This window comes from Rhodoligotrophos defluvii, assembly GCF_005281615.1.
Lineage (GTDB): Bacteria > Pseudomonadota > Alphaproteobacteria > Rhizobiales > Im1 > Rhodoligotrophos > Rhodoligotrophos defluvii.
The window spans coordinates 461,374-515,526 of record NZ_SZZM01000001.1; the positions used below are offsets into that span (position 1 = coordinate 461,374).

General features: G+C 62.2%; 63 protein-coding genes and 1 pseudogene (1 of these 64 only partly in view). 28 read left to right on the top strand and 36 right to left on the bottom strand.

Annotated features, from left to right (window positions below; all coding sequences use genetic code 11):
- The 7 genes and pseudogenes from E4P09_RS02135 to E4P09_RS02160 all read left to right on the top strand — a co-directional run.
- Positions 1 to 335: the 3' portion of a S26 family signal peptidase gene (locus E4P09_RS02135; RefSeq protein WP_137387925.1), read on the top strand. Its footprint begins 211 nt before the window's first position; the window shows 335 of its 546 coding nt (coding positions 212-546); its start codon lies beyond the left edge, outside the window; the stop codon is at positions 333 to 335.
- Positions 336 to 372: 37 nt separating this feature from the next.
- Positions 373 to 708, top strand: a complete 336-nt coding sequence (locus E4P09_RS02140) for a DUF736 domain-containing protein (protein ID WP_137387926.1) — start codon at positions 373 to 375, stop codon at positions 706 to 708.
- 3 nt (positions 709 to 711) lie between these two features.
- Complete coding sequence (locus E4P09_RS02145) at positions 712 to 1,479, top strand: lytic transglycosylase domain-containing protein (RefSeq protein WP_137387927.1); 768 nt, start codon at positions 712 to 714, stop codon at positions 1,477 to 1,479.
- Positions 1,476 to 1,796, top strand: coding sequence for a hypothetical protein (locus tag E4P09_RS02150; protein ID WP_137387928.1), 321 nt, complete (start codon positions 1,476 to 1,478; stop codon positions 1,794 to 1,796). Before E4P09_RS02145 ends, E4P09_RS02150 begins: the two co-directional genes overlap by 4 nt.
- Positions 1,793 to 2,446 (top strand): annotated as a pseudogene (locus E4P09_RS26840) (relaxase/mobilization nuclease domain-containing protein); the annotation flags it as partial. The gene E4P09_RS02150 and the pseudogene E4P09_RS26840, both read left to right, overlap by 4 nt.
- A gap of 168 nt (positions 2,447 to 2,614) precedes the next feature.
- Entirely contained in the window at positions 2,615 to 3,847 is a 1,233-nt protein-coding gene (locus E4P09_RS26410) for a DUF3363 domain-containing protein (RefSeq protein WP_428977695.1), read from the top strand.
- Positions 3,848 to 3,906: 59 nt separating this feature from the next.
- Positions 3,907 to 4,716 (top strand): undecaprenyl-diphosphate phosphatase, encoded by an 810-nt coding sequence (locus tag E4P09_RS02160; RefSeq protein WP_239024996.1) that lies wholly within the window; start codon positions 3,907 to 3,909, stop codon positions 4,714 to 4,716.
- A 173-nt stretch (positions 4,717 to 4,889) separates the two neighbouring features.
- Here E4P09_RS02160 and E4P09_RS02165 read toward each other — a convergent pair whose 3' ends face one another.
- The 4 genes from E4P09_RS02165 to E4P09_RS02180 form a co-directional block, all read right to left on the bottom strand.
- The gene (locus tag E4P09_RS02165) at positions 4,890 to 5,210 is read right to left on the bottom strand and encodes a PilZ domain-containing protein (RefSeq protein ID WP_137387931.1); all 321 of its coding nucleotides are present in this window, start codon (positions 5,208 to 5,210) and stop codon (positions 4,890 to 4,892) included.
- Positions 5,211 to 5,325: 115 nt separating this feature from the next.
- Complete coding sequence (locus E4P09_RS02170; protein WP_137387932.1) at positions 5,326 to 5,979, bottom strand: response regulator transcription factor; 654 nt, start codon at positions 5,977 to 5,979, stop codon at positions 5,326 to 5,328.
- A gap of 16 nt (positions 5,980 to 5,995) precedes the next feature.
- Positions 5,996 to 6,997 (bottom strand): sensor histidine kinase, encoded by a 1,002-nt coding sequence (locus E4P09_RS02175; protein ID WP_205041992.1) that lies wholly within the window; start codon positions 6,995 to 6,997, stop codon positions 5,996 to 5,998.
- 244 nt (positions 6,998 to 7,241) lie between these two features.
- A complete protein-coding gene (locus E4P09_RS02180) occupies positions 7,242 to 7,976 on the bottom strand; it encodes a hypothetical protein (protein WP_205041993.1) in 735 nt (244 codons plus the stop codon).
- Positions 7,977 to 8,653: 677 nt separating this feature from the next.
- Here E4P09_RS02180 and mgtE point away from each other — a divergent pair.
- From mgtE to E4P09_RS02250, 14 genes are all read left to right on the top strand, one after another.
- The gene (mgtE, locus tag E4P09_RS02185) at positions 8,654 to 9,991 is read left to right on the top strand and encodes a magnesium transporter (protein ID WP_137387934.1); all 1,338 of its coding nucleotides are present in this window, start codon (positions 8,654 to 8,656) and stop codon (positions 9,989 to 9,991) included.
- A 45-nt stretch (positions 9,992 to 10,036) separates the two neighbouring features.
- Positions 10,037 to 10,888 (top strand): universal stress protein, encoded by an 852-nt coding sequence (locus tag E4P09_RS02190; RefSeq protein WP_137387935.1) that lies wholly within the window; start codon positions 10,037 to 10,039, stop codon positions 10,886 to 10,888.
- 590 nt (positions 10,889 to 11,478) lie between these two features.
- Positions 11,479 to 12,369 (top strand): LysR family transcriptional regulator, encoded by an 891-nt coding sequence (locus tag E4P09_RS02195; RefSeq protein ID WP_137387936.1) that lies wholly within the window; start codon positions 11,479 to 11,481, stop codon positions 12,367 to 12,369.
- A gap of 155 nt (positions 12,370 to 12,524) precedes the next feature.
- A complete protein-coding gene (locus E4P09_RS02200; protein ID WP_137387937.1) occupies positions 12,525 to 14,513 on the top strand; it encodes a conjugal transfer protein TraG in 1,989 nt (662 codons plus the stop codon).
- 10 nt (positions 14,514 to 14,523) lie between these two features.
- Positions 14,524 to 15,003 (top strand): CopG family transcriptional regulator, encoded by a 480-nt coding sequence (locus tag E4P09_RS02205; protein ID WP_170984187.1) that lies wholly within the window; start codon positions 14,524 to 14,526, stop codon positions 15,001 to 15,003.
- 147 nt (positions 15,004 to 15,150) lie between these two features.
- On the top strand, positions 15,151 to 16,131 hold the full coding sequence (trbB, locus tag E4P09_RS02210; protein WP_137387938.1) for a P-type conjugative transfer ATPase TrbB: 981 nt from the start codon (positions 15,151 to 15,153) through the stop codon (positions 16,129 to 16,131).
- Positions 16,128 to 16,460, top strand: a complete 333-nt coding sequence (locus E4P09_RS02215) for a TrbC/VirB2 family type IV secretion system protein (RefSeq protein ID WP_137387939.1) — start codon at positions 16,128 to 16,130, stop codon at positions 16,458 to 16,460. The genes trbB and E4P09_RS02215 overlap by 4 nt, the downstream gene beginning before the upstream one ends.
- On the top strand, positions 16,460 to 16,741 hold the full coding sequence (locus E4P09_RS02220; RefSeq protein WP_137387940.1) for a VirB3 family type IV secretion system protein: 282 nt from the start codon (positions 16,460 to 16,462) through the stop codon (positions 16,739 to 16,741). The genes E4P09_RS02215 and E4P09_RS02220 overlap by 1 nt, the downstream gene beginning before the upstream one ends.
- A 9-nt stretch (positions 16,742 to 16,750) precedes the next feature.
- A complete protein-coding gene (trbE, locus tag E4P09_RS02225) occupies positions 16,751 to 19,243 on the top strand; it encodes a conjugal transfer protein TrbE (RefSeq protein ID WP_137387941.1) in 2,493 nt (830 codons plus the stop codon).
- A complete protein-coding gene (gene trbJ, locus E4P09_RS02230; protein WP_137387942.1) occupies positions 19,240 to 20,019 on the top strand; it encodes a P-type conjugative transfer protein TrbJ in 780 nt (259 codons plus the stop codon). Before trbE ends, trbJ begins: the two co-directional genes overlap by 4 nt.
- A 14-nt stretch (positions 20,020 to 20,033) precedes the next feature.
- Positions 20,034 to 20,321, top strand: coding sequence for a putative entry exclusion protein TrbK-alt (gene trbK-alt, locus E4P09_RS02235; protein WP_137387943.1), 288 nt, complete (start codon positions 20,034 to 20,036; stop codon positions 20,319 to 20,321).
- A gap of 4 nt (positions 20,322 to 20,325) precedes the next feature.
- Complete coding sequence (trbL, locus tag E4P09_RS02240; protein ID WP_239024997.1) at positions 20,326 to 21,507, top strand: P-type conjugative transfer protein TrbL; 1,182 nt, start codon at positions 20,326 to 20,328, stop codon at positions 21,505 to 21,507.
- Between the two features lie 64 nt (positions 21,508 to 21,571).
- Positions 21,572 to 22,066 (top strand): hypothetical protein, encoded by a 495-nt coding sequence (locus E4P09_RS02245; protein WP_137387944.1) that lies wholly within the window; start codon positions 21,572 to 21,574, stop codon positions 22,064 to 22,066.
- A gap of 482 nt (positions 22,067 to 22,548) precedes the next feature.
- Positions 22,549 to 22,956 carry a hypothetical protein gene (locus tag E4P09_RS02250; RefSeq protein WP_137387945.1) on the top strand — a complete coding sequence of 136 codons (408 nt, stop codon included), beginning with the start codon at positions 22,549 to 22,551 and terminating at the stop codon, positions 22,954 to 22,956.
- Positions 22,957 to 23,345: 389 nt separating this feature from the next.
- Here the strand turns inward: E4P09_RS02250 and E4P09_RS02255 are convergent, their stop codons facing one another.
- Entirely contained in the window at positions 23,346 to 23,846 is a 501-nt protein-coding gene (locus E4P09_RS02255; protein ID WP_137387946.1) for an SOS response-associated peptidase family protein, read from the bottom strand.
- 55 nt (positions 23,847 to 23,901) lie between these two features.
- Between E4P09_RS02255 and E4P09_RS02260 the strand changes: the two genes are divergently transcribed.
- Entirely contained in the window at positions 23,902 to 24,492 is a 591-nt protein-coding gene (locus E4P09_RS02260; RefSeq protein ID WP_137387947.1) for an SOS response-associated peptidase, read from the top strand.
- Between the two features lie 39 nt (positions 24,493 to 24,531).
- On the opposite strand, the gene E4P09_RS02265 is transcribed toward E4P09_RS02260, so the two are convergent.
- The 11 genes from E4P09_RS02265 to E4P09_RS02320 form a co-directional block, all read right to left on the bottom strand.
- Positions 24,532 to 25,989 carry a hypothetical protein gene (locus E4P09_RS02265; RefSeq protein WP_137387948.1) on the bottom strand — a complete coding sequence of 486 codons (1,458 nt, stop codon included), beginning with the start codon at positions 25,987 to 25,989 and terminating at the stop codon, positions 24,532 to 24,534.
- 565 nt (positions 25,990 to 26,554) lie between these two features.
- Entirely contained in the window at positions 26,555 to 26,938 is a 384-nt protein-coding gene (locus tag E4P09_RS02270; protein WP_239024998.1) for a hypothetical protein, read from the bottom strand.
- A 3-nt stretch (positions 26,939 to 26,941) separates the two neighbouring features.
- Positions 26,942 to 27,760, bottom strand: a complete 819-nt coding sequence (locus E4P09_RS02275; protein WP_137387949.1) for a glycoside hydrolase family 19 protein — start codon at positions 27,758 to 27,760, stop codon at positions 26,942 to 26,944.
- Between the two features lie 7 nt (positions 27,761 to 27,767).
- Positions 27,768 to 27,959: a hypothetical protein gene (locus E4P09_RS02280; RefSeq protein WP_137387950.1), complete on the bottom strand. Its 192-nt coding sequence runs from the start codon at positions 27,957 to 27,959 to the stop codon at positions 27,768 to 27,770.
- A gap of 104 nt (positions 27,960 to 28,063) precedes the next feature.
- Positions 28,064 to 28,387 (bottom strand): hypothetical protein, encoded by a 324-nt coding sequence (locus E4P09_RS02285; protein ID WP_170984188.1) that lies wholly within the window; start codon positions 28,385 to 28,387, stop codon positions 28,064 to 28,066.
- Between the two features lie 78 nt (positions 28,388 to 28,465).
- On the bottom strand, positions 28,466 to 29,908 hold the full coding sequence (locus E4P09_RS02290) for a glycosyl hydrolase family 28-related protein (RefSeq protein WP_137387952.1): 1,443 nt from the start codon (positions 29,906 to 29,908) through the stop codon (positions 28,466 to 28,468).
- Entirely contained in the window at positions 29,905 to 30,276 is a 372-nt protein-coding gene (locus E4P09_RS02295; RefSeq protein ID WP_137387953.1) for a hypothetical protein, read from the bottom strand. Before E4P09_RS02295 ends, E4P09_RS02290 begins: the two co-directional genes overlap by 4 nt.
- Positions 30,277 to 30,326: 50 nt before the next feature.
- Positions 30,327 to 30,704, bottom strand: a complete 378-nt coding sequence (locus tag E4P09_RS02300) for a DUF1515 family protein (RefSeq protein WP_137387954.1) — start codon at positions 30,702 to 30,704, stop codon at positions 30,327 to 30,329.
- 10 nt (positions 30,705 to 30,714) lie between these two features.
- A complete protein-coding gene (locus E4P09_RS02305; RefSeq protein ID WP_137387955.1) occupies positions 30,715 to 31,551 on the bottom strand; it encodes a phage tail tube protein in 837 nt (278 codons plus the stop codon).
- 41 nt (positions 31,552 to 31,592) lie between these two features.
- Positions 31,593 to 32,669 carry a DUF2793 domain-containing protein gene (locus E4P09_RS02310; RefSeq protein ID WP_137387956.1) on the bottom strand — a complete coding sequence of 359 codons (1,077 nt, stop codon included), beginning with the start codon at positions 32,667 to 32,669 and terminating at the stop codon, positions 31,593 to 31,595.
- Positions 32,670 to 33,332: 663 nt separating this feature from the next.
- Positions 33,333 to 37,268, bottom strand: coding sequence for a baseplate multidomain protein megatron (locus E4P09_RS02320; protein WP_137387958.1), 3,936 nt, complete (start codon positions 37,266 to 37,268; stop codon positions 33,333 to 33,335).
- Positions 37,269 to 37,347: 79 nt separating this feature from the next.
- On the opposite strand from E4P09_RS02320, the gene E4P09_RS02325 reads away from it, so the two are divergent.
- On the top strand, positions 37,348 to 37,674 hold the full coding sequence (locus E4P09_RS02325) for a hypothetical protein (RefSeq protein ID WP_137387959.1): 327 nt from the start codon (positions 37,348 to 37,350) through the stop codon (positions 37,672 to 37,674).
- Here the strand turns inward: E4P09_RS02325 and E4P09_RS02330 are convergent.
- Entirely contained in the window at positions 37,623 to 38,102 is a 480-nt protein-coding gene (locus tag E4P09_RS02330; protein ID WP_239024999.1) for an NlpC/P60 family protein, read from the bottom strand. The genes E4P09_RS02325 and E4P09_RS02330 overlap by 52 nt on opposite strands.
- On the bottom strand, positions 38,089 to 38,988 hold the full coding sequence (locus tag E4P09_RS02335; protein WP_137387961.1) for a DUF2163 domain-containing protein: 900 nt from the start codon (positions 38,986 to 38,988) through the stop codon (positions 38,089 to 38,091). The genes E4P09_RS02330 and E4P09_RS02335 overlap by 14 nt, the downstream gene beginning before the upstream one ends.
- A 60-nt stretch (positions 38,989 to 39,048) precedes the next feature.
- Between E4P09_RS02335 and E4P09_RS02340 the strand changes: the two genes are divergently transcribed.
- Positions 39,049 to 39,336 (top strand): type II toxin-antitoxin system RelE/ParE family toxin, encoded by a 288-nt coding sequence (locus tag E4P09_RS02340; protein WP_137387962.1) that lies wholly within the window; start codon positions 39,049 to 39,051, stop codon positions 39,334 to 39,336.
- Between the two features lies 1 nt (position 39,337).
- Positions 39,338 to 39,622, top strand: coding sequence for an addiction module antidote protein (locus E4P09_RS02345; protein ID WP_137387963.1), 285 nt, complete (start codon positions 39,338 to 39,340; stop codon positions 39,620 to 39,622).
- Here E4P09_RS02345 and E4P09_RS02350 read toward each other — a convergent pair whose 3' ends face one another.
- From E4P09_RS02350 to E4P09_RS02380, 7 genes are read right to left on the bottom strand one after another with little or no spacing between them, the layout of a single operon-like run.
- The gene (locus tag E4P09_RS02350; protein WP_137387964.1) at positions 39,623 to 40,255 is read right to left on the bottom strand and encodes a DUF2460 domain-containing protein; all 633 of its coding nucleotides are present in this window, start codon (positions 40,253 to 40,255) and stop codon (positions 39,623 to 39,625) included.
- Positions 40,255 to 42,033 (bottom strand): hypothetical protein, encoded by a 1,779-nt coding sequence (locus tag E4P09_RS26170; protein WP_205041994.1) that lies wholly within the window; start codon positions 42,031 to 42,033, stop codon positions 40,255 to 40,257. Before E4P09_RS26170 ends, E4P09_RS02350 begins: the two co-directional genes overlap by 1 nt.
- Positions 42,023 to 42,358: a phage tail assembly chaperone gene (locus tag E4P09_RS26845; protein ID WP_137387965.1), complete on the bottom strand. Its 336-nt coding sequence runs from the start codon at positions 42,356 to 42,358 to the stop codon at positions 42,023 to 42,025. The genes E4P09_RS26170 and E4P09_RS26845 overlap by 11 nt, the downstream gene beginning before the upstream one ends.
- On the bottom strand, positions 42,283 to 42,711 hold the full coding sequence (locus E4P09_RS02365) for a GTA-gp10 family protein (protein ID WP_137387966.1): 429 nt from the start codon (positions 42,709 to 42,711) through the stop codon (positions 42,283 to 42,285). Before E4P09_RS02365 ends, E4P09_RS26845 begins: the two co-directional genes overlap by 76 nt.
- Positions 42,708 to 43,136: a phage tail tube protein gene (locus tag E4P09_RS02370; protein WP_137387967.1), complete on the bottom strand. Its 429-nt coding sequence runs from the start codon at positions 43,134 to 43,136 to the stop codon at positions 42,708 to 42,710. Before E4P09_RS02370 ends, E4P09_RS02365 begins: the two co-directional genes overlap by 4 nt.
- 3 nt (positions 43,137 to 43,139) lie before the next feature.
- Complete coding sequence (locus tag E4P09_RS02375) at positions 43,140 to 43,538, bottom strand: DUF3168 domain-containing protein (protein WP_137387968.1); 399 nt, start codon at positions 43,536 to 43,538, stop codon at positions 43,140 to 43,142.
- Positions 43,535 to 44,056, bottom strand: a complete 522-nt coding sequence (locus tag E4P09_RS02380) for an HK97-gp10 family putative phage morphogenesis protein (protein WP_137387969.1) — start codon at positions 44,054 to 44,056, stop codon at positions 43,535 to 43,537. The genes E4P09_RS02375 and E4P09_RS02380 overlap by 4 nt, the downstream gene beginning before the upstream one ends.
- Before the next feature lie 108 nt (positions 44,057 to 44,164).
- Between E4P09_RS02380 and E4P09_RS02385 the strand changes: the two genes are divergently transcribed.
- A complete protein-coding gene (locus E4P09_RS02385; protein ID WP_137387970.1) occupies positions 44,165 to 44,743 on the top strand; it encodes a DUF4304 domain-containing protein in 579 nt (192 codons plus the stop codon).
- Between the two features lie 17 nt (positions 44,744 to 44,760).
- On the opposite strand, the gene E4P09_RS02390 is transcribed toward E4P09_RS02385, so the two are convergent.
- The 4 genes from E4P09_RS02390 to E4P09_RS25840 all read right to left on the bottom strand — a co-directional run bounded on the left by E4P09_RS02390 (position 44,761) and on the right by E4P09_RS25840 (position 46,296).
- The gene (locus E4P09_RS02390; RefSeq protein WP_137387971.1) at positions 44,761 to 45,117 is read right to left on the bottom strand and encodes a hypothetical protein; all 357 of its coding nucleotides are present in this window, start codon (positions 45,115 to 45,117) and stop codon (positions 44,761 to 44,763) included.
- Positions 45,118 to 45,186: 69 nt separating this feature from the next.
- Positions 45,187 to 45,534, bottom strand: coding sequence for a phage head closure protein (locus tag E4P09_RS02395; protein WP_137387972.1), 348 nt, complete (start codon positions 45,532 to 45,534; stop codon positions 45,187 to 45,189).
- A gap of 10 nt (positions 45,535 to 45,544) precedes the next feature.
- Positions 45,545 to 46,141 (bottom strand): head-tail connector protein, encoded by a 597-nt coding sequence (locus E4P09_RS02400; RefSeq protein ID WP_137387973.1) that lies wholly within the window; start codon positions 46,139 to 46,141, stop codon positions 45,545 to 45,547.
- 2 nt (positions 46,142 to 46,143) lie between these two features.
- Positions 46,144 to 46,296 carry a hypothetical protein gene (locus tag E4P09_RS25840; RefSeq protein ID WP_170984191.1) on the bottom strand — a complete coding sequence of 51 codons (153 nt, stop codon included), beginning with the start codon at positions 46,294 to 46,296 and terminating at the stop codon, positions 46,144 to 46,146.
- Positions 46,297 to 46,317: 21 nt separating this feature from the next.
- Here E4P09_RS25840 and E4P09_RS02405 point away from each other — a divergent pair, with 21 nt between their 5' ends.
- Positions 46,318 to 46,641: a hypothetical protein gene (locus tag E4P09_RS02405; protein ID WP_137387974.1), complete on the top strand. Its 324-nt coding sequence runs from the start codon at positions 46,318 to 46,320 to the stop codon at positions 46,639 to 46,641.
- Here the strand turns inward: E4P09_RS02405 and E4P09_RS02410 are convergent.
- From E4P09_RS02410 to E4P09_RS02435, 6 genes are all read right to left on the bottom strand, one after another.
- The gene (locus E4P09_RS02410; protein ID WP_137387975.1) at positions 46,619 to 47,857 is read right to left on the bottom strand and encodes a phage major capsid protein; all 1,239 of its coding nucleotides are present in this window, start codon (positions 47,855 to 47,857) and stop codon (positions 46,619 to 46,621) included. The genes E4P09_RS02405 and E4P09_RS02410 overlap by 23 nt on opposite strands.
- Positions 47,858 to 47,872: 15 nt before the next feature.
- Positions 47,873 to 48,718, bottom strand: coding sequence for a head maturation protease, ClpP-related (locus E4P09_RS02415; RefSeq protein ID WP_137387976.1), 846 nt, complete (start codon positions 48,716 to 48,718; stop codon positions 47,873 to 47,875).
- Positions 48,696 to 50,006, bottom strand: a complete 1,311-nt coding sequence (locus tag E4P09_RS02420; protein ID WP_205041995.1) for a phage portal protein — start codon at positions 50,004 to 50,006, stop codon at positions 48,696 to 48,698. Before E4P09_RS02420 ends, E4P09_RS02415 begins: the two co-directional genes overlap by 23 nt.
- Before the next feature lie 3 nt (positions 50,007 to 50,009).
- On the bottom strand, positions 50,010 to 51,710 hold the full coding sequence (locus E4P09_RS02425; protein WP_137387977.1) for a terminase large subunit: 1,701 nt from the start codon (positions 51,708 to 51,710) through the stop codon (positions 50,010 to 50,012).
- Complete coding sequence (locus E4P09_RS02430; protein ID WP_137387978.1) at positions 51,707 to 52,147, bottom strand: helix-turn-helix domain-containing protein; 441 nt, start codon at positions 52,145 to 52,147, stop codon at positions 51,707 to 51,709. The genes E4P09_RS02425 and E4P09_RS02430 overlap by 4 nt, the downstream gene beginning before the upstream one ends.
- A gap of 183 nt (positions 52,148 to 52,330) precedes the next feature.
- A complete protein-coding gene (locus tag E4P09_RS02435) occupies positions 52,331 to 52,642 on the bottom strand; it encodes an HNH endonuclease (RefSeq protein ID WP_137387979.1) in 312 nt (103 codons plus the stop codon).
- A gap of 147 nt (positions 52,643 to 52,789) precedes the next feature.
- Between E4P09_RS02435 and E4P09_RS02440 the strand changes: the two genes are divergently transcribed.
- The gene (locus E4P09_RS02440) at positions 52,790 to 53,134 is read left to right on the top strand and encodes a hypothetical protein (protein ID WP_137387980.1); all 345 of its coding nucleotides are present in this window, start codon (positions 52,790 to 52,792) and stop codon (positions 53,132 to 53,134) included.
- Between the two features lie 195 nt (positions 53,135 to 53,329).
- Here E4P09_RS02440 and E4P09_RS02445 read toward each other — a convergent pair whose 3' ends face one another.
- A complete protein-coding gene (locus tag E4P09_RS02445; RefSeq protein WP_137387981.1) occupies positions 53,330 to 53,779 on the bottom strand; it encodes a hypothetical protein in 450 nt (149 codons plus the stop codon).
- Between the last annotated feature and the right edge of the window lie 374 nt (positions 53,780 to 54,153).

Here is a 54,153-nt window from a genome sequence, read left to right on the forward strand (position 1 = left end):
GCGGCTATATCGGGCGCGGCGTGCCGCTCCTGAAGCGCGTTCTTGGCCTGCCGGGCCAGCGTGTGTGCCGTATCGGCCTCACGATCACTGTTGACGGAATCGAGATGGGCGCGGCCTTGGACCGCGACCGCGTGGGCCGCGAACTGCCCGTCTGGCAGGGCTGCCGCGTCATCCGCGACGGCGAACTCTTTCTCATGAACTGGGAGGTCCTGGATAGCCTCGACGGCCGTTACTTCGGACCCATTCCCGCAAGTTCCGTCATCGGCCGGGCGCAGCCGCTCTGGACCGATGAGGACGGCGACGGGCGCTTCGTATGGCGCGCGCCATCGCACTGAGCCCGCACATCCACCCCCATGCCACGGGAGACTTACCATGCCCCAGATCGGTCAATTCACGCGCGAGGAAACGCACTTCGTCGGGCGTGTCCACACGCTTACCCTCTACCGCGAACTCACCATCGTTCCCGCCGAACAGTCGGACGCGGAGAACGCGCCGGACTATCGCGTTCATCACGGCGCGGACGATGGACCGGAGATCGGCGCGGCCTGGAAACGGACCGGCGAGAAGGCCGGCGAATATCTTTCGGTCCTGATCGACGACCCCGCCTTGCCGCAGGCGATCCGAGCCAATCTCTTTCAAGATGGCGACGGCAAAGCAGCGTGGTCGTTGCAGTGGAACCGTCCGCCTCGGCGTGGCGGAAAGGACTGAGCGATGCCGCCCTTGCGCATCCGGCTGCGTCACCGGCATGCGTTCGGGCGTCGTCGTGCCGCCCGGCGCATTGCGCTGCTTCTCCTTTCCGGCTTTCCGCTTTCGGCAGCGCCGGAAGCACCCACTTTCGCTCAGCCAGCACCGTCCATCGCCACACCCGCGAGCAATCCCTATGCGACGCAGATTACCGAGGCATCGCAGCGCTTCGGCATTCCCGAGCGCTGGATTCGCGCCGTGCTGCGTGCCGAAAGCGGTGGCGAGGTGCGCGCGATCTCGTCGGCCGGGGCGATGGGATTGATGCAGGTCATGCCCGATACCTGGACGGGCCTGCGCGCCCGTTACCGGCTCGGCCGCGATCCCTACGATCCGCGCGACAACATCCTCGCGGGGACGGCCTATCTGCGCGAGATGTTCGACCGCTACGGCAATGTTGCGGCGATGCTGGCGGCCTACAATGCTGGTCCCGCGCGCTACGACGACCACCTTGCGACCGGCCGCCCATTGCCCCCCGAAACGCGCGCCTATGTGTCTACCCTCGTTCCGGTTCTGGACAGTATGGCTGCCTCCGACGCACCGCCACCACCGCTCGACTGGCGTGAAGCTCCGCTCTTCGTCACGCGCCCGACCGACGCGCGATCTGCCGCCACGCCGCCGTCTGCAGCGCATTCGGCTGGCACCCGTGCATCCGTTCCTGCGCACAATCCTGACGATACGGCGCCGGAAGCCGACAGCCTTTTCGTGGCCCGCGCCAGCGAAGGAGAAGCGCCATGAAGATCGCGTTTCCGCGCTCGGTGCGCGCCGTTCCAGTGTCCAGTCAGGCAGGTTTGCACCTGGCTGAATTCTCGGCAGGAAACGCGGAAAGGGCGAAAAGGAGGGAGGGCAAGATTAAAGAAGACGGCACCATGTCGGGCCGCTTCCGAAAATTGTCGTTGTCTGCACACTGGTTAGGCGACCGATTCCGGCACCATGGTTTTGAGGGGCCGCGTGCCGCGATTTCGCGCAAAGCCTTGGCTTTGCTGGGTTTCGAGCGGCACCATAGGCCCATATCGGCCCGTTTTCGGCGGTTTTGGCTGAAGACGCGCCCATGAGCGCCGACGACGAAAACCGCTTCCGACCGAAGCCCGGCCGCATCCGATCCGACGCGCCGAAGGCGGGTAAGTCCAAGAGCTTTTTCACGCAGGTCAGGAAGATCACCCGCCAGCATCAGGCGGCAGCCTCCCGTGACCCTACCACGCTATCATCCGCCCGCCCGTCATCGCCGGGCCGTTCCCGCGCCGCAGTCTCCAGCGGCAAGGGCGTGAAGCGCGGCCGGGGCACGAGCTTCGTGCGCGCCCGGAACATATCCGGCCACTGGCATCATCGCCAGCCGGGCAGCCGCCGCGTGATCGTCAAGCAGCGCAGCGTCCGGGCCGCGTGGAAAGGCGGTCGCGCCCGCGCGCATCTGCGCTATGTCCAGCGTGACGGAACCTCGCGCGACGGCGAGCGCGGCCAGCTCTATTCGGGGACCGAGAACCGCGCCGATGGCGACGCCTTCCTTGATCGCGGCAAGGACGACCGCCACCAGTTCAGGTTCATCGTCTCGCCGGAGGACAGCGCGGAGCTATCGGACCTCACGGCCTACACCCGCGATTTCATGAAACAGGTTGAAGCCGACCTCGGCACGAAACTCGATTGGGTTGCGGTCAACCACTACAATACCGGCCATCCCCATGTGCATGTCATCATCAACGGCCGCGACGACACCGGCGGGGATCTGGTCATCAATGGCGACTACCTTTCCGCCGGCCTGCGCGAGCGCGCCAGCGAGCTTGCCAGTCTTGAACTCGGCCCCGTCACCGAGATCGAGCAGACCCGCAAGCTGTCGGCCGAGATCGACCAAGACCGTTCTACCCGCATCGACCGCACCATGGCCGAGGAAGCCGATGCCCGTTTCCTCGACCTGCGCCATGAACCGGCAGCGCCGAGGCGGCAGTTCGAGCGGACGCTGCGCCTGCGCCGTCTCGGCAAGCTGGAGAAGATGGGGCTGGCGACCGAGCACGCGCCCGGTGTTTGGGAGTTGAGCAAGGACATGGAACCGGCCCTGCGCGAGCTGGGCGAGCGTGGCGACATTATCCGCACCATGCAGAAGGCGCTTGGGCCGCAGGCTGGCGAGCGCGATCCCATGAGCTTCCAAATCCATGACGGTGCGCCCGAGACGCCGATCATCGGCCGCGTCGTGCACAAGCACCTGTCCGACGAGTTGGGCGAGAACCTGACCATTGTGGTGGACGGTATCGACGGCCGCACGCACCACATCGCCGGCATCGCGCCCCAGCGACTGGAGGACGCCCGCATCGGCAGCGTCGTCCAGATCGGCCCTGCCGAGGCGACGGCCCGGCCGTCCGACCGCACCATCACCGACATTGCCGAGGACGGCATCTATCGGCCGAGCCGTCATCTGGAGCAGGCGAAGTTCGAGGGTCGCGTTCCCGGTGGTGACTATGAGGGCTATGTTGATGCTCATGTCCGCCGGCTGGAGGCATTGCGCCGCGCCGGGATCGTCGAGCGGATCGACGCCGACCAATGGCGTATCCCCGATGATCTGGTCAGCCGCGCCTCCGACTACGATGCCGGCCGCGACAGGCCGGCCAGCGTTCGCGTGCTTTCCCCCGTCGATCTGGACAGGCAGGTCGGATCGAACGGTGCGACTTGGCTGGACCGGCGGCTGATCCATGGCGAAACTGCCGACCTTACGCCAACCGGCTTCGGCCAGCAGGTGCGCGAGTCGATGGAGCAGCGGCGCGAGCATCATATCGAACAGGGCGACGCCACCCGCAGCCGGGACGGCCGCGTTTTCTACCGGCGCAACCTTCTCGCCACGCTGCGCGAGCGCGAGGTTGCCCGCGTCGGGGCGGAGATGGCGGAGAGCAAGGGCCTGCCGTTCCGCGCTGCCACGGACAGCGAGAGCGTCAGCGGCAAGTTCACCGGCACCGTGCAGCTATCGAGCGGCAAGTTCGCCGTGGTCGAAAAGAGCCACGAGTTCACCCTTGTTCCCTGGCGGCCGGTCATCGACCGTCAGCTCGGCCGAGACGTCACGGGCGTCGTGCAGGGCGGATCGGTATCATGGCAATTGGGACGAGCACGAAGTATGGGAATCTAGCTATATGCCGTCCGACGCAAGGCGCTTTCATATCAACTACCGGCCGCGAGGAAACTTACTTGAGCCTCTCCCAGTCTCTGTTCGAATCGCTAATTCTCGGAATTATTGAGGGCTTGACGGAATTTATTCCGGTTAGTTCGACCGCCCATCTGCTGCTGGCCAAGCACTTTTTCGGTCTCGACAAGCCAGCGACCTACTTTGTGCTCATCCAGCTAGGCGCAATCCTAGCAATCGTCGCCGTCTATTTCGCGCGCTTGGGAACCCTCATTCGCGATGCCATTGCCGGTAAAGGCTACGCATGGCGCTTCGCCTGCGCCGTCGCGCTCGCATGTTTGCCGGCTGTCTTAGCAGGAATCCTTGCGAGGGATTTCATTCAACAGGTCATCTACGAAACCCCAGTCGTTATCTGCGTCACATTGTTGATTGGCGGAATCGTCCTTCTCATCGTTGATCGTCTGCCATTGAGGCAGGTCTACACCGACATCTACGACTATCCTCTGCGGCTGGCGTTCATTATCGGGCTTTTCCAGATGCTTGCTCTTATTCCTGGCGTGTCGCGGTCGGGAGCGACCGTGGTAGGCGCCATGTTGTTCGGAGCCGACAAGCGCTCGGCAGCAGAGTTCACCTTTATGGTGGCATTGCCGATAATGGCAGGCGCCTTTGGCTACGACCTCTATAAAAGCCGTGATCTGATTGATTTGAATCTTGGTGTGGACATTGCCATTGGCTTCGTTGCTTCTTTCATCGTCGGCCTGCTCGTGGTGCGGCATCTCCTAGCCTTCGTGTCAAAGCATGGATTCGCACCATTTGCTTGGTGGCGGATTATCGTCGGAGGTGGAGGGCTAGTCGCGTTGATCGCACTTGGCTAGGTGACCGCAGCTATTAGCCAAATTGGCTTGTCGTTCACCTGATCGTTCGCGCACGGTGGCTTCGATTGGGCGCGGCGCCAGCAGTCCAGGCTGCATGTGGCAGAATGTGACGTCCGTCATAGTCGAGATGGATTTCGTTTGGCTCGGATCGCTTCGTGCAATATTGCGGCTCGTCATGTGCCGCCATCCTGACGGTCGCTGGAGACGTTTAGACGCGAAATACCGATCCGTTTAGCCCTTCGCCAGATGACACGATACTCGGCTCTGATACCCGCGCCTTCGACGAGCAGCTCGAATTGGTCAGGAATCCCCAATTGCGAGTCGACTTCAAGACATGCGCCGGATTTAGAAAGGTTGCGAACAACGCAGCTAAGAACTGAGGAGTGCTGGTTGAAAATGATCTTGCCGGAAAACAGCGTTCGTCGGCGGGGCGTAGCTCGGCGCTCCGGGACGGAGGGGACGGTCAAATGTGATTTGTTGCTCGCCTGAGTCATCGCCAGTCTCACGAAATGCTGGCGGAAATCCTATCCGTTGGGCACCTATCGACCGTTACGAAATCGGCTCATGCGTACTGTGCATTGGCATCGCAGCAATATACCAAAGTATATCCTAGAGCTTAAGGTCCAGCACCTCGCCGTAGGTTCCGTGGATGCGTTCGGCGAAACGCACAAGATCGGCCAGCGAATCCGCTCCCATCTTCCGCATCACCTGACCTCGCCGAACTTTCACGGTCACCTCACTGACGTTAAGCCTCGCAGCAACCTGCTTGTTCAACAGGCCACTGACGACAAGGCCCATGACCTCTCGCTCGCCGTCCGAGAGGCTGCCATAGCGTCTATCCAGTTCCGCCTTGACACTGCTTTCCTGCCGACGCGCCTGATCGCGAGTTAAGCTCTGCTGGATTGCGTCGAGAAGATCTTGCTCCCTGAATGGTTTTGTAAGGAATTCCACCGCGCCCGCTTTCATGGCCCTGACGGACATCGGTATGTCGCCGTGCGCGGTGATGAAGACGACGGGTATGTGAATGTCGAGCTTCGCCATCTCCTCCTGGAAATCCAGCCCGCTCAATCCGGGCATTCGGACATCGAGCACGAGGCAAGCCGGGGCATCCGGCCGCTCACTGCGCACGAACTCCTGTGTCGATGCAAAAAGCATCGATCGGAGACCTACCGAGGCAAGCAGGTCTTCGAGAGATTCGCGGACGGATATATCATCATCGACCACATAAACGATGGAATATTCTTTCTCGCTGGTTGTCTTCATCACGCTCACCACGCACCTAATTTTGACCCCGAAGCGTAAAGTGAAACTCTGCTCCAGCGCCCTCCCTTGTATTGGCCCAAATACGCCCGCCGTGCGCTTCCACTATGGAGCGGCTTACGGCCAGCCCGATGCCCATTCCCTCCGGCTTTGTGGTCTGGAACGCTTCGAACACTCCTTCCACCTTGTCCGGCGATATGCCGCACCCATTATCCGCGATTGAAAATTGCACAAACCCACCGTCTTGGCGTGACACTTCAATGACTATTTCTCGCTGGTTCTCTGGAACATCCGCCATCGCCTCCACGGCGTTCAAGATAACGTTGAGCAGAACCTGTTGGATTTGGACGCCATCTGCAAAAACGAGGACCAGATCGTCCTCAGCGTGCGTTCGGACAACGATGTGGTTCTGGTCAAGCTCGCCACGGCTCAACGCAACGATCTCGTTGACGATCAAGGTTGCATTGAGCCACCCGGCCTTTGGCTCAGCGCGTTTCGAGAGGCTGCGGACACGCCCGACCACGCTGCTGGCTCGATTCGCGTCGCTTATGATACGTTTAAGCGCCTCCCGCGCTTTCGGCAGATTGGGTGGGTCGGCTGCCAGCCAACGCAAGCCAGCGTTTCCGCTCGTTATCACGCCGGTCAGTGGCTGATTGACCTCATGCGCGATGGATGCCGTCATCTCCCCCAAGGAGTTGACGCGAGCAATCCGGGCGAGTTGGTTCCGGGCTTCGTGCTCGGCAAGGATCGCTGACGATTTCGTCAGGGCGAGGTATGTGGTGATGACAATCGCGCACAGGCTTATGGCGCAATTGATGATGCCCGCTTCATAGGCGCCGGCTCGCGTGAAAAAGAAGCTGGCAACGGTGAGGAAAACGCAAATCACCGCGACCGCAAGGACGCCGCGCGTCCGCAGAAACCCGGCCGCAAACAAAACGACAGCGACGTAGAATACCGCAACAGCGATTTCGAGATCGGCGATCGTGTCGACGACAAAGATGACAACTAGCAGAAAAAGCATCAACGCCCATCGGACGGTGGTGCCGCGTGCCGTCAATCGCTGATGACTTCTAATCAATTGAAAGCTCCTTTGGAGCGAACTGCGACCTGCGAGGCCACTAGTCTCCATACCACCTCTCAGCCCTCGATTTTCACATACCTTCTTGCCAATTATTCGGTAGCTTCAGGTCGGCACAAGCTAGCAGCCGTATCAATCCGCCGAAGCAGACAGGACATGCGCGCGATCACCAAGCCGATTTGCCTGCTCACCGCCGTATCGTCACGCCGAGCGTGACAGTCCACGGAGTAGCTCCGTCTGTTCGCCAACCCGACAGTATGTCCAGGTCCACGCTGCCCTGGCCGGGGGACCAACGCAGGCCGAATTGGGCGCCTGGCTGGCCAATATCGTGCGTGAAAACCTCTCCCATCAGCATCCAACCGTTGGCGATGTCGGTTTCGATCTGGGCGCCAATAAAAGCTTGGTTCTGCCGAGCATCGCTGCGAGCATAGAGCCAGCCGGCATTGAAGTTGGCGCGAACCCGTTCATGGAGTTGAAGCGAGACAGGCACGATGACGCTTGCCGCATCAATCTGGCCCGACCCAGCGCTCCAAGCGGCTGAGCTGATGACGCCGAGCCCAAGACCTGTTTCAAGAGGGATGAGATTGAGCTTGAGTGCCGGGCCGAAGCTGGTATCCGCGCCTTCGCCCCATGCGCGCCCGATCGAGCCGCCGAACTCCATTCGAGGCCAAGCCTCGAATGTGCAGGCCAACGCCAAAGCCGCCAAGCCGCTTTGTGCGTTGTGGCGCGATACCCATGTCTCAAGATGACAGACGCCCGGTGTCTCGACACCTGCATCGTCTATGACATGCGCGCCGCCAGCAGCCTGCGCCGACGAGATAGTCATCAATCCTACGAGGCCGACAACGGTGTATTGCAGCAGTAAGTGTTCGAGTTGCCGAACGGAACGCACTTCGCTCGGGCAGAGTGAATAGTTGAACATGTCTCACCCCCTGGCGGACGCTCAGGTCGCCGTGGGCGAGCCAACTGCCTAGACTCGTCCTGGCGCCCTGATCGGCGATTTCTGTCGACTACTGTCGCTAGGCATTGAGTCGTTCCTGATTTTGTCCATGCGCGTGATTACGTGCTGAACGTGGCCCCCGCTGTTTATGCGATCAAAGGCGGGTGTGCCAGCGCGCTTGATGCAAGCCGTGAGAGACAAAAGTATAGAATGGATATACCTTCGTATATCCCAGTATTCATCCGCCTCGGATGTCTCTATAGTTCCACGCGGTTCATCTTGTTGGCTGATCTGGCCTTCGATCCCTGTGAGGTTCGATGGTTCAGGCGGCCGCTAGCGTGATGGCGTGGCAACCGTGTCGGAGGTCTGGACTGAAGTGGTCCGGCTAATGCAGGGACTGGATAGTGCCCTGATCCGCTAAGAAACTGCCATACTTTCTCGCGAGATTGAGCTACATCGTAGCGAGCGACTCGGTGCGTCTGCGGCACCGATTCGAACCGCTGAACAGACATAGGCTCAAACAATGGAAGACCCTTCCAGTCGTTTGCATAAGAAATTCAGTGTTGCTCCTCACGCACCACGACTGAGCTTGCCGGTCTAAATCCTGCTCGCCTCGGCCGCTGTCTGTGTAGGGCAGCGTGAAAGAACCGAGGTGCATCATGACCTTCGAAACCCTTGCTCGCGCGCTTCAGACCGACTCGAAGGCCGACATAGAGACCAATCGTGAGTTCCTTGCCACCCAGCACGCCGCCGACATCGCGCAGTTCGTCAAGGAACAGGACGCTGATGTCGACTGGAATGTTCTCGACCTCCTCGACATAGAACGTCAAGCTGAAGTGCTCGGCTATCTTGATCGGGCGCAGCAAGTGGCCCTGGCCCGTTCCGCGCCCCGCAGCCGGCTTGCGGCGGTCGTCACCGAAATGGATGCGGACGATCGCGCCGACCTTTTCAATGCGCTGACCGAAGACGAGCAGGAAGCGCTTCTGCCTGCTCTGGCCCAAGCAGAACGCGAGGACATCCGGCGACTGGCAGCGTATGAGGACGGCACGGCCGGCGCCATCATGACGTCCGACTACGCGGTGTTGAGCCCGAACCTGTCGGCACGCGAGGCGCTCGACACTCTGCGTCGGGAGGCCCCGGACAAGGAGACGATCAACCGCGCCTATGTAGTCGATGCCGACCGCAAGCTGCTTGGCTCGGTCCGGTTGCAGGAACTGATCCTCGCCGCCCCGACTACACCCATCGAAAAGATCATGGAGCGCGATACGCGCGCCGTGCGGGTCGATGAGGACCAGGAAAGCGTAGCTCGCAAGATCGCCCGATATGACGTCCTCGCCCTGCCGGTGGTCGACGCGGATGGGCGGATCGTGGGCATCGTCACCCATGACGATGCGCTCGACGTCATCACTGAGGAAGCGACCGAGGACTTTCACAAAGCCGGCAGCGTCGGGGAACTCGCTGTTAGCGTCGGGCGCGCTTCGATCCTAATGCTCTATCGCGCGCGCGTGGTCTGGCTGGTCTTGTTGGTCTTCGGCAACATCTTCTCCGGCGCCGGGATCGCACATTTCGAAGACGTCATCGCTGCTCATATGGCGCTGCTCTTTTTCCTCCCGTTGCTCATCGCCTCCGGCGGCAACGCCGGATCGCAGGCATCGACGCTTACGGTCAGGGCCATGGCCACGGGAGAGGTGCAACTGAGCCACTGGGGTCACATGCTGGGCCGGGAGGTTCTGGTCGCGGGACTCCTGGGCCTGACCATGGCGATGGCCATATACGGGATCGGTGTATGGCGCGGCGGTTTGGACATCGCCCTGGTCGTCTCGCTGGCGATGGTCGTCATCGTGCTTGCCGGCTCTCTGATTGGCCTCACTCTGCCATTCGTCCTGACCCGTATCGGACTCGACCCGGCAACGGCGAGCGGGCCGCTGGTTACCTCGATCGCCGATGTCGCAGGGGTTCTGATCTATTTTGGGATCGCGCAAGCATTTCTCTTTTGAGGACAGGCAGCATCTCAAGACGGAAACCAACAGGAGGGACAATCCATGCAGACAATCCTCGTTGCGGTAGATCCTCAACACGATGCGGGACAGGTGCTCGCTCGCGCCGCCCAATTGTCGGCGCAGCATGGTGCTGCGGTCACCGTTCAGCATGTTGTCGAAGACATCGACGTAGGGCAGCAGGACGTGCAACGCGCGATAGATCAGCACGCACGCGCGACGCTAGAGGGTCTGGTTGGAGCAGCAGGATTTGCCACCACGCCTTCGCTCAAGGTCCAGTTCGGGGTGCCTCATCGCTGTGTCAATACCATCGCCCGAGAGTTGTCGGCCGACATCATTCTGATCGGGCCGGGACAGCCGACTACAGTGATGCAGCGTGTATTCGGCTCGACGGCCGATCGCATCGTTCGCACCGCCTCGGTCCCGGTGCTTATCGTGCGGAACAATAGCGCGCAGGCATATCGTAGCGTTGCCGTGGCCATGGATTTTTCACCACTGTCCGAAGCAGCTCTCGAAGCTGCCCGGATGCTGGCGCCGGATGCACGGATAGACCTTGTTCACGCCTACGAAGTTCCGCTTCCTTTCGAGCAGGCGATGCTACGGGCTGGGACACGGCCAGAAGATGCGGAACGCTTTCGGCAGACCAAGATAAACGATTGCCGCCATCAGCTTGCAGACTTCGCGCGAAAACACTCAACTGAAGCGGATGCCGTGGTGCTGCGTGGCGCTCCCGGCACAGCGTTGGTGGAGTTATCGCGCAGTGGCCGCGTCGACGTTATCGCCTTGGGAACACAAGGCAGGAACGAGGTCGCGCAAGCCCTGCTGGGCAGCGTCGCCCGGCGGCTTCTCTCGGAGGCTGGATGCGATCTATTGGTTGCGGGACACGCGCGCCACTAGGGGATCGGGCGCGCGAGCGCACGAGTTGCGCCGCGCTTGGCCAGAGGTAACACGGAGTTCAGCCGGGCGTGGCGCAGACACGTTACCGGCTAAGTCGTAGCTGCTGGATAGAGCCGCCGATATTCTGGAACGCGGCAGCCAGACCGGAGTGCCAGCCCCGCAACACGCCAGCTTTGATGTCATTGCAAGTGCTTGGTCATACTTATGTATATTGCACATATACCATCGCGCGAGTCGTCGAGCGCAGGTAATCGCTATTCTTCTCGATCGCAATCGACGGTTGATCGGGGCGAATCTGCTGGGCCAACAGGCGACGAAGTGACTGCTGAGTTGAAGCGGTCAATCGCCAACGAGCTAGGCTATCCGTCAGCCGATGAGTTCATCTGTTCAACGTCCTAAGGGAGACGTTCGAAGCATACGCAGCCGAGGAAGAAAAATGACAGCGCAACGGCTGAGCCGGAGCCCCGCAGAAAAGATGCCACAACGGCAACCGCCTGATTGCGCATGAGAGCGCCACGGTAATGCGGCGCCGACCCCTCAAACACGCGCAGTCAGGGCAACCCTCGCTCCTTCTCGGGGGTCGCGTTCCCATGGCGGCATTAGTTCAAACACTGGCAGTTGCGGAATATCTGAGCTTTCGTCATGCCGCTAAAGCTCTTGGTGTCAGCCAGTCCAGCGTCAGCGCGCGCGTGAAGGCACTAGAAGAAGAACTCAATATCTTCCTGTTCGAGCGCCATGCGCGCGGCGTCCGGCTGACAGAAGCGGGCCGCCACTTCATTGACCGGGTTGCAATTGGAATCGACCAGCTCGATTATGCTGTCAGGACCGCTGGCATGGCAGCACGCGGGGAGCTGGGCAGTTTGCGGCTCGGCATCCATGATCTGATTCCCGGCAGCTTCCTCGCCAATCTGCTCGAACGATACCGCCAGCAGCATCCGGGGATTGAGGTTGAGATCGCGGAAGGGACCGCCCGCAAGAACCTCATGCAGCTTCGTGCCGACCGACTTGACGTGACATTCGTGACCGGCTCGCCCGAGTTTTCCGATTGTCGCTCGCGACCAATATGGAGCGAACGGCTTCTGGCCGCACTGCCGTCATGCCATCCGCTCTCCGAGGGAGCAGGGGTCACTTGGGCCGATCTGGCAGGCGAGACCTTCATTGTTCGGCATGGTGGAACCGGACCCCAAGCTCATGACCACATCGTTCTGCGTTTGGCCGGCGGCTGTCCTGACCTCGCGATCCTACGGTTCGACGTGGAGCGCGGCACGCTGTTGTCGATGGTTGCTCAGGGCTATGGTGTAACGGTCGTCGGCGAGGCGACATCACTGACTCACACCCCCGGCGTGACGTTCCTTCCGGTTTTGGACGAGCTGGAACCCGTTGCGTTTTCCGCAGTATGGTCTCCACACAACCGCAGCCCTCTGGTCAGGAGTCTTCTCGGCCTCGCGGTGGAAATGGGGCGATCGCCTCCGCTGTCCTGAGTCGCCGTCGCATCTGCCAGACGAAGCATTGGCACAACCCGTCCTATTTGCCGCCCACAGTATCCGGCAGCCCTCCCGCTTCATCTTTCCTGTTGCCCGTCTCGCAAACGCCTACTCTCTGATCGGCTCCGTCACTTTTTCCGACTGGAGCCTGGATGCGCGGAGGCCGAATCCTTTGGGGTCAGATCGCAGTCGTCTTCACCATCGTTCTGATGATGACCTGGGCGGCGACGCAATGGGTTGCCTTCCGCCTCGGCTTTCAGCCGCAGCTCGGCAATCCGTGGTTCGAGCTGGCCGGCTGGCCGGTCTATTACCCTCCCGCCTTTTTCTGGTGGTGGTTCTCCTTTGACGCCTACGCGCCTGCGATCTTCATTGAAGGCGCGTTCATCGCCGCGTCTGGCGGCCTTATCGCCATCGCCGCCGCCATCCTCATGTCGATCATCCGGGCGCGGGAAGCGCGCAACATCGCCACCTATGGTTCGGCGCGATGGGCCGAGGATCGGGAAATCCGCGCGGCCGGATTGCTCGGCCCCGATGGCGTGGTGCTCGGCCGACATACACAAGACTACCTGCGCCATGACGGCCCCGAGCACGTCCTATGCTTCGCCCCGACCCGCAGCGGCAAGGGCGTCGGGTTGGTGGTGCCGACGCTGCTGACATGGCCGGGAAGCTGCATCGTCCACGACATAAAGGGCGAGAACTGGACGCTGACAGCGGGCTTTCGTGCGAAGCACGGCCGCGTCCTGCTGTTCGATCCGACCAATGCCAGATCGTCGGCCTACAACCCGCTGCTGGAGGTGCGGCAAGGCGAATGGGAAGTCCGCGACGTGCAGAACATCGCGGATATTCTGGTCGATCCCGAAGGCAGTCTCGACAAAAGGAACCATTGGGAGAAGACCAGCCATAGCCTGCTTGTCGGCGCGATCCTGCATGTTCTCTATGCGGAGAAGGACAAGACCTTGGCGGGCGTCGCCAACTTCCTGTCTGACCCCCGCCGTCCGGTCGAGGCGACCTTGCGCGCGATGATGGACACGCCGCATCTCGGCGAGGCCGGCGTTCATCCCGTCATCGCGTCGTCGGCCCGCGAGCTGTTGAACAAATCCGAGAACGAACGGTCGGGCGTGTTGAGCACCGCCATGTCGTTTCTCGGCCTCTACCGCGATCCCGTGGTGGCGCGGGTGACGGCACGCTGCGACTGGCGCATTGCCGATCTGGTCGGCAGCCGCCAGCCTGTCACGCTCTATCTGGTCGTGCCGCCGTCCGACATCAACCGCACCAAGCCGCTCATCCGGCTCATCCTCAATCAAGTCGGCCGCAGGCTGACCGAGGATTTGAACACGTCCGACAAACGTCATCGCCTGCTGTTGATGCTGGACGAGTTTCCCGCGCTCGGTCGGCTCGACTTCTTTGAATCCGCGCTCGCATTCATGGCGGGCTACGGTCTCAAAGGCTTCCTGATCGCGCAGAGCCTCAATCAGATCGAGCGCGCCTATGGGCCGAACAACGCGATCCTCGACAACTGCCATGTCCGCGTCAGCTTCGCCACGAACGACGAACGCACGGCCAAGAGGGTGAGCGATGCGCTCGGCACCGCGACCGAGCTGCGCGACTCCACCAACTATGCAGGCCACCGACTTGCGCCATGGTTAGGGCATCTGATGGTTTCTCGGCAGGAGACGGCCCGGCCGCTGCTCACACCGGGCGAGATCATGCAGCTTCCGCCCACCGATGAAATCGTGATGATCGCGGGCACGCCGCCGATCCGCGCCACCAAGGCCCGCTATTACGAGGACGCGCGGTTTCAGGAACGCATCCTGACCCCGCCCGATCTGGTCGCCGCACCGTTGGCGCCCAGCCCATCTACCGATGATTGGTCCGGCCGCGTGGTTCCGGCGGATGGCCGTTCTGCGACGGACGCCGGAAACGGGGCCGAGGGCGATCCGGCCAATGCCGGCATCCGCCGCGAACCGGAATTGCCCGAGCATGAGGAAATCGTCGCCCCTTCGCCATCGCCAGAACAGGAGTTCGAGCTTCTGGACGATGAGCCGGACGTTGACGCGGCCAAGGCCCGCGCCATGCGCCAGCGCATGAGGATGGTGGCGCGGCAGGTGGCGATGAACCCCGATGATGGAATCGACCTTTGAGGACACGCCCATGGCAACCAGAACCCGCCTGAATCTCTATTTCGACCCGGCGCTCATTCCGCAGATTGAGGCGATGGCGCTGCGTCGCTCGGTGGCGCTGCGCCGCAATATCTCGAAATCCGCCATCGTGGAGGCGGCGGTCATGTCCTACCTGTCCGGCGATTCCGCCGACCAGCTTGAAGCCGCCATGTCGCGCCGCTTGGACAAGCTCGGCCGCCAGATCGACACGCTTGACCTAGATCTCGCCGTCCTCGGCGAGACGGTCGCGCAGTTTATCCATTTCTGGATGACCCTCACGCCGCCGCTTACGGGAGCCGCGCAAACCGCTGCGCGCGCGAAAGGCGCGGAGCGGTTCGAGGGCTTCATGCAGAATCTCGGCCGGCGTCTGGCGACGGGTGACAGGTTCCTCAAAGAGCTGTCGCGCGACATCGACTCACTCCACGACGACCCGGTGCCAGACGAGGCACAGACCAGCGGCGATCAAGAGTAAGTATTCGGACCCATCCTATTTGCCGCCGTTCGCCGCCGATCACCGCACGCAGCTAGATACTTGTTGAACCGACCGGATTTCGGCCTCTCTTAATCGACCCCGATCCGGGGATGGCCTGTCGCGTCCCCGCAAGAAGCCGGGGCCGACATGACCGCCAACCACCAAAGACCGGAAGCCATTGCGCGCGGCGCGCGTATGTTGCGCACCGCGCTCGGCCCCGCCATTGCCCGGCTGCTCGAAGACCCGGCCGTGGTCGAGGTGATGCTGAACCCGGACGGACGGTTGTGGATCGACCGCCTGTCCGAAGGGCTTGCCGACACGGGCGAACGGCTGTCCGCCGCCGATGGCGAACGCATCGTGCGGTTGGTCGCGCATCATGTCGGCGCGGAGGTTCATGCCCGCAGCCCCCGCGTCTCGGCCGAACTGCCGGAGAGCGGCGAGCGGTTCGAGGGTCTGCTGCCGCCCGTGGTCGCCGCGCCGGCCTTCGCCATCCGCAAGCCGGCCGTGGCGGTCTTCACGCTCGACGATTACGTGGCCGCCGGCATCATGTCCGCTGATCAGGCGGAAACGCTGCGCCAAGCCGTCGCGTCCCGCGCCAATATCCTCGTCGCGGGCGGCACCAGCACCGGCAAGACCACGCTGACCAACGCGCTGCTCGCCGAGGTGGCGAAGACGCAGGATCGCGTCGTCATCATCGAGGATACGCGCGAGTTGCAATGCGCCGCGCCCAACCTCGTTGCCATGCGGACCAAGGATGGCGTGGCAACGCTTTCCGATCTGGTGCGGTCCTCGCTGCGCCTGCGCCCCGACCGCATCCCCATCGGCGAGGTGCGCGGCTCCGAAGCCCTCGACCTGCTCAAAGCGTGGGGCACAGGGCATCCCGGCGGGATCGGCACCATCCATGCCGGAACCGGCATCGGAGCGCTCCGTCGCCTTGAACAGCTCATTCAAGAGGCTGTCGTCACCGTCCCGCGCGCCCTGATCGCCGAGACCATCGACCTTGTTGCCGTCCTTTCCGGACGCGGTTCCGCGCGCCGGCTGGCCGAACTCGCCCGCGTCGAAGGGCTTGGGCCGGACGGCGACTACCGCATCACCCCCGCAACCATCAGCACAGGAGAACCCCAATGATCCGCACGATTTCGCGCGGCACTCGCCGCATGGCGACCGCCGCATCCGCCCTTGCCATCAGCCTCATGCTCGCCCCGGCCGCCCATGCGTCCGGCTCGTCGATGCCGTGGGAGCAACCGCTTGAGCAAATCCTTCAGTCTATCGAGGGGCCGGTCGCCAAGATCATCGCCGTTATCATCATAATCGTCACCGGCCTGACTCTGGCCTTCGGCGACACCAGCGGCGGTTTCCGCCGCCTGATTCAGATCGTGTTCGGCCTGTCGATTGCGTTCGCAGCGTCGAGCTTTTTCCTGTCGTTCTTCTCGTTCGGCGGCGGGGCGCTCGTTTGATGGCGGGCGATCTCGAACGGCTCGACGCGGTGCCGGGCTTCACCGTCCCGGTCCACCGGGCGCTGACCGAGCATATTCTGCTCGGCGGCGCACCGCGCGCCATCGCCATCATGAACGGAACGCTGGCCGGGGCCGTGGGCCTCGGCCTGCGCCTCTGGCTGGTCGGCCTCGCCATCTGGGCCATCGGCCATTTCGCGGCCGTATGGGCGGCGAAGCGCGATCCGCTCTTTGTCGAGGTGGGGCGGCGGCATCTGCGCATCCCCGCCTTCCTGGCGGCGTGAGGGCGCGGCATGATGAACCTTGCCGAATACCGCCGCACCGCCGCCCGTCTCGCCGACTATCTGCCCTGGGCCGCGCTGGTCGGCCAAGGCGTCGTGCTCAACAAGGACGGCTCGTTCCAGCGCACCGCGAAGTTTCGCGGTCCCGATCTGGACTCCGCCGTCGCCGCCGAGCTGGTCGCCGTCGCCGGCCGCATCAACAATGCCGTGCGCCGCCTCGGCTCCGGCTGGAGCATTTTCGTCGAAGCGCAACGCAGCGAGGCCGCGACCTATCCCGACAGCATATTTCTCGATCCCGCGTCCGCGCTGGTCGATGCCGAGCGGAAAGCCGGTTTCGAGGAAGCGGGCACGCATTTCGTGTCCGGATACTTCCTGACCTTCCTCTATCTGCCGCCAGCCGAGGAAGCGGCCCGCGCCGAAACCTGGCTTTACGAGGGCCGCGAGAAAACCGGCGTGGACCCATGGGAACTGTTGCGCGCCTTCATCGACCGCACCGACCGCGTGCTGGCGTTGCTCGACGGCTTTATGCCGGAATGCCGCTGGCTCGATGACACGGGCACGCTCACCTATCTCCATTCCACCATCTCGACCAACCGCCATCGCGTGCGCGTGCCAGAGGTGCCGATGCACCTCGACGCGCTGCTCGCCGACCAGCCCTTGACCGGCGGGCTGGAGCCGCGCCTTGGCGACGCACATCTGCGCGTGCTGACCATTGTGGGATTCCCGACCGCGACGACGCCGGGCCTGCTGGACGACATGAACCGGCTGCCGTTCCCGTATCGCTGGAGCACGCGCGCGATCCTGCTCGACAAGACCGACGCGACCCGGCTGCTGACCAAGATCAGACGGCAATGGTTCGCCAAGCGCAAGAGCATCGCGGCGATCCTGAAAGAGGTGATGACCAACGAGCAATCCGCGCTCGTGGACACCGACGCCGCCAACAAGGCGCTCGACGCCGACATGGCGTTGCAGGAACTCGGGGCGGACGTGGCGGGCATGGCCTACGTCACGGCGACCGTCACCGTATGGGATGCCGACCCGCGCATAGCCGACGAGAAGCTGCGCCTTGTCGAGAAGATCATCCAGGGCCGCGACTTCACCGCCATGGCCGAGACGGTCAACGCGGTTGACGCATGGCTCGGCTCGCTGCCCGGACACGCCTACGCGAACGTGAGGCAGCCGCCCATCAGCACTTTGAATCTCGCCCACATGATCCCGCTCTCGGCGGTGTGGGCGGGGCCGGAACGGGACGAGCATTTCGGCGACGCTCCATTGCTTTACGCCAGGACCGAAGGCTCAACCCCGTTCCGGTTTTCCCTCCATGTCGGCGATGTGGGCCACACGCTTGTCGTCGGCCCCACGGGTGCCGGCAAATCCGTGTTGCTGGCGCTCATGGCGCTCCAGTTCCGTCGCTACGAGCGTTCGCAGGTTTTCGCCTTCGACTTCGGCGGCTCGATCCGCGCAGCCGCCCTCGCCATGGGCGGCGACTGGCACGACCTGGGCGGCGGGCTGACAGAAGGGTCCGACGCCTCGGTTTCGCTCCAGCCGCTCGCCCGCATCCACGACACCTATGAACGCGCCTGGGCCGGCGACTGGATCGCCGCAATCCTCATGCGCGAAGGCATCGCCATCACGCCAGAGGTGAAGGAACACATCTGGACGGCGCTGACATCGCTCGCATCAGCGCCTGTCGAGGAACGGACGATCACCGGCTTGAGCGTGCTCCTCCAGTCGAACGACTTGAAGCAGGCATTGCGCCCGTTCTGCGTCGGCGGTGCCTATGGCCGCTTGCTCGACGCCGAGGCCGAATATCTCGGCTCGGCGGACGTGCAGGCGTTCGAGATCGAGGGGCTGGTCGGGACCGGCGCGGCCCCGGCAGTGCTCGCCTATCTGTTCCATCGCATCGGCGACCGGCTCTATGGAAGGCCAACGCTGCTCATCATCGACGAGGGCTGGCTTGCGCTGGATGACGAGGGATTCGCCGGCCAGCTCCGCGAATGGCTGAAAACGCTGCGCAAGAAAAACGCATCGGTCGTCTTCGCCACGCAAAGCCTGTCCGACATCGACGGCAGCAACATCGCGCCCGCCATCATCGAGAGCTGTCCGACGCGGCTCTTGCTCCCGAACGAGCGCGCCATCGAGCCGCAGATTGCGGCCATCTATCGTCGCTTCGGCTTGAACGACAGGCAGATCGAAATTCTCGCGCGGGCGACGCCCAAGCGCGACTACTACTGCCAAAGCCGCAGGGGAAATCGCCTGTTCGAGCTGGGCCTGTCCGAAGTCGGCCTCGCGCTCTGCGCCGCATCCGCCAAATCCGATCAAGCTGCCATCGAGCGCATCCACGCCGATCATGGAGGCGACGGCTTCCTCGCCGCCTGGCTGCGCGAGCGCGGCGTCGATTGGGCGGCCGACCTGATCCCCAACCTCACCAATCTCGCCGACCGGCCGGAAGCCGCCGCGCCGGCCGTGCCGGATACCCACCCCACACAGGAGATTCTTCCATGACCTATTCCAAGATCGTCGGGGCCTCGGCCCTCGCGCTGGCGCTCGCCGTGCCCGTCGCGCTGTCGCCCATGCTCACAAGCCCGGCCCATGCCCAACTCTTTGGCTTCGGCCGCATCGTCTATGACCCGAGCAACTACGCGCAGAACGTGCTCACGGCCACGCGCACCCTGGAGCAGATCAACAACCAGATTCAGAGCCTCCAGAACGAGGCGCAGATGCTCATTAATCAGGCCCGCAATCTGGCGAGCCTGCCGTATTCCTCGCTCCAGCAGCTCCAGCAGAACGTCCAGCGCACGCAACAGCTTCTCGGCCAGGCGCAGAACATCGCCTTCGAGGTCGGCCAGATCGACCAGGCGTTCCAGCAGCAATACGGCAATGTCTCGCTTTCGGCCACCGAACAGCAGCTCGTCGCCGACGCGCGTTCGCGTTGGGAGAATACGGTCGGCGGCTTACAGGACGCGATGCGCGTGCAGGCGGGCGCGGTCGGCAACATCGACGCCAACCGTGCCGAGATGGGCGCGCTGGTCGGCCAGAGCCAGGGCGCGACCGGCGCATTGCAAGCCACGCAGGCCGGCAACCAGCTTCTCGCGCTCCAGTCGCAGCAGCTTTCCGACCTGATCGCGGTCATCTCGGCGAACGGCCGCGCCGAGGCGCTGACGGAGGCGGAACGCGCAACCGCCGCCGAACAGGGCCGCATCCAGCGCGAGCGGTTCCTGACGCCCGGCGCCGGCTACCAGCCGGGCAACGCGCAGATGTTCAACAACGGCAACAACTGACCCGGAGGCTCGCCATGGACGGCAAGATGTTGGCCCGGCTTGGGGCCGTGGTGTTCGTCGCCATCGCCGTCACGGCGACCGCAATCGACATGGCGCGGAAGGACGAACCTTCCGCGCCCCGTCCTGCGCCGGCCTTCCAGCCGCCGGCCGATCCGCTGCGCGAGGGACAGCGCCGATGCCAGCAACTCGGCGAAGCCGCCGCAAACGACACCGAGTGCCTGCGCGTATGGGCCGAGACCCGCGACCGTTTCCTCGGCCGCACGCCAGAACCAGCTACGCCGCAATCCGACGAAGGGCGGTGAGCGCATGGGCAACACGGGCGTCATCGACAATTTCCTCGGGGTCTTCACTTCCTACATCGACTCCGGTTTCGGTCTGCTCGGCGGCGAGGTGGCGTTCATCGCCACCACGCTCATCGTCATCGACGTAACCCTCGCCGCGCTCTTTTGGGCATGGGGCGCGGATGACGACATCATCGCCCGGCTGGTGAAGAAGACCCTGTTCATCGGCGTCCTCGCCTACATCATTAGCAACTGGAACAATCTCGCCCGGATCGTCTTCGAGAGCTTCGCCGGCCTCGGCCTCATGGCGTCGGGCACCGGCTTTTCCGTCGAAGACCTGATGCGGCCGGGCCGCGTGGCACAGACCGGCCTCGACGCCGGACGCCCGCTTCTCGACTCCATTTCAGACCTGATGGGCTGGATCGCCTTCTTCGAGAACTTCATCCAGATCGCGTGTCTGCTGTTCGCCTGGGCGCTGGTGGTGATGGCCTTCTTCATCCTCGCCATCCAGCTTTTCGTGACGCTGATCGAGTTCAAACTGACCACGCTCGCCGGCTTCGTGCTGATCCCCTTCGGCCTGTTCGGCAAATCCGCGTTCATGGCCGAGAAGGTGCTTGGCAACGTGGTGTCCTCCGGCATCAAGGTCTTGGTCTTAGCCGTCATCATCGGCATCGGCTCGACCCTGTTCTCGCAATTCACGGCCGGCTTCGGCGGTCAGACTCCGACCATCGACGAGGCCATGGCTATCGTGCTGGCCGCGCTGTCGCTGCTCGGCCTCGGCATCTTCGGTCCCGGCATCGCCAACGGCATCGTATCAGGCGGGCCGCAGCTCGGCGCGGGCGCGGTCGTTGGCACGGGCCTCGCTGCCGGCGGCATGGTGCTTGCGGGCGGGGCGGCGGCAGGCGGCACGGCCATGCTCGGCGCTCGGGGCGGNCCAAGGGCCTGCCCTTCCAAACCGAGGGCGCCAAGCTGGGCAAGGACCGCTTCCGCGCCAACCTGGCCCTCGCCGCCGAGGCCCCCCAAGCCCCCGTCACCTTCGCCATCGGCTACGGCTTCGAATACGCCTCGAGGCAGACAAACCACTATCTCTCCCTCTCAGGCCAAATCCAATGGTGAGCCAAGCCAACGGAGGGTCACGAGGGTGAAAGCACACATCCGCAAATCGCTGCCGGAGCAGCTACGCCTCTGCATCCGCCAAGTGAGCTAACGAAAAAAACATGCCTCAGACCGATCATGTTCACATTTGGCGTGATCTTATAGGAGTATGTTTCATGTATTCCAGATCGCTTCTGAAATTGATCTCCGCCATATGTGCGGCAACATTTACCCAGCTCTACCCAATTTCGAGCCATGGCCAAAGCAATGATGGCGCTACACCTCCCAATGTTTCCGGCACCATCCAACTCCCAAGAATGACGCTGGATGGCTTAGGCCTCAAAATTTATTATAATTTCACAAAGAAAGAGAATACCTCAAGCCTCGACAGAAACACATCCGCAGAACATTTCAACAACAGAATATTTCGCTTATTCGAAGACAACAAAATCGCATATGGTCTCTATGCCTTTGATGGAGATCCGGAAAGAGATGACAGATTTACCGGATACTATCTAAATTTCCCCAATAATTCCAAAGACAAGGTTCTTTATATACAGATTGATTACGACAATAAGACACGGACATTTAAAGAGAGGATCATTATGCCGGACGGCAAGAAACTCCTTGAAGAAGGCAGGTTTGAAATTGTCACCCGCCATAAGCCGTAAGCCTCGGGCAGGCAATCCTTGCGTCGCGGGCACAGAGGCTGAGGCGTGCTCTGTTTCAAACGGACGTGAGGCATGAGATCATCCGCGACACGACCAAGGCGCGGAAAAAAGGCTGTCAAAAGCCTCGCCACGCGAGCGATTAGAGCCCAAAGTTCAAACGCGCAGGCGATGAGAGTCTAAACTTCTGGACGCGCTTCCGCTAAGTCATTGAAAAGATGGCGGGAGTGACGGGGCTCGAACCCGCGGCCTCCGGCGTGACAGGCCGGCAGAAAATCCTGAAAAATCAACGGCGGTTGAGACTTTTAAGCGCTCACTTCAGGCCCCAAAAGCGCAAAAGTTCAAACCGCTTCGCCCTGCTCCGTGCACGAAGTAATTGGCACCGTTCCAGACCAGCGGAGGTCTCATCGAAGAAAGGGCACGAGATGGGTGGCGGGAACGATGCCAGGAGCCGGCGATTGAATCGGCACAGACGAGGTGCACACATGCCAAGGCCGATCGAACCCTTGAGGATCCTGACAGATCTCTATGCGAGTGAGATCAATTGGGGGATCTCCACTTTCGCATTTTGCGGTTACCGCGCTTGGCTTGGTGACGCCCTGAACGGGTTCGAGGCTGAAGGGGAGTTCCAGAACATCACCGACGCCATCGTTTTTCTGGCCCGTGAAGCGGCCCGACGCTATCCCGATAGCCCGTTCGCGGCCAAATACGCAGAGCTGGCTCGCGGCAGCACCGCCGTGCGTGCGTCCGCTCATTCAGGTGGATTTTTCAGCAACCTCAACAAAGGACCTGGGTCAGAGCCACTATCGCTCGACGCGCCGGGCGTGGATATCGTCGCCGATGACCTGCACGGCTTGGATGAGATCATCGAAAGACGGAAGCGCAAGAACTAAATGCCAGGCCGGAACCGCATCCCTCGGTGAAGCTGTTCAATAAGCTCTTGGAACTTGTCTGCTGGACGGCCTCCCAGCATGCTCACCTCGAATTCCCCAAATTCGGGAAAAATCTGCAGGTCCACGGATCCCGATAGGACGCCACTGCTGCTCTTGAGCTGTCGATGAAGGGAAACACGTTCCGCTCTTACCCGATGCTTTGAGCACACGAGGCGAGATGCCACATCAACGATGTTTCGTCTCGGGGTCTTGCGCCGGAGATCTGCGAAACGCCTCAATGTGAGCGCCCGGCACTTTCCGCAGAAGAGCTCATAACCCTCCCAGCCAATCAATTCAGCTTCATCGAAATCCCTTGGCAGGTAAGGATCCTTGGCCGACACCATGGGGTATCAGATCGCGAGCGCCGCCTGCCGAGCTTTCTCGCCGAGAAGCGAAACGGCGAAGCTGCCGGCGGGCAACGGCCGCAGCAGGTCGTGCTCTGGACGCAGGTCGAGCCAGTGCATCCGGTGCTCGCGCCGGAGCACAGCCATTTGGCGCTCTTGATAAGGCGCGATGTCGGCGTTCGCTTCCACGGTCAGAATAGCAAAGGCCTCGGGCCAGCCTTCTGATGCCGGGCGCCAAATTCCCGCAAGGTAGAACCAGTCTTGGCTCCGCAGCGAAACGGTGTATCGATGCTTGGCCCGGCCAAATCGGAACTCCGACGCTGGAATGAGGCAGCGATGGCTTGGGAAATGTCGTTCCGACCGCACCAGCGCGAACGGTCGGCCTCCGGGCGGGCTTGGGTTGAGACCCCAAGGTAATTCAACCATCTCCACACCATCTCCGTCGCGTCTTATGATGACACGGCGGTGGCCGAGCGGAGCGTCAAGGTCGAAGGCGATGGCCGTCATGCCGAGAACATAGTAGGAACATTCTTGAAGCGCAAGCGCGACGAGGCCTGACAGCATGTGTAACGACTATCGCCTGCACGTGGATGTGTCGAAGATTGCGGAGGACTTTGCTGCCATGAACATCAAGGTCCGGTTCAGCGAGGGGAGGCCCAACGTCGAACCGCGCGATGACATAAAGATCACCGATGTTGGCCCCATCGTTCGTGAGGTTGAAGGCCAGCTCGGCGAGGGCGATCTCGTTCAGCGCCGCTGGAGCTGGCCAGGTCCCGGCGGCCGTCCGGTCTACAACTTTCGCTCGGAGGGACGGGAGTTCACGTCCGGCCGCTGCCTGATCATCGCCGATGGCTTCTACGAGTTCACGACGCCTGCTGATCCGAAGAAAAAGCGGAAGGACAAATGGCTGTTCACGTGGCGCGGCGAAACATGGTTCTGCATCGCCGGCATCTGGCGCGCCACGCGGGAGGTCGGCGAGGCCTTCACCATGCTCACAATGCCGCCTGGTCCGGACATCGCGCCCTATCACGACAGGCAGATCGTCATCCTCGATCGGAGCGCCTGGGCGGACTGGCTCGACCCTTCAGTCTCGGCAAAATCGCTGATAAAGCCTCTTCCCTCTGGAACGCTGCAGGTTGAACACGTCGGTTAACGCCAAGACCCTCCATCCAGGCGCGCACAACAGTTCCGACTAGAGAGAAGACCACCGAATTTCCGGACTATCTTTAAAAACTCCCAATGCGATGCGGCCGACCGACAAGCCGACTCCGAAAATTATCGAGAACACTAACAGACGCAGGTCCCAGTCCCACGTTTCCCATTTGGTCGGAATGAATCGGCGTCCCTTTTTCCAAAGCGCCTTAGCGGTGCCCGAGATCCTTAATCGCCCCTGAGACTGAAAGCCTCCCTCCAAATCGCCTATCGCCACAACTTCATCAAATAAAGATAACTGCCTGATCTCCCCATTTATATCGAAGTTCGCTACGCTGCCGACAAAGCCCAGTAACCTCAATGCACCATTGGGCATTGCTTGCAGTTGGTCGTCACTTAGTCCGGCAGCATGAATCCATCCGGCCTCTCCTGTTATATCCAGCGTAGCCGAAACCAAGTAACTCGTGCTTGGTGATCGTGAGGAAACAAGCTCGACTAGCAAGCCAACGGCACCACCACTAGACATCCGGTCTGAGTTTCCACCCTTTTTTAGTGTCTTCGTAGCGTCGAGCCCTCTACACTCCATCATTTTACCCTTATTTGACGAGCTCACAAGCAATTCATAAACTGACTTTCCTCCGATTATTTTAATATCTCTCATTGTTTCAGGATCATCACCGACGAATATTGCAGTTAGATACATCTTAGTGGGCAGATCACGAGTCTCAAATCTTACGGCGCCACGATCTCCGATGAACTGTCTGATTAAGGTCTTGCCTGCCCCATCCCGATCCAGCCCAAACTGCGTCACGTTTGTTGTCTCTACAGTGGCTTTTGCTTCTGCGTTGCGATTTAAGAAACCGAACTCTGCGTAACCGTCGCTCGCCCGGACTTCCAATCGCTGCAATCCGTGTATGGTCATTCTCGGTGCCTGGGCTGACACCTTCTCTATGTCCTCAGGACGAGCGCAATCCGCATAGACGCTTACGATCGCGTCGAATGGAACCTCTCCTTGCCAGGTCGCCCTCAGCTCTGCTATTCCACGCCAAGTAATTAATCCATTGGTTGCAGCGTCAGATATGAGTCGGAATGGCCCCTGTTGGTTATCGCTAACCGCTTGCCCTAGTTCATCCGCTTCTGGAGCGGCTAAAATACCTGAAACCGGCGCCTCAAGCACAGCATCAATCTTAGCTGGAATAGGATTATAAAGCACGTCTAACGACCAGAACGCAAATATTGATACAAAAACTCCACTACCGAGAATTACTATACTGTAAATCAATCGTCTAAACAGACACTGCTCATTCCAATACTCTGATATTTTGAAGATGATTCCCAAGTTGAAGAGGAAAAAAATGACTATGAACAGCGCCCCGATTACATTGCTAATGACGTTTGTCATAATGTATGGAATGTCGATATTTTCGTGATAAATTCCAAGTAAAATATCATATATAATTAGCAGTGAAAGCGTTGTAACAAATACCTTTGCAGCCAAGTGAGGTATGGTTCTAGCGGACAGAGAAATAAATGATATTATAATACCTATACATAAGTAAAAACTATAAATATTACTCTGCATCCATTCGTTAAGAGATGGTAGTCTAATTATATTTTCATTGTAAATTGAACCATAAATCGAAGCAGATTCGCTACCCACTAGCGGAATAACATGTCCTTGAACCTCAGGACCTGAATTCAATACAATGCCACAGCTAATACCAAATAGCAACTTTATGTATATCCAAGACAACGTATGGCTAGAAATCTGCCTTTCATATAGAAATCTGGCAAATTTCCATTTTCTCGGCACGAACTCAACCTTTCATGTTTTTCACGAAGACTAGGCGCGCCTCCTGCCTAGAACTCACTTGTGATTTTCCTGAGACCAACCCATTCTGATCAGTCGAGCATTACCACCTCCTGAGGTTCGCCACAATTCGCGGCGAGATTCAGCAATCGACTCGGTGTGCCGCTGACTCCCCAGACAATCGCGTCGCAACCCCAGGCTCATATCGTCTTTCCAGTAAGCCAAGTGGGCGGATACGCGCCTTGTATTTCCCTCATCGCCTTAGCCTCGCCACCAGCTCGCCCCCCACCTTCCCAATGAACAACGATGCAATGATGGCCCCGATCCATTCGTCCAGCGGCGGCGGCAGAGCGGCAATGGTCCAGTTCTGAGGGAAGGCGCAAGCCCGGCACAATAGGATTGAATAGACGCACACCGCCGCAAACCAAAGGCCTGCCGGCACCAGGAACAGCAGCGGGAACCACCAGCCGCGGCCGGTGCTGATGGCGGCCTGCGCCTTCAGATACTCCGCCACCACCTCCGTCTTGATTCGCTCGCGCTCGGTCTCGTTGTCCACCTTGTGGTCGATGGATGTGAGGATCCGGTCCAACGGTCCGCTGGCCAGCCAGCCGAACAGCCAGGTGATCATGGTGAACATCGCTCAGGCTCCGAAGCGGTAGCGCAGGTCCTTGCGCTTGATAACGAGCACCACGAGGGCAACCACCACGATGCCGAAGCCAGCGAGCGCCCAGGGGTTGTCGAGCGCGCCGAGCACCCCTGTGAGCAGCCCACCAGCAGCAGAGGCTATGCCGGTCCAGATCGTGGTGTCCTTGACCAGTGGCGGGCCATCTGGCTCCGCTGCGGCCGGCGAGACATCGGCCGGCGGGATGACAGCGGCCTGAGCGGCCCTGAGCGCATCGAGGAAGTTCTTGTGATAGCCGGCGATCAGCTTGGCCTTGTCGGTGCCGTTGACGACGCGCCGGGCGCCGATCGGGTCATCGGTGGTGGCATTGAAATAGTCCCCCAGCCCTTTGCCGGTGAACAGGCCCTGCGCCATGCCCTCGAACAGAATGCGGATGGACACGTCCAGGTCGAGCGCCAGGTCGGGCGCGTTCACCAGGTCGACCCCGAGCAGATCGCCCATGCGCTTGTAATTCTTGAGCCAGGTGAGCTGAATGAGGCCACGGCCGTAATAGACCTGGCCGGTGGCCTCGGCCTTGCCGTAGCTGCGCCTGGCCACGATCTTTCGGGCGGCCTTGTCGCTCCCGGCAAAGCCCTCGCGCACCGGGGCAAAGCGCCCGCCCGTCTCGTGATGGACCTGCGCCAGCATGTTGGCGAGCCAGCGGATGTCCCTGTTCTGCGACCAGGCTTCCCAATGGGAGAGGATGGCGCTGAGGCCATCCACCTGCTGCTGGGTGAGCCTGCCGCCGAACGGTGCCCGGCGCACATAGGCAAAGAAGGTCTCGCGGTTGATGGTCATGGGAACCTCACGCGTTGGTACAGGCGGCAAAGACAATCACCGATCGCGGCGCGACCCAGTCCCGCGGCAGCGGGTAAGGCGGGTGTTTGAAGACGCGGGTTTCCCCCGCGACCAGATCCAGGCCACCAAGGCAAAAGGTGGCCACCACCGCCGCCCATAGGACGAATCCCAGGGCGCCGATCCACAGGCGCTTGAGCATGGCTACTCCCCTGAAGAGGCCAGAAATTAGGTTTTACGGTCTGGAAGGGATGAGATCGGGGGACGCGACTGAGTGTGGATTATTTATGGCAACCACCGCGATGATCACCTCTGGCCGGGGGCGGGCTCCTGTTCAATTATGACTGCACCACTGTCAGGATCCGCAACAGAGACCACATCCGACAAAATGAAAAAATGAATCCCCTGATCTTGGTTCGAGGGATGCAGATTGGCGGTGACGTGCTCCCAAATGTCACCAGCATCTCGCCCCCATGCTACATCGCAAACTAAGAGTTCCTCGCCGGTGGCCATTCGAACAATGCTGCGCAAGCCGTTGCTTTCGCGCTGCTCTAAGACTTTGCGGATGGGAGAACCCAACCCCTCACTGATCTCACCCCAACCTTGCAATTCGGTTCTCGACTTATCCATATCTTGCCCAAGTGCGACTTCCGTAAAAAGGCAAAGCGGCTCCAAAGCTGATCGCCTCCGCAACGTGCACACGCCAGTCTAAACCTCATACCACACCCCACCGCGGCGGATGAAGGAGACCACCACATTGGCGCCGACGGTCTTGTTGGCGCCGGTCTGGGTGCGCAGGTTGCCGGTCCCGTGCGCGTAGGTGGTGCCGTTCGATGCCTGCAGCCGCACCACCTGTCCGTCGACCCCGTTCAGGAGATTGGTCACCGTCGCCGGCGGCGTGAAGTTGAGGGCGGAGACCCCGTCCACATTGATCGAGCCGCCACCAGCGTCAAAGAAGTTGGTCCAGCCGGGCGAGCCCGCATAGCCGATCGACGTGCCCGCCCCGGTCTTGGTGATGATACGCTGGGCGATGCGCGGGATGGCGGCGCTCTGGTTGGCCGTATAGATGCCGACATACTGGTTGCGCTGATGCGCCGGCACGTTGCTTTCGTCATTGATGAAGTGTCGCACCTGGCCGGCCGTGGTGTTGAGGCTCAGGTTGACGAACAGGTTCTGCGAGCCGGTCACGCGCAGCGCGTCATAGGTGCCGTCCTGCCGGCTCGACAGGGTGATGCCGAAGCTGGCATTGGTGACCTGGTTGCGCTGCCCGGTCACCACGAGACCTTCCTTGCCGCAGAGCTCGAAGCGACCATTGGTGATCAGGCCCGCCGTGCCTTGCCATAGGCAGCCCACGTCCGCATTCTCGGCCACGCAATTGCTCATGCGGCAGTTGGAAACCCCTGTCATGAGGAACGAGGCGATGAGCCCGGAAGGGCTATCGTTCGGCCCGGAATGGCCGGCATGTACATTGTCGAACAGGGCATCGGGCCGGTTGTTGTAGATCACGCCGGCATAGTCGACGAGCGGCGCGCCGGCGAAGTCGACGCCGGCCATATAGCCGCGGTTCGCATACACATCGCGCAGGAGCAGCACCTGTCCCCCGTCGTTGCGGATTGCCTCGAGGCCGATCCCCCTGAACCCGCAAGCCACCACCGCCGGGAACTTGCAGGCCCCCTCTATCCAGATGCCGCGCTGGCGCGCCGCCTCATCACCGAGGAAGAACAGGTTGCGGAACACCAGGTTGCGCCGTTCCTCCGCGGTCACCCCGTCATTGGGCACATGGATCATGGCGCCGGTGCTGCTCGCAGCGAAGCCGCTCGCGGCCTTCAGCGTCGACACCCGCCGGCTGTTGTCGTAGACGCCGGGATTGACGAGGCCGGCGGTCAAGACCGGCACGGCGCCGAAGATGTGGGCGCAGGCCTTGTCCACCACCAAGGGTGCGGAGATCAGATAGATCCCCGGCGGCACATAGAGCGGGTCGCCATTGGCCAGGCACTTGGTGATGGCCTGCTGCAGCCGGTCGGTATCGTCGCTCTCGCCATCACCCTTGGCGCCCCACATCCTTGCATTGGGCACGCGGGCTGCATCGAACAGGTTGCCCACCACACTGAGGTTCGTCGCACCCTGAAGGACTTGCACGTAAGTGGTCATTGATCGGCCTCGAACAGGGAAGGCTTCACCACCAGGAAGCCGCGCAGATAGGTATGGAGGCCCGGCTGCAGGCTGTCGGGCGGGTCGAGCGGTGCTGCAAGCCGCAGCTGGTAGCGGGTCAGCCGCCCCAAGGGCAGCACCCGGGTCTGGGCTGGGGTCAAGGCCGGCACGATGGTGCCGAGCGGCGCATGCACGGTGATCCCTTCGCCTTCCGTCAGCTCCAAGTAGCCGCCCGGCCAGTCGATGGCGAAGGCTACTGCGAAGCCGGTGAGGTCGATCATCGCGTCATTGCCGTCGAGCAGCACGATCTCTTGCCGCCAGTCGTCGCCCCGGGTGATGACATAGTCCGTCTTGGCCGCGCTCATCATGGCCCCTGTCTCAGCCTTTCCGATAATAGATCCCCCGCAGCGTACGGGGATTAAGTCCAGCCCCTGGGCAGCGGCAGAACCGCTACAAGCTTGCTCCAGAAGGCGGTGAGGCCTGCGCCCACCAGCCCACCGAGAAAAGTGAGGACGAAGGCGGCGCCGATGCCCCGCTGCTTCCAGCGCTCCAGCTCGTCGGCAAAGGGGCGGATCACCCCAACCGCATGCTCCAGCACCTCGATATTGCGTTCCGCCAGTACCATGCGCTCGCCAAGCCCGCCCACCGCCTCATGCAGGTGCCGCCGGCTGTCGGCGGCCTCGCGCTCGCCCTCACGCATCGCCCGCTTGATCTCGCCGACATCGGTCTGCAGCAGGTCGAGCTTGGCGGAGAGCTGCGCAATTTCTCTATGGAGGCTTGTGTCAGGACCAGCCATGGCGTGGGTCCTAGTCCAGCCGCATCACGACGATGTTGTCGAACAGCCGCGCGGCGCTGAGCACGGCCGTATTGGTGTTGAGCCCGATCCAGGCGGTCGCGCCCGTGGCCACGAAGGGGGCGGTCTCGAACGCACCGGGCGGCAGCACCGTGTTGGACACCAGCTGCTGGCCGTTGGCTGCCGTGCCCACCCGGAACAAGGCATTGCCCGCGCCCACATTCTCCAGGCGCAGCACGTAGGAAGCGCCGGGCTGCGTCGTGAATGAGCGGTTGGCATTGCCGGCCGAGGCCAAGCCGTTGGTCACCAGCATGCGGCCGCTGCTCAAGGTGAGCACCGCGCCATTGTCGGCGGTCCAGGCGGCATTGAGCGCGGCATCGTCGGCATAGGACGAGAAGTCGTCGAAGAAGACCACCGTGCCCAGATTGATGTTGTCGATCACCGGCTTGCCCGTCACCTTGATGGTCACTGCGAGCGTCATGCGGTCATCGATCGGCAGGGCGGGGTTGAGCCCCGTCACCAGCCCATCGAAGATCCAGGCCGTGGCCTGGGTGTTGGGGAACACGATGCGGTAGGAGCGCGGCGCATCGCTGTTCACGTCGGCATAGAGCAGCGCCTGAGTGTCATCGCCGGGCTTGAGCGCCAGGGTGAACGTCACCTCGCCGCCATCGCGCAGGCCGGAGATGAACTCGCGATAGGCATCAGCACTTGCCGCATGGGTGGCATCCGGCGCATCCCGCGTCAGGCCAGGTGCTCCCGGCTCGATCAGCTCGCCGATGGCCTCATAGACGCCGGGCAAGCCCACATTGCGCTCGAACGCAACCCCATAGCCGATGACAGCATCGGACATGTGACCCCTCCTATTGATCGAAAAGCGTTGGCCGGATCAGGTCAGGGCACGAGTGCCCCCCAGAAGCGGGTGTGGTTGGCGGCGAAGTTGGCGCTCTCGGCAGCAAAGAAGCCCTGCAGGGCCACCGTGTCGCCCTGCGCCAGCAAGGTGGCCACGGAGAGCCAGATGGCGGTCACCGTGGTGGTATGGGCAGCGGTGATGCCGCCGATCGAGCCGGGAATGACCGTCGTCCCATTCTTCCACAACCGCGCCCGCATGCGAGCGTTGGCGCTCACACTGATCTTGTAGAGCAGGCTTGCACCCAGGAGGTAGACGCCCGCCGCCGGTGCGGTGAACAGATGGGTGCCGGTATCAAAGGCGGCGCGGTTGTCGAACTCTTCCTGATTCAAGGTGATGGTGGTCCAGGTATCGGCCGCGACGAGCTGGTCGGCATCGAGAAACACGGAGAATTTGGGGTTGCCCGGCAGCTCCACCAGCCCGCCCGGCTTGGCGCGCAAGGCGTCAGCCCAGGCGGAGCCATCGGCCGAGGTCTTGAGGGTGAACTCGTCATTGCCGATGAGCCCGAACTCCGCCCGGCCGGAGAAATTGTCCTGAAACAGGAACGACACCGTATTCCCAACGGCTTCCTTGTTCAGGACATAGCGAAGGTCGCCGGTGCCACCGAACCCGGCATAGCGGGCATTGAACAGGGCGGAGTTGAGCGTGGCGGAAAGCGGGTTGGTCTCGTCCGCCGTCGCCCTAAGCCCAAGCAGCTGCACATTCTGCAGCTCCGCTGTGTCGCCGGCAAACGGCACCCAGCCCGCACCGTCGAACACCAGGGCCAAATCCTCGTCCTGCACCCACGCCAGCCAGCCCTCGCGCGGCACATGGAAGGTCCAGCCACCGGCCTGGAACGCCGCCACCTTGCCGTCCTGCCCGGTCCAGGCACCGGTTGCCCCAGTCGCCACCAAATAGCGATCGCCCTCGGCCGGGCTTCCCGGCGGCGCGGTCAGGTCACGGTCGAGCACAGCGAGCTGCACCACCGCGTCCAGCACATCCAGCGCCTCATTATGGGTCACATGCTTCTGGGCCTGGGCTGCCTCGATATAGGGCATGCCCAGATTTGCACTATCGGCCATATTCGGGTTACCTCTTCGACGAACGCCGCCGACGGGCGGCAACGGCTATAGTCAATGCCCAGCAATGCTGCACACGATCTACATTCAGCTGCTTGACGAGGGGACAGCCGTGTGGCGTCCGGTTTCCGCTGAGCGCCTGCCGGACGGCCGCTACCTGCTACCCTCGTCCAAGCAGGAGGATGAGGAGTGGGCATATCCCCCAGGTTCTATCGTCGAATGCGCGGAAAGGACCTTTGGCGACGGCACAAAAGCTCTTGTCGCTCTCAGGCCAGCCTAGCCGGCAACTCACACACAGGTCGTAACGACAATGCCGAGTGACCTAGCTCGTGTTCGGCGACACCTAGCCGTTCAATCCAAGGTCCTTGAGGCAACTCTGGTCCGCTACTATCACGAGAACGATGAGAGAGCCTTCTTCGAGTGGCTCAGCCGGATCAAGTGCGTCAAAGGCTTCGACGGTCGGGGCACCACGTTGTTCATTACTCTCTCGCGAAAGCCGAACGACAATGACCTTCGCGAACTCCTAGCGTTTTTCTATCGATACAAGATCGACATGCGTCAGCTGGCGCGGTTCGAGAACGACCTCAATCGCGCGTGGTTCAGAGATCGAAGAGCATACTGGTACCGCAGAGTGTTTGGCGTAAGCGCTTCTGCAATACAGCAGGGCTAATGGATTATCCCTGCCACTGCTTTTGATCCCCGCCCCACGGCTGCCGAGATCTGGTAGACCGCCACATCGAGAGTTGCCGGAGGTGAACCAAAGTCCGCCGCCTGCTGGGCTGCGGTGTAGACCGCGGAAGGCATGCTGGTGGCGATCGTCCGCTTGACCACGCCATTACCGTCGAGGATGTCCACTTCATAGGCCTCCGCTTCCTCGCCCAACGGCACCTCGATCTGTTCCCAATTGTCACCGCCTATGCGGGTGCGCCTGATCCAGGTGATGGTCACGTCACCGCTCACCGGGTCGCGGCGGCCGCGCACATGCACCGGACTGAAGGGCTTGAGCCCCCTGCCCGTGAATGTGTGCTGGCGCTCGTCATAGGTGTCGCCCTCCAGGTCCTGGCCGGCCGGCCCATAGCGGTACCAGAAGGGCAGCCCCACCTCGGCCCGGCTCAAGGCCACCTGCACCAGGGCTGACGTTGCGATGATGCACCGGGCTCCGGCCGGCACGGGCGAGCCCGACACGGGATCGCGCATCGCCCCCTCAGTGCCGAACTGCCCACGCAGCAGCATCGACACGTCATAGAGCCCGGCCCCGACCAGCTCAGCGTTTTGGAACTGCAGCAGCTCCCATTCCCCGTCCGGGTTCTCGACCGCCAGCAGGTTCGCCCCGCCCAGGACCTGAAGCTCCGATAGCGTCTGCGCGGTCGAGCCATAGAGCCGGATGCGCAACACCGTGCCTTCGTCCCACCGTGCGGTCGGCCCGGCCGGCAGCGGGCTCACCGTCTCGCCGCAATCGCCCGGTGCTGCGATCTGCCGGTTGAAGCCGTAGTCACCCTGGCTGCTGGAGCGATAGAGGTTCACCGCCCCCGGCCAGGGTCGGGTGAAGGCCGCCACATAGCCGGCCCAATCCGCGTCCGTCTCACGGATCTGGGGCAGGTCCATGAAGGCAATGGCCGGGGCAATGAAGGTCGGCGGTGGCGGCGGCACCGGACCCGCAGACCTGGCCGGCGCTCCCGCCGGCGAGAACACCTGCACGTCGAACGCGCGCGCAGCGCAGCGCCGCTCGACCAGCTCGTCGATCTGGTTGAGCCTCAGGGTGCGCACGCCCGGCCCGTGGGCAAGGGTCACCACATCGCCCGGCTCGATCGCCATCCGCGATGCCGGCAGGCCGAAACCCGCCCCCTCGCGGCCAATCCAGATATCCTGCAGCCAGCTGTCCACCGCCGATTGCGCGCGGCCGGTGTCGATCGCCACCGCCACCTCGGCTTCCGACACCCGCTCGCTATGGGAAACCAGCTTAACCGACTCCACCGCCGCACTGCGATAATCGGCCATGCTATCGATGAAGCGCACCTTGGCCGCCAGCGGCAGCTCACTCTCCTGCTTGCGCACCAGCTCGATCACCTTGCCCTGGCCGGAATCGGTCAGATCGTCCGTGGTGATCTCCGCAACCGGGTGAAGCCCGCGCTTGGAGATCACCCGAACCCGGGCGCCCGCCTCGACCGCATCGAAGGCGAACATCAGCTCGAGCTGGCCAAGCGCCTCGCGGAACGACATCACCCGGTCAAGGATCAGTCCGTCAACCGAGCCATAGAGCGAATCCACGTCGATATCCGTCACGCCATAATCCGCCGCCAGCACCCGCACCAGGTCGTTGAGCGACACCATGGAGCGAGCGGACAGCCAATGGCCCAGGATCCAGTTGGGCGCATCACCCCAGGTGCCCCCATCCACCGGGAAGGTGGGGAAGGGTCGCATGTCCCACGCCCACACACAGGTGCGGTCCATCTCGATCATCCCCGGATTATTACCGGTCGCCGGATCCCAATGGGTGATCAGCGCGTCGAGATAGACCCGCTGCATGAAGTCGTCGCGCAGCCCATTGGAGAAGTAAGGCAGGAAGCTCTCGGACGATTTAGGGTCGAAGAACACGTTCGGCTGGTTAGTGCCCTTGTCCACCGCCGGGCAGCCGCATTCGGTGAACCAGATGGGCTTGGAGCCCGGCACCCAGACCGTGGGGGCGCCGCTCTCCACCCCGCCCGGCCGGTTGATGTGCTGGTTGCTCCACCAGCTCCGGATGTCCTTGTTGCGGAACACCCAGGGCTTGCCATGGGCACCATCGGTGATGGCCGTGCGCACCTGGTTACGCCGGTCTTCCGGGCTCGCATAGAACCAGTCATAGTATTCCCCGCCCTCGATATTCCCCTGGAGATAGTCCTGCACATAGATGGCGGTGTGCCCGGCCTCGGCGTCATAGTCCAGCTGCTCAAGCCCCTCGCGCCAGTCAGACATGGGCAGGTAATTGTCGATCCCGATGAAGTCGATATTCGCGTCAGCCCAGAGCGGATCGAGGTGAAAGTAAACATCGCCCGAGCCGTCGCCCGGCCGATAGCTGTGATATTCCGACCAGTCGGCGGCATAGCCGATCTTGACGGCAGGCCCCAGCACGGTGCGCACGTCAGCCGCCAAGGCAATCAGCGCGTCAACGAAGGGGAAGCTCGCCGACCCGTCCCGCACGGTCGATAGCCCCACCATCTCCGAGCCGATCAGGAACCCGTCCGCGCCGGCGGCCTTGGCCAGCTGCGCATTGTGCAGAATGAACCGGCGATAGCTCCATTCCACCGGCCCGGAATAGTTGATTTGGCTGCCATTGATGGTGAACTGTGCCGGCACCGCCGTGCCCACGAAGGTCGCCACCTGGTCGCCCGCCGCCGCCGTCTTGTCCACCGTGCCCGGCTGCCCCGGTGCCGGGTCGCAGGTGATGCGCCCGCGCCAGGGATAGGCGGGCTGCCCCGCTTCGCCGGTATAGGGGTCGGGCAAGGTGTTGTCGGCTGGCACATCCATCATGATGAACGGCATCACGTTCACATGCAGCCCAAGGGACTTCAGCTCCTGAATGGCTGAGATGACCGAGGTATCATTCGGCGTGCCGCCATAGGCCGGCCGGCCATTCACCAGCGACACCGCCTCGGCGTCTGCCCGCTCCAGCCCGGCCACCCGCCAGCGGATCGGCATGGTGTCCTTCTCTTTGTTGTCGACCTTGGGCCTGAGGGTGCAGGTGCCGCAGCGCAGGTCATCGCCGAACCACGCCACCACCAGGTTCACGGTCTTGAGGTTCGGCGCCATGGCGCGCAGATGCGCGAGCGCCACCGTCCAATCGCTCGGTCCCCCGGTGACATGCCGGTTCTCGGGGCCGACGAAGATCGCGCCCCAGCTGCCCGTGCTCACCTGCTTGACCGTTTGAGCCTCATAGCCGAACTCGGTGGCGCCGGGGATGAGGTTGACCCCGAGCACCTTTTCCTCGACCCGGCCCGGCAACGGCTTCAAGATCTCGAAATTGAGCTGTGGAATGCGGTTGCCGAAGCGCTCCAGCGGCAGGCGCTCGAAGACGACATAGGCCACACCGCGATAGGCTGGCACATTGCCCGCCCCTTCCTTGGCCTCGATCAGGGCATCGGGCAGCTGGTCCTCGCTGCCGGTATAGACGCGATAGGTGACGGCGGTGAGGTCCAGTTCCTTGCCGTCCGCCCAGATGCGGTTGACGTGCGCGATGTCGCCTTCGCACAGGGCCACGGCGAAGTTGGCAAAATAGCGATAGGTGATGGTGGTGACGGTCTGCTCGCCTATACCGAGCACGCCGCCCACCTCGTCCTCGTCCTTATCGATCTTCTCTTCGAGGCGGGTTGCCCAGATGATCTCGCCGCCGGTGCGCACCCGGCCATAGATGCGGGGAATGGGGCTGCCCTCGGTGGCGGAGAGCACGTCGAGCTCAGTGAGCCGAGGGCCGATCTGGGTGGTGCCGCCCCCGCCGAACAGGGCCGCATCGATCGCCTGACCGGCCACGAACGCACCCGCCTGCAAGAGCGCTGTGGCAAACGCGTTCAGGCCCATCGACGAGCCGATCGCCGATGCCGCTGTTGTGAGCAGAAGAGTTGCCATGTTTAGCGATTTTGCTAGAGTATCACAACAATATCAGCACTTTAGATCAACAAAAATGGACCATTCAGTGGGGGGATGAATGATGTCTAGGATCAAGATGCGACTCAAGTCATTGAGAAGAATCATTTTTACCTTCTGGGATCCGCTCCGCCTGGCCACATATTTTAATCGCAACCCGGAGACCAGCGTGTCCGGAGAATATGACTATTATATCTTCCTGGTGGTGACTCGGCTGATGGACGGGCAATGCGTTGAAGATGTTGCCGAATTCCTCTTTCTTATGGAAACCGAGCGCTTCGGCTTGCCCGCGACGCCTCAGGCCCGCGAACGCGCGTTGAAGACGGTTCGCGAGCTTCAACGCGAGATCGCCCTAATGCCGCAGCAGGCGTTCGTATCGGCGCTGTAAGGGAAGCGGAAAGCCCCCACCGCCCGTTCCCACCACCAATCCGTCAGATGCACCTCGCACAGTGGCGCGCGCTCGTATGCGTGGATCATTCTGTCCGCTGCGCTCATGATCCCGGCATGCCTCGCAAAGCCACCCTCTCGCGCCCGGAAGCACAGCACGTCGGCCGACCGGGCGTGCTCAATCGGGATCTCCATCAGGTGCCGCCGCAAACCCTCAAGCAGCCGCTCGCGGCCAGCTAGGTGCCACTTGCGCCCATAGACCGGCGACGGTTCGGGCTCCAAGCCATAGACGTCGCGCCACACCCCGCGGATCAGGCCAAGGCAGTCGCAGCCCACCCCGCGCAGGCTGGCGCCATGGTGAAACGGCGTGCCAATCCAGGCGCGGGCAGCGGCGAGGCTAGCCTCCGCGATATCGTCAGGACCCGGCAAAGTTGCTGCCCCCGTCAAGGCCGGGATCACCGGGGAAAGGATAGGAGATGACGAAGTCATTGGTCGGCATGTGCGGGAAGCCGCGGAAGCGAAGCACATTGTCGAACTTGGCCTTGCAGGTCACGAATTGCTTATCGCAGCCGGCACGGATGATAAAGCCGTCGCCCTCTGCAATAGGCGCCGCCGCCGGCACCCAGAGCTCGACCACGACAATCGGGCCATCCTTGGCATGGGCCTTCACCTCGCCGCGCGTGCCCACATTGGCGCCGCTCGTCCAGTCGAGCGTGCCGCGCGAGAACCAACGGTCAGCAAAGGCATCGAGCCCCGTCGCCGTGAACCGCCGGTTGCCGCTCACCACATCAACCGCGCCCGATCCCTTGAAGGCGGCCTGCTCGAGATCGATGCCGCAGCGGGCGTCACCCAGGGTCGCATCGCAGCTGCGCTGATAAATCCGGCCCATGGTCTGGTTGAGCTTGTGCGCCAGGCTGCGGATCTCCGCCATGAAGGCCGTGGTGCCCCGCTTCACCTCGCCGAGATTACCCTTGCGCAGCAGGATGCGTTGCGCAACGTCCGCCCAGTTCACCCGCCAGATCTCGACTTCGGCATCGTCATAGAGCCCGGCGAGAATATCCCGCTCGGTGATCGCATCCGCCTGCAGCGCGCCTTGGGCTTCCAGATTGTCGACCGACAGCCCCAGGCTGGTCGAGATCTCGCTCGCCGAAAATCCGGTCATCGCCGCGTAGGTCACGCCATCGAACATCAGGTCGTGGTCGTGGTCGGTGAAGCCCAGCACAACCCCGTCATTGCGTGCCAGCTTCCAACACCAGGCGAGCGTGGTGGCGCCGCTGTCCAGGTGATCCTGCATCCCCGCGGGCAGCTGCCTCATGGCATGCTCATCTGTGAACTATAGTTGACATTGGCCCTCACTGTGAACTATAGTTCACATATGATCGAAGTGCGCCAAACCGTCGAATTTAGCAAATGGCTTAGAGGCTTGGCCGATATCCGCGCTGCCAAGCGGATTGCCCAGCGCATCGTTCGGCTGGAAGCCGGCCTGTTGGGCGACGTCAAGTTCTTCGACGGCATTGGCGAACTCCGCATAGATTACGGTCCCGGATACAGGGTGTACTTCGTCCGACGCGGCAACCAGCTGATCATCCTGCTGTGCGGCGGTGACAAGTCCTCGCAACCCCGAGACATCAAGAAGGCCATTACCATGGCCAAGGAGGTCTGACATGCCCCTCAAAACCATCCCATTCGACGCAGCCGAATATCTCGATGATCCGGAATCCCAGGCGGAGCTGCTGGCCGACGCCTTCGAGACCGGGGACGCCGCCTACATCACCCATGCGCTCGGCGTCGTGGCTCGCGCCCGGGGAATGACCCAGGTGGCGAAGGAAGCCGGCGTCACGCGGGAAGCGCTATACAAAGCCCTTAGCGAGGACGGCGATCCCAGGCTCTCGACCCTGATGGGTGTGATGAAAGCGCTCGGGCTCCGGCTGACAGCAACTGCCGCTTGATCACAGCCTGATCTCCACGATCGGAATGTTGGGGATCTCGCCGACCTCGAAACTGGCGAGATTCACCTGGATCAGGTCGGTATCGAACCGCACCGGCACATCGAATTCGAAGCCGGCGGTAATGGCGGCACCATTGGCAGGTGCTACCGCGAACGTTACCAGGCCGGTGGTGTCATCCACGGTGAAGTCGGCCCCGGCGGCCAGCTCGATCCCATTCGCCGCCACCCGCACGCTGGCCGCGAGCGGCTTTCTGATTTCGCGCACGGAGTCGACGTTGCCCGAGCTGTAGCGCTTCACCAGCTGGAACGCTGTCGCGCTGCCGTCCCCCTCCCCGATCGGCTGGTTATTAGGCGCAATCTCATCGATCGGCGGACAGGACTTGAAGTCGGCATAGTCCTTGAAGCGGAAGCCGTGCAGCCGGCCGTTGCGCGCCTCGAAGAAGGCAATCACCTCATGCAGGTGATTCAGGGTGCGGATGCCATAGCCCACGTCATAGCGGCGCCGGGAATTCGCCCAGCGGGCATTGCGCTCCTCGAACCCCGAGCCCAGCACCACCACGTCGGTTCGCCGCTCCGGGCCGCCGGTCGAGCCATAGGCAATCTCGATCGGAAACCTAACCTCGTGGAAGGCCATCAGAGGTTCCTCTGTCCGCGCGCAACCGCACGGGTCAGCATGGCGGCAATCTGGCTTTCCGATCGGCGGAAGCTCTCGGCATCATTGGCCATCACGTTGAATGTGATGCGCGGTGCGGCCACAACGCGGCCGGGCTGATCGCCCGCCTCCGGCCCGCGGCGGTCATCTACGGTCACCAGCTCGCCCGGGGTTGCCTTGAACACCACCAGCTGACTGTCAATACCGCCGGCCCCGCCCACCTCGAAACTGCCGCCGCGGGCAAAGCCGGTCGGCACGATATTGGTCGGCCCGCCCGTCTGGCCGCGCGAGAACGCATTGAGAATGCCACCGAGCGAGCCGCCGCTTTGCGCCGTTCCGAACAACCCGGCCAAAGGGCCTTCGCCCAGCAGCGCTGCCTTGAGCGCCGCCAGGCCCAGCTCCTGCGCCAGGTTCCTGATGGCATCAGAGAAGCTCTCGGTGCCCGACACGAGACTTGCGAAGGTGTCGACCCCGATCTCCCCGAGATAGCGCATGCTGTCATTGAAGGCCTCTTGCGCCAACCTCGCATCCATCATCGCCTGGCGCTGTTGTTCGATCTGCGTCACCAGCTCGGCAATGCGCTGGCCTTGCTTGCTGGTGAGGTCCACACCCGCCGCGCGCAGCTGATTGTGGATCTCCTGGTCCAGAGCCGAACGCTGCAGCTGCGCCTGCTCAAACTCAAGCGCCGAGATGACCCGGGCGATCGCCTCCGCTTGCCGGTCGCGTTCGTCATTGCCATCGCGGCGGTCTGGGTCTGGCGGTGGTGGCAGCTTCGGCGGTGTGATCCGGTTGCCCTTGGCGGCCGTGTTCACCACCTGCCGCTGTTCCGGCGACAGCAGCTCGACCTCCGGGGCCAGCGGATCCTTGGGCAAGGCATCGATCAGCTTCGTCCAGAGGCTCCAGCTGTTGATGTTCTGCTTGAGTTGGCTGCCCACATCGCTCAGCGCATCCGCCAGTGTGGAGACCCAGTCCGCCCCGTTCAGCAAAGCCACCTTCAGCCGCGTCTCGATCGTCGCCGTCAGCCGATCCAGGGCATCGTCGAACGCGCGCGCCTGCTTGATCAGATCGTCCTCGATCACCACCCCCAGATCGCGCGCTTCCCGGGCGGCGGACTTCAGGCCCGTGGCGCCATCCTTGAGCATCAGGACGAGGTCTTGGCCCGTGCGGCCGAAGGCGGAATAGACCAGCTGCAGCCGCTCTTGCTCGCTGCGCGCCCCCGCCACGAGATCGGCATAGTCGCGCAACAGATCATTCAACGGCCGCACGCGTCCCTCGGCATCCCTGAGCGCTATGCCGTTCGCCTCCAGGATCTCCTTGAGCTTGCCCGAACCATCGGCCGCCTTGCCGATCTCCAGGGCAAAGCGCTGCAGGCCGTCATTCAGGGTCTGAACATCCGATCCGCTCTGCCGGGCTGCATATTGCAGCTGCTGCACCTCCTCCGCCGTCATGCCGATACGATCGGCCAGATCGCCGACCCCCGCCGCCTCGGCGACCATCTCGCGCAACAGGCGGGGTAGCTCGGCAAGTCCGGTCGTTGCGATGCCGAGCCCGAGCCCGCCGGCGAAGGCGCGGCCCACCGAGGCGAGCCTGTTGATCGAGGCGGAGGCCGCATCCATCTGCGCCTTGGCCCGCGCCATGGAGGCCTGCATGCCACGGGCCGCCTCCTGCACGGCGCGGCGTGCCCGGCCCATGTCCTCCTCGAACTGCGCCGCATTGGCCGACATCTCGGCCCTGAGCGCGCCGATCGGTTCAGCGGCCATGGGCTTGTCCCTTCCGGCGGTCCTCTCCACCGAAGGCATTGTTCAGCATGGTAATCATCCGCAGTTGATCATCCGGGCTCATCCTGCGCGGCTTGCGCCCGTCCACCCGGTCGAGCACGGTCGTCAGCGAAGGCATGCGCTTGGCCCGAGCAAAGCCTGCCTGGTGCCAGGCTGCCCACACCGCGCGGCGATATCTGGCCCGTTCTCGATCGGCAGCGCCGGCAAGGAAGAGTCTGAGCTCATGTGGAGTCAGCTCCCAAAATTGGCCCGGCTGAAGGCCTGCCACGGCAGCCGCCTTGAGAGCTTGCGCCACCAGGTCCTCCACCGGGCCGGCTGAGGGTTTGCCTTGGTCTCGCGATCCTCAGTGCCTAGGCCTTGCGGCCCGTGGAACGCCAGGTTCAGAGCCTCGGTCACCTTGGCGGCCACAGTCACCATCGGTGGCGATGAGGCCATGATCTTATCCGCCGTCATCTCCGGGTGCCGCTCCGCAAGGCCGATGGCCAGCACCTCCGCCATGGTGGCGACGTCATAGCTCGCAAGCGCCTGGGAGACGGTCGCCGCAAAGCCCTGGCCATAGCGGGCCTGCAGCGCGGCGATGGCATGCCAGCTGAACCGCACAAGGTGCGGCTCGCCGTCCAAGCTCACCACCACCTCGCCGCGATAGGGATTGGCGATCATGCGGCATCCGCCAGCACGGGTTTGCCCGATACCTTCACGGTGACCGCAAGGGTCATCCGGTCATCGATCGGCAGCGCCGGCGTTAGCGCGGTAATGAGGCCGTCGAACGACCAGCTGGTCTGCTCAACGTTCGGGAACAGCACCTTGTATTTGTGCGCCGCATTATCGTTGAAGTCGTCATAGAGCCGGCGTTGCGCCGCATTGGTGGGCAGCAGGGCCAGAGTGAGCGCCACCTCGCCCCCGTCGCGCAGCCCAGAGATGAACTCGCGATAGGCATCGGGGCTGGCGGCATGGGTGGCGTCAACCGCATCGCGCGCAAGCCCCGGGGCTCCCGGCTCGATCAGCTCGCCGATATCCTCGTAAGTACCGGGCGTCGTCGTCTCGCGCTGGAACTTGACGCCATAGCCGATCCTGGCATTCGCCATCCCTCAATCCTCCTGCCAAACAAAATAGTCCTGGGCGATCCGGTATTGCTTGGGCTCGGGCTCCGCCCCGAACAGATCACGCTCGCTGTCGAAGAACAGGCCCTGCACGATGCGGCCGTCCGCTTCAGATCCGAGCTGGGCACGCTTGCCGTCCAGCGCCCGCTTCACGGCAGCCGCCAAGACCCGCGCCTGATCGTAGGTCTCAGCCCAGCAATCGACCTGGATGCGCGGCCGCGACAGCTTGAGCGGCCCGCCCGATCCGTGCTGGCCGATATCGCTGATGGTGGTGTAGGTGAGCGCCGGCAGCCTCGGCTTTTGCGGCAGCACCACCGGATAGATCCGGCTGCCCACGAGACCGGTCACCGTCGCGTCGGCCGTGAGCAGCGCCGCAAGCGGGATCATCCGCCCAAGTGCCTCCGGGCACTTTTGCCGAGCTTGCCCGAGACGGCCCGCTTGGCCAGCCGCCGCGCCGCCCGGTATAGTGCCATCCAGGCTTCCTCACGCAGGATTGCCAACGCCTGATCCTTGCTGGCATCCCAGGCCGGCCGCATGAACGGCTTGGGCGGCATCTGTCCCACATACTTGCCATTCTTGTGGTAACGCGGCCCGGTGCCGAACTCGACGAGATGGGCATTATTGCCCGGGGGATAGGTCGCGCCAATGAAGATCTCGACCGCGCCACGCTTCACGCGCCCACGCCGCTGGCTCTCCTTGAGCCTGGTCGAGACCCGAATGCTCCCACGCAGCTTGCGATTCGGCCCCTCCGGCGCCCGTGCCCGGGCCGCGTCCGCCACCGGTTTGGCCGCCTTCTTCAGCATGTCGCGCAAGGCCGATTTGGCATAGGCCTTGGGCAGCTCGGCGAGGGCACGGTCGAGCTCCTTCGCTCCCTCGAGCTTGAAAGTAAAGGACGATTTAGTCATGACTAGTGTTCTGACCCTGACAGACGAGTCACACCGTACGCTTGATGGTTGCTAGTCGCTGGCCGCGAAGGCGATTGGCAGCAAATCACAAGCACTTCTACGAGAGCCATGAGCAAAGTCGAAATCATAACCAAAGCAGACCAGCTTTTGAAACCGCTGGGCTTCAAAAGGCATAAGGCGACGTGGAACCGCCGCATGGATGGCTTTATCGATGTTGTCGACCTGCAGGCGAGCAAATCGGGTGACAGCTTCCTTATCAACAGCGGCGTTCTTGATCTTGAAGTAGAGGCTATCTACCGGGGACACTCGATCTCCGGGTTTGTTTATGAACCTTACTGTACATTGAGGATGCAGTTCGGTGAGCTGCGCACTGGTAGACCTGCATGGTGGGATTTTGGAAACCCCGCGGCTCCTGTCGAAATTTCCTCCGATATGCAGAGATATGTGCTGCCAAATTTGGACATCATGCGTGATCGAGAATTTATGAAAAACCGGCTGGGAAGGAACGTTGGGAGAAAGAGCGGGTATGTTCCCGATTTCCTTCGCTATTCCATCTTGGAGGCCCTTACTGGGCGCGCTGACATCGCCTGCAAAACCTTAGAGGAATTGGCTCAAAAATTTGTCGGCTGGCGAGAGAATGTGTTCCAAGTTGCGGAGCGATTGCACTGCCCGTGCCTCCGGCAGTAGGTGCTCACAAATCGACACTATGATTTCTGGTATTCCCCAGGAGTTGGCTGACTTCCAAACGGGCCGATATCACATCCCGTGTTTATGATATCGAGTTGCCGCTGGACGGCCTCGTCAAGCCGATACTGTGACGCCTCGTATCGCTCGATCAACCCGTACCGGGACCAAGGCGAAAGGCCAAAACCGTGCTCGAACGGATTGTAATAGATCACCGTTGAACCAATCAGTGCCACGACCCAGCACCGGCCATAGCCTCGCAATTCCCATTCTTCTGGCGGGCGTTTAATTGCCTCCCACAAGCATCGTTGTGTGAAGGACATGAGTGTCCAGCCTTGATTGATCTCATCCCACAATTGTTCTTCTGGAAATGACATTCATGCCTTCGTCAGTCGTGGCAAGCGGACGTTCAGCTGTCGAACGCTACCACCGGATGCATCGCTGCACTAGCGGTCGCTCAACGGCTCCTCGCTGCGCGCGGTCGCATCGATCTCGATCCCCTCGTGGCGGCCGATCTCCCGCATATCGGTGATGTCGAAGCGCCGGCCGTCATAGAGGATCGAATGCAAGACCGAGATCTCGGACACCTCGGGCGACCAGCGAATGCGGAAGGTCACCACTGCCTTGCCGATCATCTGCTGCGCAGCGAACCGCTCGGAGCCGCGGCCATAGACCACTTGAGCCCAGACACAGGCGACCGTCTGCCAGTTCTCGACCTGCTGCCCCGACTCGAGCTGGCTGGGATTCTGCCGCTGAATGGTGATGTGGCGGTCCAGTCGTCCAGCCCGCATCATGGCGAGGAACCTAGACTCGGAGCCAACGATAGGGCGTGATCATCGCGGCAACCGAAAACGGCATCTCGCTTGGCGTCGTGCCCACCACCACCGCCGCCCGATGGTCGTACCAATAGGCGATAAGCTGCAGCATCGCCTGTTTCAGGGCGACCGGAATGGTGCTCATACCCCCAACCGTCGGGTACCCCGCCGAATAAGTCACCGCGACCGCACCGGTCTCATAGAGATCGCTTGGAAAGCTGAAGCCGTCTTTGAACCGGAGATATGACCGGCCCGCCGGGTCGGTCTTGAGGCCGTAATCGCTGCTGTTCACTGTCGCGATCTGCCCGGCCGCGTTCCGCCAGGTCGCGGACGTGATGCCGATCACCGGGCCGAGCAGCAGCGGCAGGACACGGGCGAAGCCGTCGAAGTCCTGCCGCCACACCTGTTCGACCAGGCAGCGCCCGCCCAGAATGCCGGTCCAGCCGTCGAAAAGCTCGGTCGCCGTGGCAATGAGCCCGATGATCAGCCCATCCTCATGCCCGTGCTCGACGCGCAGATGGACCTTTGCCTCTTCGAGACTCACCGGGCTTGTTGCCGGTGGCGTGATTAGAACCGGACGGTGCATGCTCACTTCTTCGCGTAACCGTAGCAGGCTGGATCGAGGCCGAGCTGCCTCAACTCCTCACGGGTGAATTTCGGCTGCTTTGCCGCTACTTTGGCTTTTCGGTTCTTGGCGGGTGATTCGGGGGTCGTTTCAGCTTGCTTCTTTTCTTCGGTCATTGGATGCCTCCAACAAGGGCAATGGCCGCCTGGCTGGTGCCGCTGTGCTTATTCGCGTGCAGCCGCTCGGAGAATGCCTTCGAGATTGATATTGGCTCTCGCGAGGTGACCGCAGCGACGCTGAACCTCTGCGGCAGACAGACGAGCCTCAGTCGATCCGGGAACCTGCTCGTCACCACGCGGGCCATCGACTGCGAGGGCTCCGGGGAGATCATCGTCAGTTTCCCGGATCGATCCTTGGTCAGGTGTCCCGTTGGCTACGTGACACACGGTTTGGTTCAAACGTTCCGGTTCGAGATCGACGGCCAGACCTGCCGTGACATCAGGCAGCGGCCATCTTCATGACCTTGATGGTTTCCGGATTGAGCACGCCACCACCAACCCGCTTTGTCGTGTAGAAGTGGACGTATGGCTTGTTGGTGAAGGGATCGCGCAGAACCCGTATGCCCACCCGGTCGATGATGAGATAGCCACGGCGGAAATCGCCAAAGGCGAGCGGCAGAGCGTCGACTGCCAGATCAGGCATGCCGGGCATCTCCGTGACGGGATAGCCGAGAATAGTGGCCGGCTGGCCGGCGACGAACGATGGTTGCCAGAGATAGTTGCCGTCGCCGTCCTTCAGCTTGCGGATGGTCCCTTGCGATGTACGGTTCATCACCCAGTGAGCATTCTGAGTGAATGCCGACGGCAACATGTAGACCATATCGATCAGCTCATCGGGATCGATCGCGGTGGCCGAGGCGGCCGTCTTGATCTGGATCGCACCAAGCGGATTAGTGGCCGCATGGGCGCCGCCAGTGACAAAGGTCAGAAAGCCGTAGGGTTTGTTGGTTCCATTGCCGGCGATGAAAGCGAGCCCTTCCTGGTAGGCAAACTCGGTCTCCACCTCGTTCGCCAGCCACTGCTCGAGATTGACCTCCGCATCATCCAGCATGCCCTGGGTCGCCGCCGGATTGGCGTAGATCTCGCCAGGCCGGTACTCCATCTGCCCGAAGGTCGCTGTATTGGTCTGCCCCCGAGCTGCCGTTTCGCCAACCCAGCCCGATGCGGTGCCCCGCAGGTTGAACAGCTTGGTGAAGCCAGCGGTCGAGATGGTCTGCACCGAAGATATCTGCCGCATCGGCGAGACTTCGATCAGCTTGTCGGTGATGGTCCGGTCCCATTCGATGGGTGCGAGATAGCCGCCTTCTGCAGCAGCCCCCTTGTTCAGCGCGGCCTGGATATCGCCCTTGCGAAAGTGTGCCCGGAAGGCTTCGGTATATTCCCTGTCCCGCACTTCCCCGACGCCACCGGCTCCGATCGCCATGGCGGCGAGCTTGGCGTTGGCCTGGTCGATAGCGGCCTGCATATCGCCGACGCTGGCGTTGATCCGCTCCAGCTTGTCCGTGGTCACCACGTCGTCGAACCTGCGGGCGAGCTCCTTGTCCTTCTCCGCCATGGCGGCCTTGAAGACGTGGAAGTCCCGGTTCACCGCCTCGATCAGCGCCTTGATGTCGCCGCTTACGTCAGCGCGCACGGCGAGGATGCCGCGCAGCTTGCGCGGGCTCATATGCTTGGTCATGAAAGCTCCTTAGGTCTATGACCGGATTGTTTGGGAAAGCCGCGCAAGAGCGGCCCTGAGATCGTCAGCGTCGTGCATGACGGAAGCGGCAGCGTCCTGCTTGCCGCCCTTCATTTCGGCAATGAGGCTACGGCGCTCACTGCGCGTAATTCCTGATCTGGCGAGCAGCGCGTCCACCCGCCGGACGGCGTTCATGGAGCGGAAGGCCTCCGCCCGAGCACCGTCCTCGTTCACCTGATCGGCCGGCAGGAAGGCATCCGCCAGTCCCTCGGCAACCGCCTGCTCGCCATTGAACCATGCCTCCGCATCCATCCATTCGGACGCCTTTGCCTTTTCCACGCCGGCACGCTCGGCATAGACGGTTGCCATGGCATCGTCGAACGGCTCCATCCGCTGGGCTGCCTCGCGCAGGTCATGGCGATTGCCGACCGCGATCACCCAGGCATTGTGCACCATGAGGAAGCTGGCTTTGCCGATCTGGATCTCATCCCCTGCCATGGCGATGATCGAGGCCGCCGATGCGGCAAGGCCGAGGATGCGAACCGTCACCTTCCTGGGATGCGCCCTGAGCGCGTTGTAGATCGCGACTCCCTCGAAGAAATCACCGCCAGGCGAGTTGATGTCCACGAACACATCATCATCGCCGATCGACCGCAGGGCGGCGGCCACTCGCTTGGACGTGACACCGGCCCCGCTCCAGAAATCCTCGCCGATCACATCGAGGATGGAGATGGTATTGTCCCCCGTCTGGGCAGCCGTGATGCCGGCATTCCAGCGCTCGACCGCGTTCGGGTCCGGCTCGAACGCGCAGATCGTCGGCAGGCGCTCGGCCCTGATCTCAGGCAGCTTGCGAAGGCTCATTGCCCGCTCCATTGCGTTGAGTGATTGGCATCGGCAGGTTGTCGCTATGTGGCAGGTCCAGCCAGTCGCGCACTTCATCGACTTCCAGGAAGGGCTGATGCCCGCCGGCACCCAAGCCCTTGGCGAAGAAGTCAGCCTGGTCCTTCATCGAGCCGCGCAGGAGCCCGCCGGCATTGAACTTGGCCTCGTAGAGATCGGCTTCCCGTTCGGTCAGCAGCGAACGCTCGATCGCCTGCTGCCACGCCTCGAACCACGGGTTTAGGGCGAAGCGCACGAAGAACTGCCCGAGCACGTCAATGCCCGAACCCCATGAGGTCTCATCCACATTGAGCAGCGGCCTCGGCACCCCGAATGGACGGGAGATTTCTTCAACCTGGTGTGCACGCGTCTCAAGGTGCTGGCTGTCGCGGCCGGTCTGGGCAAAGGGGTTCGCCTCCATGCCCTCTTCGAGGATCATCCACCGGTGCGCGTTCTGCGCGCCTTCCCGCTCCGCCATGCTCTCCCTGAGCCGTTCATAGGCTTCGGCAGAGAGCGTGTTCTTGTGCTTCAAAGCGCCGCCGACCAGCATGCCGTTGCGGAACAATCGCGCAGCACCAGTGTCCGCCTGTATGGCCAGCGCGATGGCTTCTGCTGCCTGCTTCACGAGCGACAGCCCGGTGATGCCGTCTTCCGAGAGTCCGTAGCGAAGGTGGAAGATGTCCGATTGCGGCAGGGTCACCGTGCCGCCGGTCGGCCGCTGATAGACATAGTCGAGCGACCAGTCGCTGTTCTGCTGCGGAGTTACCCGATCGGTCTCAAGGGGCACCAGCTGAAGAATGCGCGACCCGCTCCGCACGATCAGCGCATAGGCATCACCCTTGGTGCCCGAGCCGCTTGCCCCCAACGCCCGTTGCTGCATCAGCGAGCGGAACTCGAAGGCGGTCTGCCAGGCATTCGGGCGCCGGTGCAGGATGCGAAACAGCGGGTGATCGGTGGCATTTTCCTTGGTGTTCTTCCGCTGCAGGTGCAGGGGCAACATGCCAATGGCGAAGGAGATCAGCGAGACGCAGCGCAACACGGTGGTGTTGCGCATGGCGATCTTGGGCGAGATCGAAATCCCCGCCTCGGTCATCGCGCCGCCGCCATGGCGGATGAACTCCAGGAACCGCGGATCGTCCAGCCCGTGAAACATGGCGCACTCGCCAGCCATGGCGCGCACCAGCGGCAATGCCGGCACCAACGGCATCGGCGGCAATTCCGGCACCGCGGCCTTAGGCTCGGCGCGGCGGAAGAGATCGAGAATGCCCATCCGCTACACCATCAGAATGCCGCGGTCTTCATAGACCGACTTGCCAACAGCCTGAGGATTCCGGCTCATCAGCTGAAACGCATTGAACGACGCCATCAGCGGGTCGATCTTGGCCTTGCCGGCCGCCTGTTTGGTAATGATCACCGCGTTGCCGGTTTGCTGTGGCTTGGCGTTTCCGACGCACCAGGCCATCATCGGCGAGCCCGAATGCCAGAGCGTGCCGTCCTTCAGCTTGCGTTCCATACCCCAGACGGCTGACGACAGGCGGTATCCTTGCGGAACGCTGCGTACGAGCGGATCTTTCATCTGGCGAAGGTCGAGCTCATCCACCAAAGCAGATATGGACTGGGGATCCAATCCGACCGCGTCTTCGTTCGGCAGCAGACCCGTCCCGAAGACCATTTCCGCAATATCGGCGATCTCCTCGATGTCCTGGGTCGGGTGCTCGCAAATGGTCAAGTCGCCCTGGCGCTCGAAATCGCGCAGCCGCTCGGCAATGTCCTTGCGCAGCTCAAGCACGTCGCTCTGCACCCAGGCATGGGTCCATAACAGCCAATCTCGGGTCACCTTGCAGCGGCCCAAGACCGCCAGCCCGAACAGGTCATCGAGCCCGCCGCCGTCGTTGCCGATCGTCACCACCTCCGAGCGATCGAGCAGCGCGTGCAGGGTGAGCGACGTGTCGGCCGCACCTTGCCAATAATCCGCGCCGCGCCAGCGGTCCGTGTGCAGCGCGAGCCCGATCTCCACGTTGAGGTGCTGGCTCGCCCAGCGCCGCAGCTCGTCCTCACCCTTTTCCTTGGCCTGGGCAAAGTCGGTCTTGAGCGCGTCCAGCGTGATCGATAGCCCCAGGTTCGGCAGCACCATCGGCCACGCCGCCGGATTCTCCCACGGCCGGCCGGGGTCGGTCTGCATGCGCTCCGGGAACTCGTAGAGGATCGGCAGCATGGAGGCGGCATCGCCCTTGATCCGCCCATCGCGGATGCCGCGCGCCAGCTGCAGCTCCGCCTTGAAGCAGCCCGCCGGCGGCTCGTCGCTCTGGGTGGTGATGAAGATCAGGAAGCCGTCTGGCCGGGGCAGCAGTCCGCCGCGAATCTGGCCGATGACCCGCGAGGCGTAAGACATGGCGCTCATCACATGCAGCTCGTCCACCAGCACGCCCGTGGGCTTGGCTCCGGTCATCACCTTCATGTCGAACGTCTTGATCTTCAGCATCGCGCCGTTGGTGCGGTCGATGATGGTCTTCAGGTGATCCTTCACCGCGAAGCGCTTCTGCAGGTAGCTTTCAGGGTCGCCCTCGATCATGCCCGAGGCCTGCTGAAAGGCGAGGTCGGCAATCTCCTGGGTTGGCCCCACCAGCAGGAACTCCGCCCGCGGTCGCTTGTTGAGGATCAAGGCCGTCACCATGATCCCGCCGCCGCCGGTGGTCTTCGAGTTCTTCTTCGGCACCAGGGCGAACACTTCGCGCACCCGGCGCACGCTGTCCTCATCGATCGAGCCGAACACCGCCCGCACGATGTCGCGGAACCAGTCCCCCGCCGCATCCGCCATGGCCGGCTGGCCCGGCACGTCGGGAAGCCGCAGCTTGTTGAACACGCGCACGGCGCGGCCCGCCTCCTCCTGATCCAGCGGCAGGTCCGGCACCAGCGGGCGCCCGTCGCGCAGTCGGCTTTCCCAATCGGGACAGGAGAAATCCCAGTGCATCAGTTCAGCAGCTCGCCCCAGGCGGTATGCTCATGCGCGGTGTGCGCATCGCGCATGGCCGCTTCCTTCTTGCCGAGCTTCGGCGGCTTGGGCGCCTTCACCCTCGGCAGCCTGTCGAGGTCGTTGCGGTCCAGGCGCTTGAAGTATTTATCGATCGCCGTGACGTTGCCGGCCTCGGCCTGGCACATGAGCGCGTTGAGCAGCTTGGCCTCAACCCGCGCCCGCGCCTCCGCCCTCGCCTTGAGTTCCCGAAAATAATTCTTGCGCAGCGTGGGCGGGCTGCAGTTCAGCGCCGCCGCGATCTTCTCCAGCGACCAGTCGAAGGCCAGTAACTGTATGACCAGCCTACGTTTTTCCGCGGTCGCCATATGCGGCGGCCGACCACGCTTGCCCCAGTTCTCCGGAATCGGATCACCCAGAAGGTCAAAATCCGTGGCCATCAGAAAAAAATCTCCGAATGAGGGGGGCTGCGGTTTCAGGGCCGGGCCGGCTCCGAACTTTTGACCACCCCCCTACCTCAGGAAAATTGCTCCGATGCCTGAGGATATACCAGATCGTCCGCTCGCAGACCTTCGGTCACCGGATCAACCCATCGCACAGGCATGGAGCAGAAGCGGTCCACCCTACCCTATTTGCCCGCGCGCCCGTCGCGCTCGTGCTAGAGCCGTCTTGCGTTGATGGCAGGTGAAGCACAGCAGCATGACGTTGGCCGGATCCAAATCCGCGCCGCCGTCCCTGCGCTCGACGATATGGTCACCGATGATGCGGTGACTGGATCCGCATTGTTCACACCAGTTGCCCCGCTCGCGCTTCAGCCGCGCAACCAGCGCCCGCCACTCGCGTGACAGATAGAACCGATCGGCGACCTTCGGCGGCGGATGCAGGCGCGGAGCGATGGTGCCAAGCATCGGTTTTATGTTGGATAGCTTGCCCATTGTAGCGTCGGAAGTACGAGACCGTCGTGGCCGGGCCTGGAGGGAAGCGAAAAACGGCATACGATCACTCTCTTGCTCGATAATGGGACCGTTTTTGCCCGAGTTCACATCCAATCAACCTGCGCACCTGAATGACGAGATGGGGTAATGCAGGAAATTGATCGCAATGCGAACCAGGAACACCAGTTGGCTGAATTCAACCAACTTCATGGCCACAATTTCACGATAAAAGATGTAAAAAATTTGAGATCGTTTATTATCAGAAGGTTAGAATACGAAGAGAATTCTTCGAACGACGTAACCATAAATAATTCAGATCAAGAGAAATATAAAAATCAAGTTGATGAATACAACAAGACGTACAACACATCCTTCACGCTGGATCAGCTTTCTGCTCTAACCCAATTAAGCTTCTCCACGGAAGAACGCTGCTTCAGAAGCACACCCGAAGAGGTTATACAAGTCGACTGCAACTCAGTGAGCTGGATGTGACGACAAAAGTCCGACGGCTCTGTTGATATCGGGAGTGCAGCCCCAAACCAAGCGCATCAATTCACTGGATGCTGGCCTAAGCTCGCCTGTGCTTGGTGATCCAAAACATAAACCCCTCGCGGATCTCTCCGGAGGGGTTCGCCACACGCGCTTCGCGCTTAGCATGCGGACAGTGTCAACTTTTTTCCGCAATTGTCAAGCGGCAGCTTCCCTGCTCGCGTAATATCCCTTCCAGGGCTCCACAACCAGCCATTTTCCCAGGGGCTGGCCGTCATGGTCCAGGTCCAGGAACAGCGCCACCAGCAGGTCCCCGAATCGGTCGACGCGCGCGTCCGCCTCGGCATGCGCCTTGGCGATCTCATCGGCCGAATAGCCGGTGAACTCCACCGGGCAGAACAACGGGCGCTTGCTCACGGGATCATAGACCACCTTCGGCTTGGGACCGGCGGGCGTCTTCCGCATCACCGGCCGGCACTTGAGCGGGGGCAGCTTGACGGCGCGGCTCGGCATCTCACCGCGTCCAGCATGGTCCACGATCAGCCAGTAATCGGCGCGCGCCAACGTCCGCACCCAAGCATCGACGGCAAGCGCGTCCTCGTGCACATCGAGATGGCCATTGATCAGCCCGCCACGGCGTTCAGCCATGCACAGGGACGAACGACCGGAGCTCAACACCCAATCTGTCGTTCCGCCTGCCGCAGCCCGCACGCATTCGGTCCTATAAGCCCAGACCAGCAGGCTCCAGGCGTCGGTTTCCCGGCGCAGATCCGGCTTGATCTGGCACGTGCGAGGGTTGCGAGGCATCTGCGATGGTTGCAAACCAACCCTCGCAGGTCTTTTTGTCTTTTGAATTAATGGCTTACTTGTCTCTTGCGAGACTTGCGAGGGTTTTTCCATACTGTTACGTGAAAACATTTCCAAAACCCCCTTTTCCCCTCAATCTTCATACGTGCGGCGCGCGTAAACCCTCGCAACCCTCGCAAAGCAGGCCTAACACCTTGCGGCCAAAGCCATTTCAG

Bases quoted from the DNA above. Each gene is read 5' to 3' on its own strand.
- E4P09_RS02140 (WP_137387926.1), top strand. From the start codon at position 373: ATGCCCCAGATCGGTCAATTCACGCGCGAGGAAACGCACTTCGTCGGG.
- E4P09_RS02145 (WP_137387927.1), top strand. From the start codon at position 712: ATGCCGCCCTTGCGCATCCGGCTGCGTCACCGGCATGCGTTCGGGCGT.
- E4P09_RS02150 (WP_137387928.1), top strand. From the start codon at position 1,476: ATGAAGATCGCGTTTCCGCGCTCGGTGCGCGCCGTTCCAGTGTCCAGT.
- E4P09_RS26410 (WP_428977695.1), top strand. From the start codon at position 2,615: ATGGCCGAGGAAGCCGATGCCCGTTTCCTCGACCTGCGCCATGAACCG.
- E4P09_RS02165 (WP_137387931.1), bottom strand. From the start codon at position 5,210: ATGACTCAGGCGAGCAACAAATCACATTTGACCGTCCCCTCCGTCCCG.
- E4P09_RS02170 (WP_137387932.1), bottom strand. From the start codon at position 5,979: ATGAAGACAACCAGCGAGAAAGAATATTCCATCGTTTATGTGGTCGAT.
- E4P09_RS02175 (WP_205041992.1), bottom strand. From the start codon at position 6,997: ATGCTTTTTCTGCTAGTTGTCATCTTTGTCGTCGACACGATCGCCGAT.
- E4P09_RS02180 (WP_205041993.1), bottom strand. From the start codon at position 7,976: ATGTTCAACTATTCACTCTGCCCGAGCGAAGTGCGTTCCGTTCGGCAA.
- mgtE (WP_137387934.1), top strand. From the start codon at position 8,654: ATGACCTTCGAAACCCTTGCTCGCGCGCTTCAGACCGACTCGAAGGCC.
- E4P09_RS02190 (WP_137387935.1), top strand. From the start codon at position 10,037: ATGCAGACAATCCTCGTTGCGGTAGATCCTCAACACGATGCGGGACAG.
- E4P09_RS02195 (WP_137387936.1), top strand. From the start codon at position 11,479: ATGGCGGCATTAGTTCAAACACTGGCAGTTGCGGAATATCTGAGCTTT.
- E4P09_RS02200 (WP_137387937.1), top strand. From the start codon at position 12,525: ATGCGCGGAGGCCGAATCCTTTGGGGTCAGATCGCAGTCGTCTTCACC.
- E4P09_RS02205 (WP_170984187.1), top strand. From the start codon at position 14,524: ATGGCAACCAGAACCCGCCTGAATCTCTATTTCGACCCGGCGCTCATT.
- trbB (WP_137387938.1), top strand. From the start codon at position 15,151: ATGACCGCCAACCACCAAAGACCGGAAGCCATTGCGCGCGGCGCGCGT.
- E4P09_RS02215 (WP_137387939.1), top strand. From the start codon at position 16,128: ATGATCCGCACGATTTCGCGCGGCACTCGCCGCATGGCGACCGCCGCA.
- E4P09_RS02220 (WP_137387940.1), top strand. From the start codon at position 16,460: ATGGCGGGCGATCTCGAACGGCTCGACGCGGTGCCGGGCTTCACCGTC.
- trbE (WP_137387941.1), top strand. From the start codon at position 16,751: ATGATGAACCTTGCCGAATACCGCCGCACCGCCGCCCGTCTCGCCGAC.
- trbJ (WP_137387942.1), top strand. From the start codon at position 19,240: ATGACCTATTCCAAGATCGTCGGGGCCTCGGCCCTCGCGCTGGCGCTC.
- trbK-alt (WP_137387943.1), top strand. From the start codon at position 20,034: ATGGACGGCAAGATGTTGGCCCGGCTTGGGGCCGTGGTGTTCGTCGCC.
- E4P09_RS02245 (WP_137387944.1), top strand. From the start codon at position 21,572: ATGTATTCCAGATCGCTTCTGAAATTGATCTCCGCCATATGTGCGGCA.
- E4P09_RS02250 (WP_137387945.1), top strand. From the start codon at position 22,549: ATGCCAAGGCCGATCGAACCCTTGAGGATCCTGACAGATCTCTATGCG.
- E4P09_RS02255 (WP_137387946.1), bottom strand. From the start codon at position 23,846: ATGACGGCCATCGCCTTCGACCTTGACGCTCCGCTCGGCCACCGCCGT.
- E4P09_RS02260 (WP_137387947.1), top strand. From the start codon at position 23,902: ATGTGTAACGACTATCGCCTGCACGTGGATGTGTCGAAGATTGCGGAG.
- E4P09_RS02270 (WP_239024998.1), bottom strand. From the start codon at position 26,938: ATGTTCACCATGATCACCTGGCTGTTCGGCTGGCTGGCCAGCGGACCG.
- E4P09_RS02275 (WP_137387949.1), bottom strand. From the start codon at position 27,760: ATGACCATCAACCGCGAGACCTTCTTTGCCTATGTGCGCCGGGCACCG.
- E4P09_RS02280 (WP_137387950.1), bottom strand. From the start codon at position 27,959: ATGCTCAAGCGCCTGTGGATCGGCGCCCTGGGATTCGTCCTATGGGCG.
- E4P09_RS02285 (WP_170984188.1), bottom strand. From the start codon at position 28,387: ATGGATAAGTCGAGAACCGAATTGCAAGGTTGGGGTGAGATCAGTGAG.
- E4P09_RS02290 (WP_137387952.1), bottom strand. From the start codon at position 29,908: ATGACCACTTACGTGCAAGTCCTTCAGGGTGCGACGAACCTCAGTGTG.
- E4P09_RS02295 (WP_137387953.1), bottom strand. From the start codon at position 30,276: ATGATGAGCGCGGCCAAGACGGACTATGTCATCACCCGGGGCGACGAC.
- E4P09_RS02300 (WP_137387954.1), bottom strand. From the start codon at position 30,704: ATGGCTGGTCCTGACACAAGCCTCCATAGAGAAATTGCGCAGCTCTCC.
- E4P09_RS02305 (WP_137387955.1), bottom strand. From the start codon at position 31,551: ATGTCCGATGCTGTCATCGGCTATGGGGTTGCGTTCGAGCGCAATGTG.
- E4P09_RS02310 (WP_137387956.1), bottom strand. From the start codon at position 32,669: ATGGCCGATAGTGCAAATCTGGGCATGCCCTATATCGAGGCAGCCCAG.
- E4P09_RS02320 (WP_137387958.1), bottom strand. From the start codon at position 37,268: ATGGCAACTCTTCTGCTCACAACAGCGGCATCGGCGATCGGCTCGTCG.
- E4P09_RS02325 (WP_137387959.1), top strand. From the start codon at position 37,348: ATGATGTCTAGGATCAAGATGCGACTCAAGTCATTGAGAAGAATCATT.
- E4P09_RS02335 (WP_137387961.1), bottom strand. From the start codon at position 38,988: ATGAGGCAGCTGCCCGCGGGGATGCAGGATCACCTGGACAGCGGCGCC.
- E4P09_RS02340 (WP_137387962.1), top strand. From the start codon at position 39,049: ATGATCGAAGTGCGCCAAACCGTCGAATTTAGCAAATGGCTTAGAGGC.
- E4P09_RS02345 (WP_137387963.1), top strand. From the start codon at position 39,338: ATGCCCCTCAAAACCATCCCATTCGACGCAGCCGAATATCTCGATGAT.
- E4P09_RS02350 (WP_137387964.1), bottom strand. From the start codon at position 40,255: ATGGCCTTCCACGAGGTTAGGTTTCCGATCGAGATTGCCTATGGCTCG.
- E4P09_RS26170 (WP_205041994.1), bottom strand. From the start codon at position 42,033: ATGGCCGCTGAACCGATCGGCGCGCTCAGGGCCGAGATGTCGGCCAAT.
- E4P09_RS02365 (WP_137387966.1), bottom strand. From the start codon at position 42,711: ATGATCGCCAATCCCTATCGCGGCGAGGTGGTGGTGAGCTTGGACGGC.
- E4P09_RS02370 (WP_137387967.1), bottom strand. From the start codon at position 43,136: ATGGCGAATGCCAGGATCGGCTATGGCGTCAAGTTCCAGCGCGAGACG.
- E4P09_RS02375 (WP_137387968.1), bottom strand. From the start codon at position 43,538: ATGATCCCGCTTGCGGCGCTGCTCACGGCCGACGCGACGGTGACCGGT.
- E4P09_RS02380 (WP_137387969.1), bottom strand. From the start codon at position 44,056: ATGACTAAATCGTCCTTTACTTTCAAGCTCGAGGGAGCGAAGGAGCTC.
- E4P09_RS02385 (WP_137387970.1), top strand. From the start codon at position 44,165: ATGAGCAAAGTCGAAATCATAACCAAAGCAGACCAGCTTTTGAAACCG.
- E4P09_RS02390 (WP_137387971.1), bottom strand. From the start codon at position 45,117: ATGTCATTTCCAGAAGAACAATTGTGGGATGAGATCAATCAAGGCTGG.
- E4P09_RS02395 (WP_137387972.1), bottom strand. From the start codon at position 45,534: ATGATGCGGGCTGGACGACTGGACCGCCACATCACCATTCAGCGGCAG.
- E4P09_RS02400 (WP_137387973.1), bottom strand. From the start codon at position 46,141: ATGCACCGTCCGGTTCTAATCACGCCACCGGCAACAAGCCCGGTGAGT.
- E4P09_RS25840 (WP_170984191.1), bottom strand. From the start codon at position 46,296: ATGACCGAAGAAAAGAAGCAAGCTGAAACGACCCCCGAATCACCCGCC.
- E4P09_RS02405 (WP_137387974.1), top strand. From the start codon at position 46,318: ATGGCCGCCTGGCTGGTGCCGCTGTGCTTATTCGCGTGCAGCCGCTCG.
- E4P09_RS02410 (WP_137387975.1), bottom strand. From the start codon at position 47,857: ATGACCAAGCATATGAGCCCGCGCAAGCTGCGCGGCATCCTCGCCGTG.
- E4P09_RS02415 (WP_137387976.1), bottom strand. From the start codon at position 48,718: ATGAGCCTTCGCAAGCTGCCTGAGATCAGGGCCGAGCGCCTGCCGACG.
- E4P09_RS02420 (WP_205041995.1), bottom strand. From the start codon at position 50,006: ATGGGCATTCTCGATCTCTTCCGCCGCGCCGAGCCTAAGGCCGCGGTG.
- E4P09_RS02430 (WP_137387978.1), bottom strand. From the start codon at position 52,147: ATGGCCACGGATTTTGACCTTCTGGGTGATCCGATTCCGGAGAACTGG.
- E4P09_RS02435 (WP_137387979.1), bottom strand. From the start codon at position 52,642: ATGGGCAAGCTATCCAACATAAAACCGATGCTTGGCACCATCGCTCCG.
- E4P09_RS02440 (WP_137387980.1), top strand. From the start codon at position 52,790: ATGCAGGAAATTGATCGCAATGCGAACCAGGAACACCAGTTGGCTGAA.
- E4P09_RS02445 (WP_137387981.1), bottom strand. From the start codon at position 53,779: ATGGCTGAACGCCGTGGCGGGCTGATCAATGGCCATCTCGATGTGCAC.